General features: G+C 71.7%; 4 protein-coding genes (1 of these 4 running past the window's edge). All 4 read right to left on the reverse strand.

The genetic code is table 11. From position 1 onward, the window contains the following. Positions 1–476, reverse strand: a 476-nt coding sequence (locus ACFFNX_RS02725) for a hypothetical protein (RefSeq protein WP_378194490.1), incomplete at its 3' end; no start/stop codon positions are given. A 255-nt stretch (positions 477–731) separates the two neighbouring features. Further along, positions 732–1,448 carry a type VII secretion system-associated protein gene (locus ACFFNX_RS02730; RefSeq protein WP_378194493.1) on the reverse strand — a complete coding sequence of 239 codons (717 nt, stop codon included), beginning with the start codon at positions 1,446–1,448 and terminating at the stop codon, positions 732–734. Between the two features lie 120 nt (positions 1,449–1,568). After that, positions 1,569–25,271 (reverse strand): scabin-related ADP-ribosyltransferase, encoded by a 23,703-nt coding sequence (locus ACFFNX_RS02735; RefSeq protein ID WP_378194496.1) that lies wholly within the window; start codon positions 25,269–25,271, stop codon positions 1,569–1,571. A 248-nt stretch (positions 25,272–25,519) separates the two neighbouring features. Next, positions 25,520–57,671, reverse strand: partial view of a histidine-type phosphatase gene (locus ACFFNX_RS02740; protein ID WP_378194499.1) — the 3' portion only. It continues 9,020 nt past the right edge of the window; the window shows 32,152 of its 41,172 coding nt (coding positions 9,021–41,172); its start codon lies off the right edge, out of view — the gene reads right to left on this strand; its stop codon occupies positions 25,520–25,522.

The following is a 57,671-nucleotide window of genomic DNA, read 5'->3' on the forward strand; positions in this document are numbered from 1 at the left end:
ACCCCGCCGAGCGCGAACACCGAGCCCCCGGGCACGATGAGCACGCCCGCGTCCGGGGCGATCACCTTGATCCCCCAGGCGTCGGCGATCCGCTGGGCCATGGCGGGCCGTCCGGAGCGCGACGCGCCCGCGCCCGCCAGCGCGAGGCGGACGGTCCGCACGCCCCGGTCGCGCAGGGAGTCCAGGACGGCGCCCAGGCGGGTCCAGAGTTCGCCGTCCGCGCCGTTCGCGCCGACCACGAGGGTGAACACCTTCTGTGCGTCGTCTCCGCCGCTGAGGAAGCCGGCGAGTTCGGCCACGCCGTCCGGCCGCGGCGACGCGTCCGCGGAGGAACGCAGCAGGATGAGGTCGTCGTACTCGTCGACCACGACCGCGGGTCGGCCCTTCGCACGGCCGGCGCGGCCCTTCCTGGGCGGGACGGCCGGATCCGGCCGGCCTCGGTCCCGGCGGGTGGACGCCCTTCTCCAGCGGCTCACGATCACCTCCGGTGACGGCTTCGGTCGTGGCGGGGAAGGTCACCGGTGCACCTCCTCCACGTGACCGCAGCACGGCGGTCCGAGGTCAGCCCTTCGCCCCGTACGGAGGCGGCTTCGGCGAAAGGCGGCCCTCAGTAAGACATACGAGCCCGACAGTCTTCGGGTTCAAGACCGATCTACTCCGTTTTCGCCCGGATGTCACCGGACATGCCCGATCCTGCCCGGATTTTTTCTCATCCGCCCCAGAAGCGTCACTCAACCGTCCCCGGCCGTCCGAACCCCGCCGCCGACGGTGGGCGGCCGGGGCGGCGCGATGTCCCGCACGTCCTCGGCGACACGCGCCGGCACGCTCTCCAGCGCCTCGCGAAGCATCGCGGTGTCCACCGTCATGCTCACCGAGGCCGAGGGGTTGAGGTAGAGGAGATGGTCGGCGGGCAGCCGGTCGACGAGGTCCCGTACGGCCATCAGCTCGAACGCCAGGCGCCCGGCGGCGTGGAGGTGGACGGGTGAGGTGAAGACCGGGATCACGCGGGTCCTGCCGTCCGGCGCGGTGGCGGGCAGCGGGTCGCCCTCGGGAGTGACGAAGACCGCCGCCTCCGGCAGGGCGGCCAGCGTCTCGGCCACGGCCTCACCGGGCCCGTAGCCGGTCGCGGCCCGTTGCACCGCGGCGTCCACCTCATCGGTCGGCTCAGGCCACCCGAGGGCCGCCGGCGACGGCCGGTACTCCTCGTTCTCGCGCCACTCGACGATCTCGCCCTCGCGGCTCGACCGCCACTGGCCGATCATCGACCACGAAGGCGGGTCGCCCTCGCCGGTCCAGGCGGGGTCGACCATGCCGAGCCAGTGGTCGGGGGCGAGCCGGGCGGTCTCCCGGATCGAGTCCGGCACCGGGGGCATGGTGTCGGTGGCGCCCTCGATCCGCTCGCCGTCGGCGGCCGTCCGCTCCCGCTCGTTGCTCTCGTCCGCAACCATTTCTCCCTCGATCCTTCCTGGAGGTCGTGCACCGCGGACCCGGTGCCTCCGGTGGATGCCGGCCCTCACCCGCCGTGAGACCGCGGCGCCCGAGTCCCGTAGGCGATTCCTCGGCCACCGTCAGCCCCTTCGCCGGTGGCCGGGGTTGGGGATGACCCAGCCGGTCTCCGCGTCAAGGACCTCGACGATGTCCTCAAGGGGAATGGTTCCGGTGAAGGCGACCTCCTGCTCCCAGGAGAACGAGTAGGGAATGCCCCGTGCCGCCAGCGTCCCGGCCACGTCGATTCCGGAATCCGACGGGCGGATCATGTAGCGATAGCGACGATTCTTGTGGCGGTAGTTCGGGTCACGGGTGGTCGACACGAACTGCGTGTGGCCGCTCGACGCGATGTGGGCCTGAAGGTCCCTCAGGTTGCCGGGCATCCTGGGATGCAGGCCCCCTGCCTCGAAGATCACATCCGGTCCCGCGTCGAGCCAGCGGTAGACGACGATCCCGGCCTCGGTCTCCACGATCGAGCCCTCGTCCTCGGCCACGAGCAGCGCGTGGTCGATCTCCGGCGGCAGATCGATCTCCGGGTCAGGCCCCTCGGTCGCGTGGTGCGGACTCTGGTCATCGGCGCGGAACAGGTCGGGCCGGGGCGGCAGGTACGGGGCGGCCGCCTCCACGATCTGAGCGAGATGGTCCTCCAGGAGAACGTACGACCCGCCCTCGGCGCTCGCGTCACCCATCAGATCGTCCGGCCGCGCCGCCGCGGGTGGATCGACCGGACGCAGCAGGGCGCGCGGAGACCCGTGCGTGTCCCGCACCCCGAGGAAGTGCACCAGCTCGTGCGCGAACGCGTGCCGTGGCGCGCCGGCGAACCAGCGCAGCTGATTCATCCTGTCGTTCGGTCCGGGCACGCCCGGCACCACCTCGACCACCGCGAACGCGTCGCCGGGGTCGTCGGTGAACTCCACCAGGAGCCCCAGCCGCGCGTCCGTCCCGGGCAGCACATGGCCGGGTTCGCTGATGTCCTTGTCGGCGGCGGCCGCCGCCTTGTCGGTCGACATCGTGAGATCCTCCTGCGTCGCTCCCCGCGCCGGCTTCACGTGGAGACGCAGCCGGAAGGACCAGTCCTGCGGCTCCACCTTGAGGTCGTAGCTCACCGTCTGGCGGATCCCGCTCCGCGTACCCCGTTCCACGGTCGGAGGGCCGGACTCGTTCGGCGTCAGCACGAAGGCGTCTTCTCCCGGCCGGTCCGGATTCGAGTGATCCGCGCGCAGCGGCCACCACCGCTCGTCGCGGACCCGGTAGACGGGAGCGGGCCCCGCCGGACGTTGGAGCGCACCGGAGTCCGAGCCCTCCACCTGCACCGATGCGGCCGGAGTGCTCGGCTCCGGGCGAAGCGGCTCCGGTGCGTTGCGGGGCTCCGGCGAGGGCACGACCGGCCGGTGGTCCTCGGCCTCGCCCGGTTCGCTGAGGACGATCCGTACGCCCAGGCGCCGGACGGCGGCGTCCAGGGCCTCGGCCAGCCTCCCCCAGTTCTCCGCCGAGGCCGTCGCCTTCGTCTCCATCGCCAGCCGGAACAGCTGCACGCGGTCGAGGTCGAGGCCGAGCGACGCGACCGAGACCTTCTGCCCCAGAATCGCCTGCGCCTGGTCGCCGGCCGACAGCGTGATCCCGGCTCGCTGGAAGGCCTCGAACTCCAGCGGTGTGGTCCCGTCGACGAGCGGCGCGGAGGCGGGCAGGTCCTCCTCCGTCAGGCCGTCGAGGAGCCGCCGGTACGAGCCGGGGCTCTCCGTGGTGGACCCGTCCCGTTCCGGCCCGCGCGGCTCCAGGGCGCGCTCCAGCACGCGGCCGAACGTCTCGCCCTGCACGGGCAGGGCCGGCAGTTCGACCAGGACGCCGCCGGGCTCCGACGAGGTCGCGGGACGAGGCGTCACGGAGGTGAGGCCGGTCTCGTCGCCGACCGGATCGGGGTACGTGTGGGCGCTCTCGCGTTCCGCGTGGTCGAGGGCGGTCTCCCCATCCGGCACGTGGGGCGGCTCGCCGTCGCGGGCGGCTGCGGTGACCTGGCCGGCGGCGCCGTCGGAGAACCAGTGGAGAGTCTTCGCCCCGGCGGGTGTGGGAACCGGTGCGGGCGCGCCGCCGGTGCCCTTGTGCCAGGCCGTGGAGGAGGCCGGCGGCTCCGGCTGCGACAGGACGGGTGCGCGGCGTTCCACGTCCCGCTCGGTGTAGGAGGCCAGGCCGTGGAGCCGCCCGTCCGCGTCCCGGACCTCATACAACACGATGTGGGCGTGCCAGCCCGGGCGCTCGGCGCCGGATACCTGGCGCGGTGGCGAGGCGGGCCGGCTCACCGGGGCCGGAAGGTGTTCCGGTTCGTCATCGCCGGACGCCACGATCCCGGAGTCCTGGACGCGCTCGTCCGCCGCCACGGGCTCGGCGGAAGCGGGATCCCGGCTCTCGACGACCGGCTCCGCACCGAGCGCCGACGACTCGGCGGATGAGACCGGCAGGGGCTCGGACTCCGGCGGCGGATCCTGCACCAGGTCGCCCTGCACCGAGTCGTCCTGCGCCTCCGCCGCGATGAGTTCGACGGGAACAGGCTCCCGGCTCTCGACGACCGGCTCCACATCGGCCACCGAAGACTCGGCGGGTGAGACCGGCACGATCTCGGGCTCCGGCGACGGCGGGTCCTGCGCCAGGTCGTCCTGTGCCTCGACGGCCGCGACCCGGTGGGCCGGCCAGATGACCGCCGGGTCCGGGTACATCGTGCCGGGTTCGTCGTCGAGGCGCGCGCCGCGCAGTTCGGGAACGATCTGCCTGGTCAGCACCTCGTCCAGATCCGCGCCGTAGACGATCGGCTCCGAGCCGTCGCGCGGCACCAGGATCCAGCTTCCCGGGGCGTCGTCGCGAACGGCCTGGACGGCGTGGTCCTGCCGTATGTCGTCGGAGCTGATCAGCAGGTCGTGCCCGATCCGCCGGGCGACGGCCGAGGCGAAGCGGACGTCCATTCCCCCCATGATCAGGATGATGGGCCGGTCGCCGAGGTCATCGAAGCCGGTGAGGAGGTCGGCGAAACCGGCGACGTCGTGGCGTTCGACGACGAATGACGGGTCGCCGGTCGCCTCGTCCCGCATCGCGTTCTGGACCACCTGCCGGGCGGCCGGATCATAGTGTCCGGCCAGGATGTACCAGTCGCCGTACCGGGGCAGGGCGAGGGCGGCGCGCAGCCGGTTCAGCTCCTCGGCGGCGGCCGGGCTGCCGCGCTGCGGAGCGACGGCCGGGACGTGCGGCAGGTAGCGGCGGCCGTCCAGACCGGGGATGCCCTCCGACCCGAACAGCATCCGCTTGGCCAGCGCGGTCTCCGGGTCCAGCAGCACCTCCACCGAGTCGTCCATGCCGTACCAGAGCAGGGACTCGCCGGCTCCGTACCGGACGTCGCGGCGTTCGTTGGCCGCGCTGACCCGCAGGCCGCCCAGCACACCGGCTGACACGCGCAGGTAGTACGCGTGGCGCCGGAAGGCGATCGGCCGGACGAGCCGTTCGCCGGCGGTGAGGCCGTGGTCGTGGCTCTGCCCGAGCGAGCCGGACGGTTCGACGGGCACCACCGGGTCGCCGCGCGGCGGGGCCAGCGCCGGTCCGCCGTCCAGGGAGCCGCCGAACGTCGTGCCCGCCGCGTCCGGCAGGTCGTTCTCGGCCATGTGGAGCGTCTCGGAGGTCAGCCGGCTGTCGATCCAGCGCAGCGGCTTCGGGTTGTACAGGCGGGTCTGGATGAACGTCTCGCCCCGCGCGTCGGTGGCCGGGCCGTCCTCCCGTACGAGCGGCGGGAAGGCGTGGCCGTCGTCGAGCGTCAGGTGGAAGCTGGTGATGAACTGGTGCCGGCTGAGCAGCGCCGCGTACGCCTCCCACGGCATTCCCGTGGCGGTCATCAGGCTCCGCACCACGGCGGGCACATCGCCGCCGACGGCCGTGCCGGAGAAGACCGCGATCGACCGGTCGAACAGGACCCGCAGCGCGAACGCGTCGATGCCGGCCGGGACGACCCCACGGCGCAGGATGTCCGCCCGCCCGACCGCGAACGGCGTGAGTCCGGCGTCGGTCAACACCTCCTCGGGCGTCGGGGCCGCGTTCAGCCGGCGCACCCGGTCGGCCACCGGCGCGAGGTTCGGCGGCCGACCGGGCAGCATCGAGGCGGGGAACTGGGCGCGTTCGACGATGTCCACGAAGTCGGTCACGGCGACCGGCACGGGCGTGTTGGGATCGATGAAGAGCGCCAGCCCCCGGTCCGCCAGTCCGAGCGTGAGCACCTGGAGCGGCTTGGACGCGTTGTAGCCGCGGTAGACGGTCGCGGTGATCCGTAGCGCACCGGTGTAGGCGTGCGTGTCGCCGAGGATCGTCAGCACGTCGCGGGTGCGGAAGATCTTGCCCCGCGCGATCGTCGTCTGCTCGTAGTGGTCGCCCTCGGCCGTGCCTTCGAGGTACGTGCCGCTGACCGCCCGGCCGGTGGCGGGGATCCGTGCGGTACCGGCGTTCGCGCCCAGGGTGTGCGCCGAGGTCGTGCTGTGCCGGCCGACCTGCCGCTGGGTGTTCAGCCGGTAGAGCGCGAAGTCGCGGGCGCGGGTGTCGCCGTAGTCGTAGTCCTCCAGCGGCTCCGCGCGCAGGACGAGGGTGAACTGTTTGCCCGCGCCGGACAGCGAGCGGGCCAGGTGAAGGATCAGGCCGGGGCCCAGGAGGGTGTCGCGGTGCCCGAGCAGCGCGCCGTTCTGCAGGAGCGACTGCAGGGTGGTCGGCACGCCCGAGCGCACCGTCCTCGGGGTGCCGTTCACGATGCGCCACTGCCGGTACAGCAGCTGTTCGTCGACGGCGTGCAGGACGCCCCGGACCATGGCCAGCACGGGGTTGAGCCCGTCGGACGCGTCGTTCGGCTGCGGCCACTCCAGCCGGTCGGAGGTGTTCGTCAGCGGTAGCCGCTCCAGGGGCATCCGCGCCGGCACCGCCGGGGGACGCTCGATCCTCGGCTGGGGCGCCGGCCGCAGCAGGAGGAGGCCGCCGACGACGAGCACCTGCACCCGGTCGTGCCTCAGCGACCAGCTGCCGAGGGCGTTCGCGCTCCAGCTCGTCACCGTGACGTCCCACAGCATCGTGCCGCGGTGCGGCCGGTACTCGCGGTTCTCCTGGGTGAGCCAGCGGCCGGACAGCACCTCGTTGGAGTCGATGTTCGTCTCGGTGACGTTGCGCAGCGTCCAGCTGCCGTACGGTCCGCCGTCCTCGAACTCGCCGGCCAGGTCGGCGCTGCCGGACAGGACATGGGAGGTGGAGCGCCGGCCGGTGAAGATCACCGCCGGTTCGGAGTCGGTGATGTCGGTCTCGTACATGCCGACCTCACCGACCTGCGGACGCAGCCGGAGCACCTTGCCGCGCAGCGAGACCACCGCGTGCCGGTCCCCGACCGAGCCGCCGTGCCCGATCCCGGACGCCTGCACGGTCGGGCCGCCCCACAGCATCCGTGCGACGATCTGGTCCTCGTTGACCGTGACGTCCAGCGTGTCGTTGTAGGTCTCGGGCGGGATTCCGGCGGCCTCCAGCAGCTCACCGGCCACCTGCCACAGCTCCTCGATGCCGAGGACCTCCAGGGGCTGGTCGTCGGGCCGCAGGAGCTCGGGTCTCCCGGCGGCCCATCCCCACAGGTCCTGGAAGGTCACCGGCGCGACGGGCGGCCGCCGTCGCAGCGCCCGGCCCAGGTCGGGAACGGGCGTGCGGGTGAGGGAGTGACCGCCGGTCAGCGGACTGAGCCCCTCCGCGATCATGTAGCGGATGAGGCCGGACCAGTCGTCGTGGCGGCGGACCGTACGAGTCGGGAGGCCCTGCGGCGGTGTGCCGGTGACCAGATCGGCGGCCTGGCGGGCGACGCCGGCGGCCAGCCCGGCGAGCGTGCCGGCGGACGCGGCCTCCGGCTCGAAGGTCAGCTCGACGTCGACGTGGTAGCGGGTGCCGAACAGGAAGGTCCGGAGCGGGCCCTCGTAGACGAAGCCGAGCGAGGACCACACGCCGAAGCGCGCGGTCAGCGCGGCCGAATGGGCCCGGGCGTAGTGGAACTGCGCGGGGAAGTTCAGCCGGCGCAGGACGCTGTGGAGCGGGCCCAGCCTGAGGTGGCCGCCGCCGCGGTAGCCGAGCTGGTCCGCCACCTGCTCGGTCGCGCCCAGGTCGTCGTAGTAGATCGGGTAGTGGTCGATGCGGCCCCACTCCAGCCGGCCGCCGGTCCAGTCCTCGCCCTGCTGCGACCGCACGCGTACCTTGAGCCGCACCCGGCCGCCGGGCGCCTGGTAGAGCCGGGTGAACGACATCCGGTGGCTGATGAGCTGACTGGTGTACGGCAGGGCGGTGGTGACCGAGAACCTCTGGTTCATCGCCCGTTCGAGCCGGTGCCGCTGGCGTGCGGTGAGACGCGGGGCGATGCTCGTCAGCCGCGGGTCGCCGAACGCCTGGTCGACCAGCTCCATCGCCCGGGGCACGACCTTCTCGAACCCGCCGAGCATGTCGGGGACCGACGGTCCGCGGCTGCGGCCCTTCAGGATGCCGAGCGGCGGCATGCGGTCGGTCAGGTGCGGGCCGTCGGCCGGCAGGATCAGTCGGCCGTCGCCCCTGACCCGGTCCAGGGCCACGCCCGAGAGCACGTCGTTCAGCTCCCGCTCGAACCGGTCCGCCTCCCGCTCCGGCACCTCGACGTACCCGGTCATCGCGAACCGCGCGGGCCGCGCCGCCGCCGCCCGGGAGGAGCGCACGTCGACCTCGAGGGCCATCGTGAGCCGGTAGATCCGCCGACTGGAGGGATAGGCGCCGTACCGCCAGTCGCCGGCGCCCATCGAGGCCGCCAGGCTACGGGTGACCGATCCGGACGCCTTGGCGCCGCCGGTCGGGCCGATCTGCACCGGCGTGCCCCGCACGGTGAACGTCGGCGGCGACGCCGTCACGGTCAGGTCCGAGGCGACACCCCCGCTCATCGAGCTCGACTCGCCCGACCAGAACAGGTGCCGCGCGTCCTGCTGGACGTACCCCTCGGCGGTGTCGACCTGCCGGAAGGCCGTCATCCGGCCCCGTAGCCGGAAGGCCGCCCAGTCCTCGGTGTTCTGGTTCACCCGGAACTCATCCGACAGGTAGCCGTGGCCCAGGACGTCCTTGTGCACCCGGAACAGCGCGGACTCGGTGAACAGATCGGTCACCGAGGAGATGAAGCCGGCGTCGGCGTCGGGGAAGCGGAGCGCGATCCGCAGGGCGACGGCCTCCGGCCCCCGGTTCACGGTCAGCGACTCGCCGATCGTGGTCACCCGCCAGAGCACGCGGTGGAAATCCTCGGCCATCGCCGCGGTGGCCCCGTCGGGCAGCGCGCGCTCCGGGCCGAAGGCCGGTGGTGCGCCCTCCTCCAGCGGGGAGTCGTCCTCGGCGAAGGCCAGAAGTACGTCGGCCGGCCGGATGACCGTCTCCTCCCCGGCCTCGCCGGGGAACGTCACGGACAGGCGGCTGCCGTTCGCCGGGTCGTCGTGGTTCGCGGGGACCTCGAAGTAGGCGTACTGGTTGCGCCAGATCTGCTGGACCGTCTGGATGACCGCGCCCTCGTACGCGCCGAAGCCCCGCGAGCCGCTGCCCGTGACGGTGGGCATGACGCCGACGGTCGGCAGGATGTTCCAGCCGGTCGCGATCGAGATCGGGCCGTCGCCCGTCGACTCCGGCGCGATCGACCGGTTGTCGTTGACGTCGGTGAAGGTGGACGGCGTGACGATCTGCGGGTGGTCGAGGGCCTGCGACGGGCGCGCGCCGATCTGTACCGACTGCACCTCCTGCGGACGGCGGTAGCGCGCGCCGTGCTCGCCGGTCAGCGGCCCCAGGACCAGCCGTACCGTCACCGGCCCCGTCGGCGTCGGCACCCGCAACCCGGTCGGTGACGCCAGCCGGCGCCCCGCCTCCTGGCTGCCCAGGCGGGTGAAGGTGGCGACGACACCGTCCTCGACCGGCCGCCGCAGGTCCATGGGGAGCAGCTCCACGATCCACGCGGCCAGCGGCCGGTCCTCGCCCAGCCGCACGTCACCGACCCGGAAGACGTGTCCCCACTCGCCCCACGGCAGGGACCGGTCGACTCCGAGACGGGCGTTCTCCTCCGCTGCGTACCGGATCCGCCCGGGCAACCGCCGGACGACCGGTCGCGGCGCGGCCTCGGTGCCCGGTTCCGCAGGAGCCTCGGGGTCGGGGGTCTGGTCCGGCTCGGCCAGGCGCGCGGCCTCGGACCGGATCGCCAGCAACTCGTGCACGGCCACCGGGCCGGCGTCCGGTGCGCGGCTCTCCAGCCTCTGCCGGAGAGCCTCGGCGGCGTCCTGGGGTGAGCCGGCCAGCTCGGCCCTGACCTGGTCTTCGAGGCTGTGTACGGCGGCGGCATGGATCTCGGCGATCCGTTCGTCGACGCCCCGGACGGCGTCCCGCAGCCGGTCGACGCGTGCGCGCTGGTTCGGCCGCCACGGAGCGTCGGCGAGTGCGCGCAGCCGCCCCAGCCGCTCCTCCAGCTCGGTACGGTGCGCGGCGGCCGCGTCCGCGCCGATCACCGCGAACGACAGCCCGAGCTGGGCCACGGCCAGGCCGGCCTCGCCCAGCACGGCCGCGGCCTCCGAGCGCGACACCCCGGCGGCGGTCTCCCAGGCCGTACGGAGCCCGCCGACCGTCAGCGGCGCCGAGCCGAACGCCTCGGCCACCAGGGCGGCGACCATCCGCACGTCGTCGGCGGTCGGGTACTCGAGCGGTCCGTAGCCGCCGAACGAGTGGATCAGCTCGCGCACGTCGGCGATCCCGACCTCGTCCCCGGGCTCGCGGCCGGGCCGTTGCAGGACGTCGGACAGTGTGGCCGGGTCCGACCGCATGGCGTCGGCGAGCCGCCGGACGTTCCGCAACTGGCCGAGGGTGAAGCCGGGACCGTGCACGTCGAGCGCGAGCCTGGCCGCCGAGAGGAGCCCCGGCAGGTCCGCCGGCAGGACCGCGCTCACCGCGTCGGTGACCGCGTTCGGCTGCCAGCCGCGGTTCACGCGGGTGGCCAGGGCGACCCAGTCCGGATGGGCGTTCGGGTCCTGCTCCGCCCCGGCCAGCCGCCGCAGTTCGTGCGTCGCGGCGGCGTGCGACGGAGTGAACCGGTAGGTACCGGGCAGCCGGAACTCGGTGCGGGCCTGGGCGTACGCCTGGGCGACCCGGCTTCGCGGCGAGGCGGCGAGCAGAGGCACGGCCACGGCCCGCGTCTCCGGCGCGGCGGGCCCGGGGCGTTCCGGCGCGTCGTCCGGCGGACCCACGATCGTCTCCGCCGCGGGGTCGGCGGACCGCGCCTCGTCCATCGCCTCCACCGGCAGGCCCGTGTGGTCCGGTTCGATGGCCGCGCGGGGCAGCGGGTGGTCGAGCAGGACCGCGGTGGCGTCGACCACGGTCTCGATGAGCCGCAGGTAACGGGCCGGCACGGGCTGCGAAGGGTCGAACGCGCCGCCGGCCATCAGCCCGTCGGCCTTGATCGCGGACGAGGTCGCCCTGCTCCGTTGCGCCGACCGCGCGTCCGGGTACTCGTCGCGCAGGCCGAAGTAGTGCAGCACCTCGTGCACGAGGGCGTAGATGTAGTCCTCCAGCCCCCAGTGCCGGGTGTCCAGCTCGAACTCGGGGCCGTTCTTCGTCGTGCCCGGCCGCAGCTCGATCGCCCGCGCGTACTCCGGCGCGTGGACCAGCTTCACCGCCAGATGCGTCTGGTCCTTGCCGACCGGCAGTTCGTAGCCGCGGTTCCAGTAGGCGTCGAGCGCCTCGTTCAGCCGGCCCTCCAGGGCCTCGACGTCCTCCCACGCGATCCCGGGCATCGGCTTCACCGGAAGCACGGCCACCTGGTAGCGGACCCACTGCTCGTCGGTCACCTGGATCCGCTGCGCGTTGAAGCGGATGTCGGCGTCCCAGCGGTCCTCCTCGGGGTTCGCCGTGGTGGTGAAGCCGACCTTGGGCTCGGAACGCTCCGTCGCCACCGGCACCACGGGCGCGTCCGCCCGGCGGTCGAACCACTGCTCCGTGGTCACCGGAGCGGCCACCAGCCGGCCCGGATCCGCCACCGGGACCAGAACGTCGTCCGGCCCGGCCGGCCACAGCGCCGGCGCCAATGGGCCCGGGCGGGCGAACGGGTCCTCGGCCCGATCCTGCCACCGGTACCGGACGCCCGAGGAGGACCGCGGCGCGGGGTACGACCGCCGCCGCGGCGGCCGGTACTCGCGCAGACGTCTGATCAGACCGTCCGCCTCCCGGCGCAGGCCGCCTTCGTTCTGCGGCAGCACGTCACGGATGGCCTTGACCGCGTGCCGTACGGCGCGGGCGCTCTCCCCGTCGGCGAGTCCGATGAAGTCGCTCAGCGCGACGACGGCGTCGGCCTGGAGGTTGGAGGTCACATTCTCCCGGAAGATCGGGTCACGGACCAGGTCCGGAACGTGCCGCGCCACCGAGTCGAGGAGGTCACGGACGTCGGTGGCCAGGTTGTCGGCGTTCGGCCGGTACGCGCTGACCGCGTCCACGGCCTGGAGCAGCGTCCTGTTGTACTCCTGTCCCTCCGCGGTGGCGTTGTTGTGCGCCACCCGCTCGGCCTGCTCGTGTGAGAGCCGCGCGAGCCGGGCGAACTCCTCGGCCGTCTCCTCCGCCCGGCGCAGGCTCTGGCGCTCCGGGCCGATGTCGCGGATCTCGCTCACGACCAGCCCGCGGTCGAGACGGCGCATGTTGGTCCGGACATTCATCGCGTCGTCCTGGTCGACGTAGTACCTGGGCTGCCCGGAGGGAAGCAGCATGTTGTCGACGTAGTCGCCGAGGGTCATGGACTGGTTTCTCAGCGGGTACTCGAACAGCGAGAGCGGCTCCGGACCGAACTCGCGCCAGCGCCGGTGCATCCGCGGGTGCCGCTCGTAGGTCCTGATCGCACGGGCGAGCCGCTCCCGGAGATCCGCACGCAGCTTCGTCCGGATCTCGCCGTCGTGGTCCTCCAGGAAGCTCTGGACGTCCGGCGGCATCGACTCGCGGACGGCGGCGAACGACGTGCGCAGCGCCCCGTGGACGAGGTTCTTCGCCAGGTGCTCGTCGCCGCGGACGAACACGCGGGCGGCGGCGAACGTGTGCGTGTTCATGAGCGTCATCGACGCACGCACGTCGGCGACGCCCGGCACGTGCTCCGTCGCCGGGCCGGCGAACCGGCCTACGCGCTGGTCCAGCACGTCGTCCAGGTACGTCAGCACGACATCGTCGCCGAACCGCAGGCCGGCGTGGAAGTAGTTCCTGATGTCGCCGGCCTCGGCGAACCGCTCGACCGCCTGCAGGAAGGTCAGCGTGGACGTCAGGTACGTGCCCTCGCTGATGTGCGTGTAGACCGAGTCGTCCCAGCCTGGTGGCAGCAGGATGGACAGGTCGTCGGCGTTCGGCCCGAACTCGTAGTTGGGATCGTCGCCGAACAGCTCCCGCAGCGAGGTGCCGCGGAAGCCGGGCCCGGCCTCGCCGTCGCGTAGCCGCACCGCGTTGTTCAGGCGCCTCTGCGCGTCACGGATTCCGGCCCGCACCACCGCCGGGTCGTAGAAGCGCTCCTCCCCGGTTCGCTGTACCCGCTCCGGCCTGGCGACGACCTCGACGATGTTGACGGACTTGCGCTTGACCTTTCCGCGGCCCGACATCCGCGCCGCCCGTTTCGTCGCGTAGTAGCGGGCCGACCGGCCGCGGCCGGCGACCCAGAGGTGCATCGTGTCGGTCTCCACGACCACACCGGTCGCACGGTTGAAGACGAGGACCTCCTCGCTTCCGTGGAACGCCTGCAAACCGTGGCCGTGGACGACGTGTTTCATCTCGTGCTCGCGCCCCTGCGCGGCGAAGCCGAGCACCTCCGGTGCGAGCCGCAGCGCGTCCACGACGTACGGCGCGTCCGGAAGAGAGTCCGGCACCACCGCGCGGCCGGTCGCGTCCACCAGGATGAAGTACACGTCCCCGCCCGGCACGGGCGCGCCGTCCTCGACGGGGTACACCCGCGAGCCGAGCCCGGCCTGCGTCTCCACCCACAACAGGTGGCCGCCCTCGTTCCGCAGCGCGAACGCATGGCCCGGGCCGTTCTGCATCGACACCAGCAGGAACGCCATCGCGCCCGGCCCCAGGCGCTTCACCAGGGGCGCGATGCTCTCCGGTGGGCCGTGCAGCGGTCGCCAGTCCCCGCCCAGGGCGGCCGCCAGAGCCCGCTCCGGCCGCCTGTCCCCGACCGTGAAGTCGTCGCGGGGCACCGCCGGGCCGCCGTACAGCTCTCGCCGCACCGCCTCCAGCCGCAGAACGCAGTCCAACGCCGTCCCGTCGTACGGCGGCAGCACCTCGCCCAGCCGCCGCTCGAGCGCGACGGCCGTGATGCCCTGGTCCCCGACGGGCCGGTGAACGCCGATGCCCACCGCGTCCGCGATCCGCCGCAGATCCGCCATGGGCAGGTGCGCCGGGTTCGCGTCCTCGGGCAGGAGATCGCTCATCAGGCCGGCCTTGAGCGCCTTGAGGAACAGCGGCGCATCGCTCTCGGGCAGCCCCAGCTCCCGGTACGCCAGCATCAGCCGCACGGTCGGCTCGATCGGCCGACCGCTCGCCAGGGCGCCGGCATCACCCAGGTCGAGCCGGGAGAGCAGAGCCTCCATGCGTGGCGCGGCGTCCGCGGGCCGTACGGGGCTCTTGCCCTTCCCCGGCACGACGGTGTGCTCGCTCGCCCATTCGTGGAACCGCGCGTGGATCCGGTCGGCGGCCGCGAACACCTTCGGGCCCGCGCCGAACGTCCGGCCGGCGGCCTCGTCGTACGCCCCGGTGCCGCTGGAGCCGGGCGCGAACGGATCCTGGAACCGCACCGAGGCGGGCCGCTCGCCGCCCCGCATCCGGGGCACCCGGCCGAAGACGATCTGGTACACGAGGTCGGTGGCCAGGCCGGCCGGGTCGGTGGGGCCGCCCTGGGGGAGGTCGGCCAGCGCCTCCCGGATCTGTCCCCGGTCGACCCGGCCGAGCAGCCAGCGCCCACCGAAGCGGGCGAGCCGGGAGTTGACCTCGTTGAAGAGGTAGTCCGAGATCCGGGTACGGGCTCGCACGCCCTGCCCGGACGAGGAGCCCGGAACGGACGGCGCCGGTTCGCCCAGTTGCGCCTGGTACTCCCGGACCATCCGTTCCAAATCGCCCACCGCGCTGACATTGGCGTCGAGCCGATGCTGCGGCTGCAGGTGCGCCGCCGTCTCGGCGCGGTGCCTCGCCAGCTCCCGGTCGCGGGCGGCCAGCCGCTCCCGTACCTGCCTTTGCAGGTCGCGGACGATGTCCGGGTCGAGCCGTGACGTGAGGCTCTCCAGGTCCTCCCGCACGTTCGCGTACCGCCGCTTCGCCCACCCGATCTGGCGGTCGTACTGCTCGTGGGCGACGGCGGCGGAGGTCGGCGGCACCGGCCGGAAGGTCCGCCACGGGATCCGCGGCGCGTCCGTGCGTGTGCTCCGGGTGCCCAGGTAGTGGCCGGGCATGCGGATGAAGCTGAGGTGGGCCGGGCCGTCCGGGCCGACCGTGGTGACGTACCGGTCCTGGATCAAGGTGATCCGCAGGCCGAGCTCGTACGCCGCCAGGTGCGCGACGATGTCGCCCGCCTCGTCGTCCCACTCGCCCATCGTCCGGATCTGGTGCACCAGCGCCTGCTGCTGCGCCGCGATCGAGGGCCCGCCCTCGACCACGTGGAAGAAGCCGGCGTACCGCGACGGCAGGCCCTGGGCCGCGACCGCGAAGTCGGCCTCCAGCCGGTCCGCGAGCCAGTTCCGCAGCGCCCCCACCGCACGAAGCCGGTTCCCGCGCATGCTGAGCCCGGAGATGTGCCGTTCCAGGTACGCACCGGCGATCTCGATCAGGCTGTGGTAGAAGCAGTTCCCGTCGCCGGGCACCGTGAGGGGGCTCAGGTGCCGGGCATCGAGCGTCGCCTGCAGCCGTGCCGGGTCGAACTCCCGCCGCTCCGTCCGCGCGGCGAGCCTCTCGGCCTCCGCGACCGTGGTCGCGCGGGAGGAGGTGGCCTTCGCCGGCGGCGGGGCGGTCTTGGTCACGGTCGCCGTGGCCGGCCGGACGATCAGGTAGTTGTGCCCGGGGCCGGACGGGACGTCGCCGCTCTGGTCCGGGGAGACCTGGGTCGTGCCGTCGGGCTTCAGGCTGCGGTAGCGGCTACCGGACAGCACCACCGCGCCGTCGATCTGGTCCGGCCCGGAGTAGTAGACCAGCGTGCCTTCGGGCAGACCCGCGGGCAGTTCGTCGGTCAGCTCGACGGCACGGCCGGTGGCACCGGCCAGGAGCGTGCGGACGGTCTCCTCGTGCTCATCCAGCGCGAAGTTCTCGGTGAGGAAGGCGATCGCCCGGTCCAGCTCCTCCCGCACGACGACGTCGTCGGTCAGTCCCCGCTCCGGCCCGCCACGGAGCAGCCAGGACGCCAGCGTGTACTCGGCGACCGCGCCCAGGTCCGTCCAGGAGCCCTGGGTCATCCCGGCGGCCGTCACCCGATGCTGCCCGTCCTCGCTGACGTACACGTGCGGGTCGGCCGGCAGCGGGTCGTCCACGTTCGCACGCCGCGTCCGTACCGGCGGGGCGACGCCGTGGGACGTGCCCGTGCCCCTGACGGCCTGCCTGCCTCCGGCGTCCCGCTGCCGCACGCCGGGTGCGGGCGTGGCCCGCGGCCGGGCGATCACGATGGTGTACGGCCGACCGCTCAGTTCCCGCAACGCCTGCCGTGCCGTCACCTCGCGCGTGCCGCTCACACCGGTGAGCAGGACGCGGTACCCGTCGGCGGTGGCGACCGCGGCCCCGCTGCGGGACGGGCCGGCGAACCAGACCCAGGTGCCGGGCGGCAGGTCGTCCGGCAACCGGTCGACCCGCTCGACGTCGCGGTCGGCGTGTTCGCCGAACGTCCGGCGGACCCGCTGTTCCATGGTCTGGCCGACGTCCCCGGACAGGAACCGCACGGCGTCGCCCAGGGCGGTCCGGCGGACGTCCCGTGCGGTGACGCCCTCCGTCCGCGCCCCTCGGGTCACCCAGTACACCGGTGCGAAGCTCGCCAGGGCGCCCAGCCGGGTCCAGCCCGGGAGGTTGAGGCGGCCCGGTCCGACGCCGTGCTGCCCGTGGTCGTTGCGGTAGACGTGCGCGTCGGCGAGCCGGTCGCTGCGCATGGCGGCGGCCAGGCTCACGATGCGCGGTCCCGGCGCGGCCGTCAGCGCGACCAGACGCTCGTTCTGGTAGGCGATCCGGTTCTCGAACTCGGTCACGAACCGGGGCAGGTGCGACCCCGAGCGTGCGGCGGCCTCCCGCGCGTCGGGCTGGACCAAGCCGTGGTCGAGATGGTGCGCGATGTCGGCGAGCGCCAGGTGGCGCACCGGTCCGAAGGATCGATCCGACGCCGGCCCGCGCAGCTCGGGTGGCGGGTCCAGCAGCACGCCGTCGCCGCCCACGTCCAGCGAGTACAGGCGCTGGGCGTCCCGCGGCGGCTCCACCGGCAGCCGCGACTCGGACTCGAACCACCGGATCCGGCCGCCGTGGGAGACCACGGTGAACCGCCCGCCGACGCCGGCCGCGTCCTGGGTGACGACGAGGGAGACCGCGCCAGAACCGGCGGCGCCGAGCGTCCGGTGCAGCTCGTCGATGGCCTGCTGCGCCGTCGGCGCGCTCCGTGGCCGGTACGCGAGGTCCACCCGGCGTTGGTCCAGCAGGGACTCCCAGGCCGTCAGCCGCTCGCCTGCCGTCTGAACGGTCTGGTCGGTCCAGCGGGGTCCGGCGGTGGCGTCGCCGCCCGGCCGGGTGGCGACCAGCTCGCCGAGCAGGTTCTCCGCCGAGGTGGCCTGCGTGCGGACCTCGCCCAGACGCCGGGTGAGCGCCTCCAGCGACGCGTTGTGCTCCTCGAGCACCCGCTGCCGCCGCAGCCGGGCGCCGTCCAGCGACCTCATCTCACCCCGGATCCGGGCGATCTCGGCCGGGTCGGGGTTCAGGTCGAGGGTCAGGCGGACGCGCTCGTCGTCCAGGTCGTTCCACCGGTTCCCGGCGTCGTCGAGCGCCCGCTGCTCTTCCGCGGCCTGCCGTGTCAGCGCGGTGTGCTCGGCTTCGAGCCGGGTGACGATCGCCTGCCACGCGGCGGTGGCCTCCATGGCCCGCCCGAACAGGCCGGGCAGCGCCTCGTGCACCTCCGCCAGGGCCTGACGACGCTCCTCTATCGCGACGCGGACGGCCTGTTCGAAGGTCTGCTGGTGCCTCCAGGAGGTGCGGTAGAGCCGGGCAAGGTCCAGCGGGCCGAAGCCGTGGGCCACGGCGAGACGGCGCGTCTCGTCGGTCCAGAGCCCGGCGCGGGACGCCTGGTCCGCGGTCAGCGCGGCGTCGCTGAAGGTCGTCGGGTCGAACGCGTAGATTCGTCCGGCCGGGTCCACCCACTGCGAGCGTGTGGTCCCGTCCGGCTGCGCGACGTCCACTCGGACATGCGCACGCAGCTCGGCCGCGATGTCGCGGGCCAGGTGCACCGGATCTGTGGCGAGCAGCGCCGCCTCCGGCGGCAGTTCGGCGGGAGCGCCCAACGGGTTGTCGGGACGCAGGTCGTGGACCCGGTTGACCTCATTGATGATCGAGGTGATCTCATCCTGGACCGGGCGGCCCAGGCCACTGATCAGCCGCGCGTCGTCCCGGGTGAGGAGTTCTTCGTAGCGCTGGATCGAGGCGGGGGTCCGGATGCCCGGGTCGAGCTCCCGCGCGGCGTAGAGGTCGGCGCGCATGGTCTTGACGGCCCAGCGGAGCATCGTGCGGTACTCCAGCGTCCGCGCGCTCTGGCCGAAGGTGAGGACCAGCGGGCCGTTCGCGCCGCCCTGCTCGCGGATGTGGTTCACGATCGGGTGATGGGCGCGGCCGGCCGTGTAATGCTCGGCCGCCGCGTCGACCAGCAGCGAGGGCAGGTCGAAGGTCGGCGCGGTGACCAGCCGATTCCAGACCGTCGGGTCGGCCCGGTCTCGCAGCGCGTCCTCGGCCTGCCGCCGGTTCTGGGCGATCTGGGCGAGCAGTTCCTGGTACTGCGCCTCGAACATCTCCATGTACACGTCGCCGGAGACCGGATCGGTGCGGACCGGAGCGCCGACCTTCTTGGGCGAGCGGAACAGATGGTGCCGGGTCTTCTGCGCCTCCACCCACCACTGGCCCCGCAGGCGCAGCAGCAGGAGTGAGCCCAGCTCCTTGGCGTGTCCCTCCCGGCGGTAGTTCTCGGTGCCGGCGCTGTTCTGGTTCGCGGACGTGACCCGGCTGCCCGAGTCGGTGAACGTGTAGCCGTGGTCCGGACGCTGCGGCGGCGCCCCCTCGGGCTGGGTCGGCTGCGGGTTGATCACGTCGCTGCCGTTGATGGCGTACTCACCGACGCCGCGGGCCAGGTCCGTGCTGTTGTTCGTGGTGGTGCCGCTCTGGTGCTTGATGTAGCGGCCGGTGCCGGTGCCGCCATCGGACATCCGCATGAGCACCTGGGCGTCGTACACCTCGCCCTGCACCCACAGGTTCGCCCGCTCGGAGCTGTCCCCGCCGACGATCATGCCTTCGGGGAGCGTGTACCGGCTGCCGCCGATCGTCTCCCGCACGTGGTTGGTCAGGTGGGAGCGCGACAGCAGCGTCGGCAGCGACAGGCTGGACCGCAGGTTCGGGTCGCCCTTCTTCGTGCCGAGCGCGCTCTGGGCCCAGCCCGGGCCGAGCAGCCCGTCGAGCAGCTTGCGGGCGGCCGGGTACAGCCCGTCCATGACGACGCCGATGAAGGCGGCGTTGCCCGGCATCTTCGGCAGCGGGAGGAGGTTGCGCAGCTGCTCGGGACCGCGCAGGTTGCCCGCCTCGGCGAGGGCGTGCGGGATCTGGAGGTTCAGCGTGCCCGGCACGGTGATGTCGGAGGTCGCGCTGTGCCGGGTCCACTTGTTGAACCCCTTGAGGAGCAGGTTGTTGAGCGGCCGGCCGGACATGTTGAGCCGCCGCACGCGTACCGTCATCTGGTGCCGGTACCGCACCGCGTAGTGGTTGGCCCAGTCGTAGACGGTCTGCTCGCTGACCGCGCTCTCGGCTCGGGTCATGCCGCGGTGGTGACCCACGGCCGTCTTGAGGTCCAACGGGCCGCTGGCCTTGGCGTTGCCGGCGCTGAGCTTGGCCGGCATCCACGCCTGTGAGCCGTCCCGGGACTTGGACTTGGCCGTGCCGATGTAGCCGTGCAGGTAGTTCTCCAGGCCGGTGTTCCACTTGTAGTCATGCACCTCCGGCTCGGAGGTCAGCACGTCCTTCAGGTTCACCTCGATCACGTCGGTCAGCAGCCAGCCGACCGGGTTGGCCAGGTAGAGCGAGAAGCCGTCCTCGCCCAGGAAGTCCTCCCACATGGCCAGCTCACGACCGCGGGCGAAGATCGACTGCAGGGCGTCGACGCTGCCCTGCATCCGGCCGATCCGCCGTCCCTTGCCGTCCCAGATCTCCGCACCGGCGGCCAGCATGCCCGGCGCCACCTGCTCGACCCGCTCCCGGACGATCTGGTAGAGAGACCGTTTGCCCTGGTACTCCGCTTCGTACAGGCCCGAGTGGCCGAGGAACCGGCCGGCCGGATCCTTGCGGGTCAGATACTCCGGCAACTCCACGAGGTGGTACGGGCGGCGCGGGTTGCCCAGCGACTTGCCGAAGGCGGCGTTGAACCGATCCCGGATCGCCAGGGACTCGATCGGCGCCCCGCCCTCCTGGTGCACCTCGGCCAGCGCGCCGATCGCGGCGCTGCGGGCGCCCCGCGTCTCGGGCGAGAGTTCGGGGACCTCGTCGTGCCAGCGCATCAGGACCTGCGCGACGGTGTCACCGCTCAGCCAGGTCGTGCCCTCGCGCCACTGGGCCAGCACCTCCTCCAGCCGCGCGTCGGTGAGCGCCGGCCCCTCGCCGGAGGCGTACGTGACGACGTCCGCGGGCATCCGCGGACGCAGGTACGAATCGTAGGGGTCGCGCAGGTCCTCGCCGAACGCCGCGTTGAACCGCTCCCTGACCTGCTGTTCCAGTATCGGCGTCGCCCCGGTGCGGTGCAGACGCGCCATCGTGCGGGCCAGCTTGCCGCGCCGGATGCGCGCGTCCTTGGGCAGGACCCGCACATCGTTCCGCCACCGCATGAGGATCTTCGCCGCCAGGTCGCCGCCGAGCTTGAGCCGGCCGGTGTTCCAGCGGAGCATGGCGTCCTTGAGCTGGCGGTCGGAGATCGCGAGGTGCCCGTCGGCGTACTGGGCGAGCGCCTCCGGCTCCGGCAGCAGGAACGTCATGGTGCGCGGCCGCATGTGCTCGGTGTGGGACTTCGGGGTGCCGGTGGGCCACAGCTTGGAGTGTTTCTCCAGGCGGCTGCGGGCGGTGAAGTCCACGGTGGTCTCGAAGATGTAGACCCGGTTGAAGTCGAGCTGGATCGGCTCCTTGCCGCCGGTGGCCCCCATGGTGGTCGAGCGGTTGTGCTGCCAGTGCCGGCTGGCGTCCGACTCCCCCACCAGCGTGGCCGGTCCGATGTCCCCGCCCGCCGCGACGTCGAGCTGCTCCCAGGTCCAGCCCGTGGAGCTCTGCTGGGTGACACGGCTCTCGGACAGGAACAGCCGGATGATGCCCAGGACGAACTTGTCCGCGGTGGCGCCGGTGAACGTCGTGGGCCCCATGGCGCCGCTGATGTCCATCGCGCCGAACTTGTCGCGGAACAGGCCCGACTCGAACGGCCGGTCGGTCGTGTACTCGCCCTGGAGGATCTCCTTCAGATGCGACCGCATCTCGATGGTGCCGGCGTAGGTGCTCCGCATCGAGGAGGCCATGCCCGCGGGGTCGGCGAGATGCCCGAGCGCCTGGATCGCGTTCTGGGCGCCGGTCGTGTCGAGGAAGTACACGACGCCCTGGTCGAGCACCTTGGCCGGTGTCGGACCGGTGGTCGTCGGGCCCTTCTCGGTGCCGATCGGCAGCAGGTACGCCAGCGCGACCTGGTTCTTCACCGACCACGGCGCCGGGTCGCGCCGTCCCTTGCGGATCCGGCCCTGGGCACCCGAGTGCTGGTACTCGACCTTGATCTCGTAGTCGCTGGTCAGCTCGAACTCGTCGACGATGCCGGGGTACTCCAGCAGCTCGGGACGGTTGTTGAGGTAGTTGACCGCGTCCGACGCGCCGACGATCCGCTGCCACTCGATGCCCATCAGGGCGTTCTTCAGCTCCAGGTAGAGCGCCTTCACCTTGAAGCCGAGCGCGAGCTTGCGGGTGTGGCTGACGGACATCCCGGCGCTGTCCATGCCCATCGCCAGGTTGACGGTGTGGAACTGGCTGGTGCTGCGCAGGAACCGCGGCGGGTGCGCGGCGTTCGCCTTCGCCTTGATGGTGATCTTGGCCGAGTCGACGTCCAGATCCACCCCCATGCCGCCGCGCCGCTTGCGCAGCGTGAACGTCATGCCGTCCTGGCGAATCTGGTCGTAGTAGGAGTCCAGGCCCCGGCTGGAGACCATCTTCTCGAACAGCTCGAGGTTGTCGATCCGGCTGTCCGTCTTGTTGCCGTGCCCGTACCAGGCGTACTCGCCGAACGGGTCCTCGCTGTCGGCGGGGAGGAACCCGGTCCTTCGCAGCTCGGTCTCCAGCAGGCGCTGGATCCGCTCGACGGTGCTGTCGGCCACCATGGGCAGGCCCATGCCGATGCCCTTGCCGTCCGCGACGTACTGCGGGACGGGCTTGGTGGCGGCGTCGCCCGGCCGCGTCCCGAGGCCGCGGATGGCGTCCCTCTGGAACGGCACCTCGCCGCCCTGCGGCGGCGGGTTCTTCAGCGCCTTGCGGTCGACCGGGAAGCCGTACTCGTACGCGGCCGCCTCCGGCATCCGGACCAGTGCCCGGCCGGTGACCGCCGAAGTCGTCCTCGGCGCCCGTGTGTTCGCCTTGCCGCGCACGCTCACCGTCGCCTGGTGCGAGAACCACATCTCGTACCCGGCGGTGTGGGAGGTGTCGCGCGGCACCACCACGTTGAGACCGACCCGGCCCGTCGAGAGCCCCTCGACGTTCGAAGAGGTGTAGGCGAGCGACCCGGCGAGGCCGACACCCAGGTCGGGCAGGCCGGGCGGGCTCGGCACCAGGTCGAACTCGACGCTCGGGAAGGTGAGGGTACTGCTGTTGGTGAGGCTGTGCCCGCCGCTCGATCCGTCGATGGCGGTCCGCACGTTCTCGATGTGCGACTTGTCGCTGGTGGCGCCAACCCGGGTGGCGGACAGGCGCCGCGACTTGAGCGCCACCGTCGCCACCTGGCGCCCGTACTTGTTGTGCAGCGTGAAGCGGTAGCCGCGGTCGGTGTTGACCGCGGCGTCGAGGTGCATGTTCAGGTTCCACAGCTTCTGCAGCAGTTCGCCACGGGTGAGGCTGCCGATCGGCAGCTTCAGTCCCTTGGCCCGCAGGGCCGCCACGATCTCGTCGAAGAGCCGCGGCAGGTTGGTCAGGCCGGACGCGAAGTAGAACTTGGGCAGCTTCGTCCGCTTGACCGCGTCGCCGGTGGCCGTGACCTGGTCCCCGTCCGGGTCCTCGAGGTAGTGGCCGGTGATCCACAGCAGCAGGCGCTCGTCGGTCGGGTCGGTCAGCCGATGGACCCGGGTGTTCATCCAGGACTGGCTCGGGTTCTTACGGACCTTGAACGACCAGTTCGCGGTGTAGGCGACCAGGGTCGCCTCGGCCCGGTTGTCCTCGACGTGGCCGCCCTCGGCGTCGGCGATGTGGGTGGTGGACCGGTTCGACTGGTTGGCGACGCCGGAGATCCCGGCGCCGATCTTCACCACCTGCAGGACGCCGGGTGTCGCGCCGATGCCGAAGGACAGTGAGATGGCCCCCCGCGTGGCGCCCGTCTGCCCGGACTCGGTCTGGGTGTGCGCACCGGTCGCGAACACCGAGTTGATGGTGTCCACCGCGTGGTGCTCGCCCTCCACCTTCGGCAAGGTCGACGGCACGAGCGTCGACCCGGCGGGGTTGCCCAGGGTGTGCGGGTCGGTCGGATCCAGGGTGAACAGCAGCTCGCCGTCGCCGATCGGCACCATCAGGCCGCTCGTGCCGTTGTCGTCGCCCGCACTGAGCAGGTACGGGTAGTTGGCCAGCAGCCGCTGGGTCAGCAGGCTGAATTCCTTCTCGGTGTACTTCACCCCGGCCTGATCGAGCTGCCGCCGGACCGCCCGCAGCAGCTCCGGCTGCTGCGGCAGACCGGCGCGCGGGACGCCGATCGAACGGATGGCGGGGTTGGCCTCGATCGGCGTCATCGCCGGCGCCTGCTGCGGCGGCTGCGGCTCCGGCGGTGTCGGCAGCGGTGGTGGCGGCGGCGCGGACCGGCCGTCCCGCCGCTCGGGCGAGGTGGACGAGGATCCGGGGTCGGGGTCGGGCTCGGGTTCGGCGTCCCGGTCTCCACCGCCGGGCGCTCTGCCGTACAGCGCCATGATGAGCGGGTCACCCTGCGTGTCGCCCGGGGTGTAGAGACGGAACCACTCTTCCTTGGGATCCGCGCCCTTGACGGGCCCGCCGGAGCGGCGGGAGATCACCTCTCCGGTCTCCGGGTCGAACTCCGCGTTGTACGGGGTGGCGAGCACCGGTTCGTCCATCGCGCGCGAGAGCGGCTCGGCCAGCCTCGCGCCTCCGGAGATCGCCAGGAAGGGGCGCAGGTCCGGCGCCCGGCCGGCGATGGCCGAGGCCATCGCCTCCACGGTGATCTCCCGGCCGCCCGCCATCAGCCGGCCGCCCCGCATGTCGCCGAAGACGAGCACCATGCCCTTGGGAAGGACGTCGTCGAGGCGGCTCAGTATCTTGGCCGCCGCCGGCGGATCGGGCATTCTCGCGCCGGGCAGCCAGACCGCCAGCGGGCGGCCGTTGACCACGCCCACCTGGGTCTGCTCGAGCACGTCCTCGATCGGCATCGCGGTCGGGCTCGCGGTCTCGTCGGTCTCGGTGACCGTCTCCGTCTTGGGTGGCGGCTCGGACTCGAACTCCGTCGTGTCGTGCCGGAGCTCCGCCTCGTTCTCGGGCTCGATCACGGTCGGCTCGTCGGCGAAGCGGACCTTCTTCGGCGGCGTCATCAGGGCTCGCGCCAGATCCATGCCGGCCTCGCGTCCGGCCCGGGCGATCTCGGCGCCGTCCAGCGTCCGCCATTCCCGCGGCGCCCGCTCGCGCGGGGACCGCCCGGCCGGCGGCCGGGTGATCGCCTCGCGGATGACCCGGTCCGTCTCGACCCCGATCTGCCGGAGTCGTTCGTCGGAGAACATGCCCAGTGTCGTACGGGCCCGGTCCGGGTCGCGCCGGGCGGCGTTCCCCAGCCGCTCGACGAGCTTCACCGCGTCACCCGACTCCGGCAGGCGCGGCAGGCCGAGGATGTCGGCCGCGAGATCGTAGGCGGCTCGGTGCCCGGCCCAGGGGATCTCGGCCGCCGCCAGCAGCCAGACCAGGGTCCGCCGGCGGTCCGCCCCCCGCATCGCGGTCGGGCTCGGGTGGTCGCCGGTCAGCGCCTGTACCAGCGCTCCGGCGTCGTCGAGGAGCCGCAGGTACTGCTCTTCGGAGCCGTCCCGTACGCTCTCCAGCGTCGTCCGGGCGATGTCCAGCCGGTCGTCGTCGATGCGGACACGCGGTTCGCCGAGGTCCGGCGCCAGCTGCCGCGCGAGCTCCCGCCCGGCCGCCAGACCCGACCGCGCGATCTCCGCCCCCACGAGCAGCCCCGCCTGGTCCAGCGGCGAGGCCGAGTCGCCGAGGTCCTCGGCCGACGGCGTCCGCCCGGTGAGCTCCTCGATGACCGCACCGGCCCGGCGCATGACCCGGACGCGCCGGTTGTCCGGCAGTTCGCCGAGCGTCGTACGGGCACGGTCGAGGTCCAGGGGAGACTCGGGGGCGAAGCGTGAGACGCGGACCGGAAGGGGGCCTCGTCAGCAGCCGCCGGGCCAACGCCGAACCGGCCGCCTGGCCCGACCGCGCGATCTCCGCCGCCACCAGCAGCCCCGCCCGATCGACCGCCGACACCTCACCGCCGGGATCGTGCGCCGACGGCACCTGGCCGCCCAGGTCACCGACGATGGCGACGGACTCGGCCATCACCTCCCCACGGCGCTCCTCCGGCAGCTCGCCCAGTGTCGTACGGGCACGGTCGAGGTCCAGGGGAGACTCGGGCGGGCGAAGCGTGAGACGCGGACCGGAGGGGGGCCTGGAGCCGCCGGGCCAGGGCCCCGGCGTTCGTATGGCTGGATCGGGCGAGCTCCTCCGCGACCAGCAGCCGCGCACGGTCGAGGCGCGTCACGCGGCCGCCGGGGTCCTGCTCCGACGGCATCCGGCCGGTCAGGTCGGCCACGATCGCCTGCGACTCCCGCAGCACCTCCGCACGCTGCTCCTCGGGCAGGTCGGCGAGGTACTCCCGTGCCCGGCCGAGAGCGGTCGGCGGGGTGGTGGTCTCCGGAGTCCTCCGCACGGTGCCCCGGCTCTTCCCGGGCGGCGGCTCGGTCTCCGGCTCCGAGATGGACTCCGCCTCGGTGACGGTCCGCCGGACCGCGGGCGGCCGCTCGGCCGGGGACTCGGCGGGCGGCTCGACGACGGGTTTGGCGGACGGCTCCGTGACAGGCTTGGCAGGCGGCCCCGTGACGGGCTTGGCGGGCGGCTCCGTGACCGACTCGGCCGGGGGCTCGGGGCTGACGGTGGCCGAATCCGTACCGGTCTTGGGCTGGGGCGTCGTCTCGGACGGCTTCTCGAGCAGGGTGAAGGTGCCGTCGCCGGACCGCGACTGCAACGTGCCGCCGCCGGAGGACTGGTGGCTCCCCTCGCCCCGCGCGTCGGTCAACTCGCTGAAGGTGTGGATGTTGGGCTTCGCCGCCGGCCGTGGTGGCTTCACCGTCGGCTTCCCGAGCTCGGCCCGCTTCTTCGCGGACTCCTCGCGGATCTCGTCGCTCAGGCCCTTGATGCCCTTGCCCTTGCCGTCGCCCCTGCCCAGCGCCTGGCCGGGGCCATCGAACGGATCACGCTTCGGCTCGGGCCTGGGCGGCGTCGGCGGATCGTTGACGGTCATCGGTCTACCGTTGAAGCCCGTGCCCGGCTGGGACGGACGCTCGAACGCCGACTCCTCCGCAGGCTCCTCCGGGAGGTCGTCGACGGTCATCGGGCGGTCGTATCCCGGACCACTCCGACGCCCCTCAGAAGACGTCACCTCACCGCCGGGGGAGCCCTCCGGCTCGACCACGACCTCGTCCCCGGGCTCCTCACCCAACCTCACACCCGGACGATCGAACGCCGTAACCGGCTCACCCGACCCCACCACCGGCTCCGGGTCATCGACGGTCATCGGACGGTCGTACCCCGGACCACTCCGACGCCGCCCAGAAGACGTCACCTCACCATCAGAGGACTCCCCCGGCTCGACCACGACCTCATCGCCGGGCTCCTCACCCAACCTCACACCCGGACGATCGAACGCCGTAACCGGCTCACCCGACCCCACCACCGGCTCCGCGGGGTCATCGACGGTCATCGGACGGTCGTACCCCGGACCACTCCGACGCCGCCCAGAGGACATCACCTCACCATCAGAGGAACCCTCCGGCTCGACCACGACCTCATCCCCGGGCTCCTCACCCAACCTCACACCCGGACGATCGAACGCCGACCCCACCACCGGCTCGCCCGTCCCGGCCGACCTCGTCGGATCGTCCACCGTCGCCGGACGTTCGTACCCGGGGCCGCGCCGGGTCTGCGGAGCCTCGGCGCGCTTCTCCCCCTCGCCGTCGGTCCGCGCCAGGGAGGTCTCGTGGTTCTTCGCCCACGTGGCCCGCTCCGTCTCGCCGAAGCCCTTGATCCCCTTGCCGGTGCCCTGCCCCAGCCGCCGGCCCCCGCCGGGGAACGGATAACGGGCGTCCGCGTCGTCCTGGCTCACGTTGCCCCAGGGCAGAGACTCGACGAAGTCGGTGTCGTCGCCCTCCGGCTCCGTGCCGGTGTGGTCGCCGGTGTTCTCGGGCCGCGCACCGATGCGGTTCCCGCGCGGCCACGGGATCGCGGCCGGCTGAACGGCCTCGCGCGGGAGGTTCCCGCTCATGGGCAGGAACTGCAGGCTGCGGAAGTTCAGTGGCAGGTCCGCGTCGGCGCCCGTCTGCGCGTCGACGAAGTAGACCTTGCCCTTGAGGTTGACGGCGCCGACGATGTGGTCGACGTCCGTGCCGTGCATGCCGATGAGGACCATGCCGTGCGCGCCCGGCCTGTCCTTCAGCGCGTCCTCGATGGCCTTGTAGCCGGCCACGTCGATCGGGTCGCCCCTGTCGAGGTTCGCCAGGTGCTCGTACGGCGCGGCGGCTTCCGGCGGCACCTGGTAGTAGGCCTGCCGGGCGGGATCCCGCTCCGGGTGCAGCCGCATCTCTTCGAGGGTGAGGTGCAGACCGATGCCCGTGAGCAGGCAGTTCGTGAGGAAGTCCGCGCCCTTGGCGTACAACGGATTGATCTTGGACAGCCAGGGGATCTCCTGCCGGATCCCCTCCGGGCCGAGCCTGGTCTGCGACCACCCGCTCATGTGCGGCACGGTCAGCCGGGCGAGCAGGTCCGGGTCGGTGGTGCTCGCACGCGGGGCGAAGGTCACGTCGACCGACTCGTACAGGGTGGCCGCCTCGGTCTCCAGCACCTCCTCGGGCACCTCGTGCGCGGGGTGGTCGCCGAGCCCGACGTGGCGCCACGCCGCGAGAGTCTCGTACAGAGAGGCGACGTTGTCGGCGATCGCCGCGCGGAGGAACAGGGCGCGCTGGTCCGGGGGGAAGTCGAGGTGCCGGTAGACCCGGAAGACCCAGTCGGCGTTCTGGGACAGCCGCCGACCGGGCCGGTAGCCGCGCTCGATCTGGTGGTCGAGCCAGTCATCGGCTCGGAGCGGGAACGGGCGCTTGTGATGCTGCCAGCCCAGGTCGTCGCGGTGAGCCTGGATCACCGAGCGGAAGTCGGCCATCAGGTCGTGCAGCGACCAGCCCGCGTCGTCGGCGAGGCGGCGTTCCAGCTCGGCCGCCGGTCGCCCGCCCGTGAAGCTCCGGGCGACCTTCTCGGGGTCCATCCGGCTGCTGAGCCGGGCGAACAGGCTGCGGTTCGCCTCGCGGACGACACCGATCAGGCGCGGGTCCTGGGCCAGCGCCGTGGACAGGGCACGCTCGTAGTCCGCACGGACGATGTCCCAGGTCCTCGCGTCGTATGCGGACTGGTGGCGAGCGGATGTGCCCTCCTCCACCGCGCCCAGGAACTGCCGGAACCTCCGGTAGATCTCGTTCTGCGCGCCGGTGCGGTAGAGCGGGTTCGACTCGAAGTGATCCCCGGCCGCGCCGAAGACCTCCCGCATGAGCTGGAAGGTCTCCAGGTCGTTGTCGTGGAGCTCGTCGGGGCCGTTGAGACGTCGCAGCTCGGTGTTCGGGTCGAGGCCGGCGTTGGCCTTGAAGAAGGCGTCGACGGCCTGCGAGAAGTACTCCTCGACCCTCGTGGACCCGTAGTTGGTCATGTTCGGCCGCCGGGGGTTGTACAGGTCCCCGTCCGGCCATCTGGCGTCCGGGTCGTTCCACTTCCGGGCGAAGACGGCCTCGATGCGGTCCCTGACGTCCCGCGTCAGTCCGTACGCCCAGAGGAGATGCGCGAACTCGTGCGGGAGGGTGCCGTAACCGTCGGGCGAGGTGAGGCCGATGTAGGCCCACTCGCCGATGAGGCCCTCCTCGTTCGCCGCGGCCGTGGGACCGCCCTGCACCCCCCGGGCGAGCTCGGCCGGTACACCGTTGTTCACCTTGCCGACCAGGTGACGCCAGGGTCCGTAGCGGGTCAGCGGCTCGTTCCTCGGCAGGATGAACATCCGGACGTCCGCCTTGAGCATCTCCTCGGCCGCGTCCGGGGCGTTCTTCAGCATTCGGGCCATGACGGTGTGCGCCTGGTGACGGGTCGTCGCCGGCTGCTCCGCGTCCGGCGGCACGTGGAGCATCAGCCGCGCCGCCGCGTCCGTGAACTCCTCCGGGAGCACCGACCGCCGCAGCCGGGAGACGAACTCGCGGCTCCTCGCCAGAGTCTCCCGCTGCGGCTGGGACATCGCCTCCAGTTCCTGCTGCCGCGCCGAAGGCTCCATCGCGGCCAGCCGGTCCGCCTCGTCGGTGAAGGACGCCGGCCAGTCCGACAGCCTCGGGAACCGGTAGTCCAGGTTCGCCCTGGCCGCCGCCGGGCCCGCGGTAGAGGTCGACGTCGACAGCGGGTCCGGGGAGGAGAACAGATGGGTCAGCGCCTCCCTCTGCTCGGCCGAGTAGTGGTCGAGCAGATCCTGCGCGTGCTCGTCGGGGAACCTGCCCTCATAGGCCACGTTCCGTCGCAGCTCGTCCTCGCTGAACGGGGCGAAGTGCCGGTACCGGCGCCACCCGTCCACATACTTCAGCGCCGGGTCGTCGTGCCTGCGTTCCTTCAGGGCGACTTCGTAGCCGAGCATCAGCTCGTGGAAGCTGTGGTGTCTCTGCGACCGCATCACGGCGAACAGGGCCGCGCGAAGGAGCCCGTGGTCGAGCTCCCGCACGCCACGCCACCGGGTGATCCCCTTGAGGTTGTAGGCGATCTTGTACGCCGAACCCGACGTGCCGGTGTCCACCAGGCCACCGGTCGCCTTCGAGCTCTGCGCGAACTCGCTCGTAAAGATCGGCAGTTCGCTGTTGTGGCTGGCCGGGATCCACGGCAGCTCTTCGCCCTCACCGATCAGCGCCCGCTCGACGTCGCTGAGCGGGGGCCGGACCTGCGACGCCTTCTGGGTCGTGTGGAGGATCTTCTGCTCCTCCACGATGGCCGCGTCCTTCTCGGCCGGCGACAGGTCCGACGCGCTGATCTCCTCCAGCCGCTTCACGTAGTGGACGCGGGCCGGAGTGTCCACGCGCTGCGTGCGCTCGGAGTCGATCTCCGAAGCCATGAGCTCGCTCCCTCTCAGGAGCTTGGGCAACATGCCGCTGGCCACGCCGTTGAACAGGAAGGTCATCCGCTCGCGGAGGTTGCCGGAGTCCACGACCCGTTGCAGCTCTTCGACGGACTTCCCGACCCGGCCGGCGTCCCACTCGTTGTCCGTGCCGTACATCGGGCGCGACGCCTCAGGCGTGCGGTCCCAGAGGGTCTTGACGAGTTCGCCGATGTACGCCGTGACCCGCTCGTCCTCTGACAGGTAGTCGGCGAGCCGCCCCTCGTACCGGAGGGACTCCTCCAGGTACCGGACGCGGACCAGGTCCTCGGGCGACGCGTCCTTGGGCACGAAGGTCGTCACGTCCGGCCGCGGTGGCGTGGGCGCCCCGTAGAGGCGTCCCCGATCCCCGGCCCAGGGCTGTCCGCGCAGGAGGACGGCGACGATCTGATGGAGGGAGTAGCCGCCGTTGAAGAGCGCGTGAAGGTCGCCGCTGATCACCGGGTGGAAGCCATGCTGCAGGAGCAGATGCGGCAACAGCACGTGGAGGTTGAGCCGGCCGTTTCCGTCGGCGTACGAGTGCAGGACGTGCAAGGTGCGGATCGTCCGGCTGATCGCGATCAGACGATCGAAGTCCGTGGTCGCCGCGGAGACCTCCGCGCGGAATCTGTCCAGGACCTCATCGACCAGCGCCGGCGTCTCGGCGGACTCGTAAAGCGTGTAGACATACGTCCTACCGGTGACGTGGCGTTGGTAGACGGTCAGGGAGCCGACGTCCGCACCCGCCTCGATCCTCATCCGGACCTGCTCGTAGGAGGAGATCAGGCGCCGGCCGCCGATGACCTCATCGAGGATGTCCGGCGCTGGCCCGGTGGCGCTCAGGGGGAAGCGCCCCATACTGGTGCCGACGCCGTTACGCTGGAAGTCTCCCTCCACACCACCGGTGACCAGGTCGTGAAGGTGGTTGTAGGTGTTCCAGTCGAGGTGGACCAGGCCTTCGCGGTCGAAGACCGCGTCGAATGCGCGAAGCATCGCCGCCCGATAGCCGGGCGATTTGTCGTTGTCGTAAAAATGGCCGGGATCTGACGGGAGCTCGGCGAGCGCCGCGGCGTGATGCCGTGCCTCGATGATGTACTTCCACACGTCCTCCGCCGCCACGACGTCGGAGAAGCGGAGCGGGGGACGCGGCGGCGTCGGCGAGGTCACATACGGTTCCAGCTCCGCCAGATCATCGAGGGGGCCGGGCCGGGGCCGGCCCGAAGCCGATCCGCCGATGTGAACGGCCGGAACGCCGATCTCGTCGTAGCCCCGACCGGCCTCGTCGTCCGCGGGCACAACGGTGATCTCCGGCACCGGCAGCTGCGTGTAGACGAAGTACTCCGCATCGTCCGGCCCGGCGAAGAAGGGACGATCGGCCGTCGCGCCGGGTCCCGTGCCTCCCAGGCCCCAGCTCGATCGGGTGAGGTGGATCTGTGCGATCACCTCGCCCGCGGCGCGCATCCCGTTCGCCCGCTGCCACGGGCCCAGCGCCGCGTACCGCTCGGGCAGTTGCGCCCGCAGCGCCGCGGCCTGATCCCCGTCGGGCGGCAGACCGGCGCCCCGCAGCACCCGGCGCACGCCACTCCACAGGTCGTCCAGTTCGCTCCGGTTCAACGTCGCCGCGGGCGTTCTCACGCCGACCGTGTCGTCGTCCGTCCCGGCCTGCCGTGGCTCTTCGGGCGGGGCGGGCAGGATCTGCAGGTCATCGTGGTCCTGCGGGGCCAGGGTGCCGGCGCCGAGCCGGGCACGCCCGCCGGCCGGTTTCGGATCGGCGATCTTCGCGAGTTCGCCGCCCTCCGTCTCATCGGGCCGCCGGACCCCCTTCGCCGGCGCCGGCGGCTCGGTGTCCCGCGCGCGGACCGGCGTCCGGCCGTAGGCGCGCAGCAACTCGTCCAGGTCGTAGAACATGCTGTTCTCCGACACCGGCTCGGCGCCCCGCCCGAAGGGGATCTCCTTCTCGTTGTGGAGCATCCGCACCAGGTACGTGTCGCCGTTCTGGAACACGTCCCACTGAACGTTCGCCGCCATCGGCGACACGGACTCACCCCGCCAGGGGTTGTCGGCGTAGGAGTACGGCCGCCCCGGTGTCACCGGCCTCTCGCTGCCCGGCAGGCCCAGCAGGGCGGCGAACGGAATGATCACCTGCGCGTGGGCGAAGCGCAGCTCGGCGCCCACGTCAAGGGTCCCCGCCCGCTTGGCCTCGATCTTGGCGAAGAAGTCGTCGAGCAGGACATTCGCCATCTTGTGGGTGATGTCGCTGTCCGCGAAGCCCGGCCCTCGCCGGTAGAAGGTGGTCGCGTCGCTCAGGTAGGCCAGCAGGGACGCGTCGTGCGGAGTGACGTACCGGTCCAGGTACCAGGTGCCCTCGTCGCTCATCCCCGGAGCGATGCTGTAGAGCTCGTACACCGACTGGGCCGCGTCGAGGCCCGTGGCGGTGCCGGCGGAGGAGAACTCCCCCGCGAAGATCCGATCCACGAACGCCGGAGTGAAGATCTTCAGCAGCACGTCGCGAGCCGCATCACGGACGTCCGGCTGCTCCCTGATCTCCTGCAGCCGGGCCGTGAGGCGCTCGTCGGTGGCGAGGTAGGCCCGGTAGTCGGCGCTCCCCGCGGACTTCTGGAAGTGGAGCAGGTCGCGGTCGGTCCTGGCCGGGTCGACGAGTGGTCGCAGGGCCGGGTCACCGACGGCGAGAGCCTCGGTGAAGACGTCGCCGCTCTCGATCGTCCGGTCCTTGCCCGAGGTGACGACCTCGATCCGCTCGGACCTCTCGGCGATCCCCGTGAACAGGTCGGGAAGGCGCTGACGCATCCGCGCCGCGGCGTCCCGCAGTTCCCGCCTGCCCCGGCCGCTGAGGTTGCCGTACCCGACGTTCTCCATCGCGCCGAGCAGCGACCGTACCTGCGGGCCGAGTTTCTCGCCGTCCCGGGTCAGGGCGCCTTCGCCGACGGCCAGGTCCCACAGCCGCAGGATCCGGTCCCCGTCCTTGCTACCGGCTGCGGCGCGCGAGCCGTGCCGGAAGACGCTCTGGGTGAACACGGGGGTGAACCCCGGCGGCGGCTGCTCGTACGTCCGCGGATCCTGCTGTGGCACGTACGGGGTCTTCGTGGCATGGCCGCCGGGCGACTCGACGGTGCTCGTCACCGGGTACCGGCTGATCGAGCCGTCGTCCTCGCGGATGAGCAGCTCGACCGGGACGCCGGTCTGGGTGCTCAGCCGCCGCGCCGCCGCGGTGGCCGGCGTCAGGTGCTCGACCCTGGTCCAGAGCCGCAGCGTCCGGTCGCGCAGCGCGCTCGCCCCGCCGGCCTGCTGGAGGATGTGCGCGGTGGCCTCGGGCGGGAGTGTGCCCTCCCGGGCCCACTCGGCGGGCAGCCGGTCCTCGTCCAGCGGAGGCGGCTCGACGTCCAGGGCCCGGTCGTCGATCAGTCGCCGCACCACGGTGGCCGGGAGCATGCCGAAGAAGCCGTCCGGGACGGTGACCACGACGTGGTGACTGCGCGGGCCCGTGATGTGGTACTCGGCGTCGAAGACGTAGTAGTCGAAGTCGCCGTCGCGCTGCCGGTTGGACTCGACGTAGTCGCCGGTGGAGTTCTTCTGGACGCGAACGTTCTCGCGGCCCCGGTCGCGCGACGACCCGGGGTCGATCAAGGACTGGTCCGCGCCCTCCTGCATCGGCTTGCCGAACTTGTGACCGAGGTCGAACTCGAGACCGCGGGTCCAGCCGCCGCTCAGCTCGGTCTCGCGCTCCGGCTCCTCGGCCTCCTCGGGGAAGTTGAGGGCGGTGTACCCGCCGCGGTGCACCCAGCGCCCCCGGGTGGGCACCAGCTGAACGGTCAGGTGTTCGCCGTTCAGCAGCGGCGGGCTGAACGCGGCGCGCAGGAGCGGATCGATGTTGGCCTTGAGGTTCTCCTCGGTGAGGGCGATGTCCGCGGTGAGGCCGTCCTGCCGGGTCGGCTCGAAGTCCTCGACGATCGGCGGGATGCCCTTCGCCACCGCCTCGTGGTCGATCCGGCGCCCGGGGATGGCGGCGGCCGGAGCCCACAGCGGTAGCTGGTCGGCTCCGGGCATCGACAGCGCCTGTACGTGCTCGGCGAGCACCTCGGCCAGCGGAGAGACGGGCGGGGCGGGTGTGCGCGTGATGGCCACCCGCGCCGGCCTGGCCGGAACGGCCGGGGCAGCCGGAACGGCCGAGGGGGCGGTGGTGGTCAGATGGGTGGGTACGAGGACCGCCGCCCGGCCGGGGATCCGCGTCGTCGCGGCCGATGGGCGGGTCGGCGGGAACACGCGCTGCCACAGGCGCCGGCTCTGCCCGTGGGTGAAGACCTCCACGAGGCTCGGTGCGATCCCGATGAGCTGCCCGGCCCGGCGGAAGAGCTCGTTCGGCGAGTAGTGGTGGAACACCTCCACGCGGAAGGTGCCCTGGTGAGCGAACTCCTGGGAGGTGTCCTTGGCGGTGGCGCGGCGGATGTCGCGTGCGACCCTGGTCGCGCCGACCGTCGTCTTGTGCCTGCCCGTGTACTGGACGGTCCCGCCGCCGGCCGGCCGGAAGCCCTTCGGCGCGGTGGCCCACCGCCCGTGGAAGAAGGCACCCCCCTGGTAGGCGCGACCGCGGCTGCGGCCCTTGCCCTTCTGCACGAAGCCCTGCCCGCCCATGGTCACCTTGACGTCGGGCCGGGGCCGTTCGTACGTGACCGACTGCTCCTCGAACGTGACCCTGATGCCGGTGTGCAGCGTGCCTTCCAGCTGCGCGGGGATCTTCAGGTACTCCCAGAGGCCGCGTTCCCGCCAGAACTTCGCGGGGCTGTTGAAGATCTGGTGGATCGCGGCCCTGCGCGCCATCGGGAACTGGGCGCGGACGGCGTCCTCGGAGAAGACCGTCTCCACCGCGAGCAGCATCTCCGGTTCGAGGTCGTCGCCGAGGAGGTTCTCGATGGCGTCGACGAGGTCTTCGGCGTTGACCTTCTCGACATACGCGGCCGCCATGGCGAGGTCCGGGTGAACATGGCGGCGTTCGTCCTGCTTGACCGGGACATCGTCGCGGACGGAGAGGCCGTGGTCGACCGCGCGTACATAGGGGACGAGGAACTCGAACCCTCCGGAGATCCTCGCGTGCCGCGTGGCGCGGTAGGAGACCCGCGGGCGAGAGCCCGAGTGTGTGATCCGGCGCCACCCTCTACGGCGCCCGTCGCGCCAGCGCCGGTACTCCATCGTGTACACCGGCTCGGCCCGGAACTGCTCGCTGTCACCTGAGTACGTGCCCAGGTTCAGATCCAGGGCGCCGCCCTGGTCGTCCTGGTGCCTGCCCCGGGACACCTCACCGCTGCCGCTGACACCGGCCGATATCTGGTTGCTCGTCTTCTGGCTGGTCGTCCGGCCGCCTTCCGCCTGTTCTTCCTCCTTGGGAACCCCCAGCCGGATGACACCGCCGGGCCCGCCGCCGGCCTCGAGCGAGTTCTCCGCGCCGTCCTCCTCGGCGAAGCGCGGGTCCGTCTCGGTGTACTGCTCCAGGGTGGCGCCGTCGACGGTCTTCTCGTAGCGAACGTTGAAGGTGCGGACCCGGATCCGCAGTTCCTGCCTCCAGCCGTCCTTGGTCGGTGGCAGCGGAATCGCCAGGCCGCGCTTACGCAGCATGGCCGGGGTGCTGGCCTCCATGAACGTCTGTGTGCCGGTACGCAGGATCCGCTGCGCCACGCCGTACCGGCGGCCGGACGGCACGATCTTGGCGAGCACCTGCTGGAACGGATCGGTCTTCGTCCCGACCCACGACGTCTTGTTGTGCGCCGCCACCAGCTGCGCCAGGTTCGTCGATATCTCCGCCAGGCCGGACAGGGTGACCCGGATACCGGACAGTCCCTGCTTGTTCAGGTCGAACTCGGTGCCCGGCTCCCGGCCGGGCGAGCCGGCCAGCCGCTTGATGCCGTCCTCGTCCAGCGGGCCTCTCACCACGGTCGCCTCGCCGAAGGCGATCACCTCGTCGGCGGGGACCGGCTTGTCCGGCAGATACTTGTCAGAGACGGTCACCGCCGTCCAGTACCGGTCGCCGGAGAACCGGCGGACCTGGGCCGACACGACGCCTTCGGACGGCCGGCGGGTGGTGACGGCCAGCGTGTAGACGGCCTCGTACTCGAAACGAGTGACGTCGCCGGCGGTCTTGTCCCGGCGGTACTCCTTGACGCCGGTGCTGTCGATGACCTTGTACGACCAGCCGCGCTTGGCGAAGAAGCTGAGGACGTCCAGATCGATGCTGAACAGCTTCTTCAGCTTGAACCGGAACCGGATGTTGAACCCGCCGCCGACGGACAACCCCTTCTCTTCCTCGACGTCCAGCGACGCGACGCCCTTGCGCTGGGAATCGAGGGTGACATCGCTCTCGGCCACCGGGTCCCGGCGCAGGGCGCGCAGCTCTCCGTCCAGCGAGGCGGTGAAGATGTGGCCGCCGGCCTCCATCTCGTGGCTCACGCCGACGTCGAGCAGGTTCGGGTACCCGCCCCGAGCCCCCGGGACGCCGAACTTCATGGCCAGCGTGCGCGCCAGGTGCTGGCGTTCGTCCGCCGAGAGCTCGACCCCGGCCGAGCGCAGCTGATGTGCCAGGGCCTTCGTCAGCTCCGGGTAGATCTCTTCCAGGCCGGGCGTCTCCCGCACGATGCCCTTGCCCAGTCCCTTCCGGGCGGCCAGCGCGAGCGGCTCGCGGGGATGCACCACGTGGTGCCAGGGCCGCAGACCCGCGCGGACCCTGCCGTGCTCATCGACGACGAACCGCTGCTCCGGCTCGTGCGCGCCGTCCTCTCCGCCGCCGAGGCGCCTGCCGTCCGCGGCTATCACCGGGATCCGCGTCGCCATCATCAGGCGCATGACCTGGATCACCGGGTCCGCGTCCTTCGCGCCGGATTCGGCGGACTTCTCCAGCCGCAACCGCAACGCCTCGGTGACCTGGACCTGCGGTGTCCCACCGTCCTTCAAGAATCGGGCGATGGAGCCCATGCCGGCCGTCCGCAGCGGCCGCTCCAGGGGTTCGTGCCAGAGGTGGGTCTCCACCACCACCGCCGGCGACGTCGCCGCGGGGTTGGGCGCCCATCCCCGCGGCTCCCGCACGCCGTCCGGCTGCTCGTGCATGAAGAGGGCACCGCTGATCCGGGCCTGGTCGTCCAGCACGTACCGCCACGGCGCCGTGCCCGGCCCCTCGGCGCGCGAGAGAAGAGTCGACCGGTCGGCGTTCATCAGCACCCAGGTGACGTTGTCGTGGCCGAACATGCCCCGCCACGCCTCCGACGACAGCCCCGGCACCAGGGCGTCGTACAGCTCGCCGGGTATCGCGATCTCGACGGGCCGCTGGTCGGCCAGCCGGCGCAGGTCCTCGACGTCCCGTACGCCGTCCTCGCCGAACGGCTCGGGCGGGGCCGTACCGCCGGCGAACCGCGACATCAGCCGCGACACGAGCCCGGTCCGGGGCCCGGCCGGCAGCTCCGGCGCCACCGCCGGCCGGGCGACCGGCGCCTCAAGCTCCTCGGCCGTCACCAGGCCGGAGCCGGTGAGCCGCCCGCCGAGCGCCCGGCGCTCGAACTCCGTGGCGTGCCCGCGGCCGATGCCCAGCTCGCCCACCACGGGCACGGTGAAGTCGGCGTCGCCCAGGTTGGACTTGACGGCGACCGTGAACCGGTACTCGGTCCGGTAACGGACCAGGTGGTCCTTCCGCATGATCGCGATCTTGGCCTGGCCCTCGCGGCCGACGGTGTACCCGTGGAGACGAGAGGACCCCACCTTCGGTATGTCGACGGTCGGGGTGGTCAGATGCTCGCCGAGCTCGATCCCCAGCGCGACCCCGGGGGTGACGCTCGCACCGCTGTCGTGCGTCTCGCCGTCCCGGATGAGGGCCGTGTCCGCGATGTCGTTGCGGAGCAACACCGGATCATCGGTGGTCGTGACATAGCGCACCGTGTGCGGCTGCCCGCTGATCTCCAGATGCCCCTGGAACTCCGAGAGGCGGGGCACCCTCTTGGCGAGTTCGCCCGTCACCTTCTCGCCGAGGTCGCTCGCGGCCTTCCCCGCGAGTTCGTCCGTCACCTTCTTGCCGAAGGCCCACTGCACCTTCTTCGTGAGGACGCCCGACACCCAGCTGTCGGTGAGCCACCACTGACTACGGTCCTTGAGCGTCTTCTCGTTGAAGTACTCCTCGGCCGCGTCCTGGACGATCACGTCGGCGTCCTCGGCCGAAAGGCCGAACTCGTTCTCCAGCGTCGTGGCCAGCCCGATCAGCAGTTCCTCGGGCAGCGCCGCGTTGACCGCGTGGTCCAGCCCGTGCAGAACCCCCGGATCCACCACGGGCACGACGGGGTGCCCGTCTTCGACGGTCTCCGTCATGGCCGGCACCTCCGCGGCGGAGGAGTACGCCTGCGGGTAGGCCAGCCGTGCCCTGCCGGGCAGTGCCACGCTCGGCCGGAACTCACGGTTCACGGTGACCCGGATCCGGATCCGGGCCGAGTAGGGGTGGGTCGCGTTGGCGATGACCCGGTTCCCGGACTGCACCTCCATGGCGATGCTGCGCCCGGAGGAGTACCCGCGCTCCACCGTGATCTTCCCGGTCGGCCCCGCGTGCGACAGCGCGACCTGCGTGCCCCCCTGCACCGCCAGGAAGAAGATCGGCTCGATCGAGCCGTTCTTCGCGGACCGCACATGACGCGAGGTGCCCTCAGAGGACGACGTGTCGCCGTACTTGCTGAAGTACTCCTGGTAGCCCGGGTCGACCTGTACGTCGGCCGGCGGCTCGTAGGCGAGTTCCTTGGCGAAGAACGTGAGCTTGACCCGTACGCCCTTGGTGACGATCAGCTTGCCGTGACGCAGCAGCTTCTCCCAGGTCTTGGGATCACTGTCGGTCAGCAGCGCGACGAGCTCCTTGCGCACCGAGCGCGCGGCCGACGAGCCCAGCCCGGCGGTCACCGAGCCGATCCAGTCGTCGACCGGCTTGGCGACCTTGCCCCCCGGAACCGACCTGGCGACCACGTCCTCCACCGATGACACGTGCCCGTCGCCGAGCCCGCCGTGCGCCGCATACCAGGGCGGCTGTGGCCGGGGATCGGGCACGGTCTTCGGGACGTCGCCCTCCTCGCCCCCGCCCGGCGCGAGCGGGGCGGGGTGCGACGGGATCTCGTCCCGCCGCCCGAGGACCTGGTACACCGGCACGGCGGCCACCGCCTCGGCACCGCCGCCGCGCTGTTCGACGACACCGGTGGCGGCGCTTCGCGGCGCTGCCACGCTCTTCGGGTGGTCGAGCAGGTTCGCGGTCGCGTCGACCACCGACTCGAAGATCCGCAGATACCGCTGCGGCATCGGGTCGGAGGGGTCGAAGGGGCCGCCCGCCATGATCCCGTCGGTCTTGATCGCCGAAAGGGTGCGCCCGGCCACGGCCCGCCGGAACAGCGCCAGCGGGTCCACGTTCTCGTCCGGCAGACCCGCCCAGTGCAACAGCTCGTGCAGCAGCACGGCGAGGAAGTCACGCAGGCCGATGGTCCGGGCGGTCGGCCCCTTCACCCTTGGATCCGGAGCGTCGACGGTCCGGCCCGGCCATACCTGAACGGCCTCACCGTGCGCGGGATCGATGACCAGCCTCACCGCCATGAACAGCTGGTCCTTCGACGCCGGAAGCTCGTACCCCTGGTTCACGTGCTGGTCGAGCACCCGGTTCAGCGCCTGCTGCAACGCCACGATGTCGTCGGGGACGACGCCGGGCATCAGCTTGACCGGCAACGCGATCACGTGGTTGCGAACCCAGGTTCCGTTCTGCGCCTGAATCCGCTGGACGTTCATCCGGACCAGCGTTTCCCAGCCCGAGGCGTTCGGGAACTCCGCCGCCCTTAGGAAGCCGATCGACGGATCGAAGCGCTGCGTCTCGACCTTGACCACCGGCGCGGCCGACAGCTGGTCCAGCCAGTCCGCGCTCGCCGGCGTGCCGACCTTCTTGCCCGGCACCATGACCTTGGCCGGCGTTCCTCCGGGACCTGGGCGATAAGCGCCCACCGGCCACGCCGGCGGCGCGGACCTGATGGTCGGAACACCGGTGGGGAACTTGGCCGCCAGCTCCTCCACCGTGGTCTTCTGCAGGAACCCGGGTCCCAGCTGCTGCCCGTGGACCCACATCGAGACCTGGGGGAAGGTCCAGTGGTTCAGTATCTCCTGACGCCCCTGCGCGTCACGCGTGCCGAGCGCCATCGCCACGTGCTTGGCGCCGTCGAAGGTGACGAGATGCCCGGCGGGGATGTCCGGCGTCGTCAACCCGGTCTGGAGATCGTGTCGATGCTCGGTGAACTCCCCGTTGGAGATCAGGTCCATGAGCACGTTCCCGTAGGCGTCGAGGGCCCTCGGACCCGCGACGTTGAAGTCGACCCCGGAATCGACCTCCGCCTTGAACCGGAGTCTCGCCGCGTAGGCCGCCGTCCGGTGTATCTCCACCAACCAGCGCCGGTCGACCGCTCCGGACCAGAACGCGGTGAACAGGAACGCTTCCCAGCAGTTCATGTAGCTGCGCCACCACGGCGCGGGTCCCTCACCGCGCAGCCACAGGGCGAACTCCTCAGGCCTGCCAGGCATCGCGGCCGTGCCGATTTCGAAACCCTGGCGGGGGTTGGGCCCCGACCTCGTCCACCGGTACATGCCGACGGACCTCTGCGCGGCCCGCAGCACCCGGTGAGTCCAGCTCATCACCCTCGCCGGATCGAACGCGTAGGCCTCCGACACCGGAACGCCGGAGGCCGGCCGCAGATCCTGCGGCGCGTGCGGTGCCGAGTGGACCGGGAGGGGCGGGCCCGACTCGTGCGATCCGGCGCTCAGGGCCTGGTGCGGCGGCACCAGGTCGGCCAGCAGCGCCCGGTCGCTCGTCAGGTCGCGCGGCGCGAAGGTCACGTCGAGCCAGTGGTACAGGTCGGCCGCCTCGCCGTCGAGGATCTCCTCCGGAACCTCATGGGCCGGATCGTCGCCGAACCCGGCGAACCGCCACGCGGCGAGGGTCTCGTAGGCCGATTGCGGGAAGCGGGCGATCTGCGCGCGCAGGAAGTGCGCGCGGTCCTCCGGCGAGAGGCCAAGGATGCGGAGGACGCGGAACAGGAACTCCGTCTGGTCGTTCATCCGGCGGCCGGGCCGGTAGCCGCGTTCGATCATCTCGTCGAGCCAGCGTGCCTCGTGGAGCGGGAACGGCCGGTCCAGCCAGGTCCAGCCGAGCAGGTCGCGGTTGGATCGGACGGCTTGGGCGAACGCGGTCATGAGTTCGCCGAGCGTCCAACCGGCGTCGTCGTCGAGCCGCTGCCTCAGCGCGGCCTCGGGTTCCCGCCCGGACGGGTCGAGGGCCTTCGGGACCACGGCCTCGTCGGGGATGGCGATCGAGAGCCTGCGGTCCAGCTCTTGGAGGGCCCGTCGGAGAGGGCCGATCAGACGCCGGTCGCCGGACAGCACCGTGGACAGCGCACGGTGGTACCTGCTGATCGTGACGTCCCAGCTCGTGTCGGCGTAGAGCGAGGAGAAGCGGACACGGCCGCCGTCCGCGAGCGACCGCTGGAATGACCGGAACGCCTGGAGGGACGCGTTCTCCGCCTCGACCTGCCACAACGGGCTGCCCTCGAGACCGCCCTCGCTCGCCGGCCCGAAGTACTTCTCCATGAGCCGCACGATCTCCGGATCATGCGCCCGCAGCGCTTCGGGGTCGTGGAACCGCTCCAGCCTGGTCTGCAGGTCCTGGCCGGGGTTCACCCGGAAGAAGACGCACGCGGCCTGTGCGAGGTACTCCTTGGCGTTCACGGAGGAGTAGTTGCGCGACCACGGTTGTGCCGGGTTCGTCAGATCTCCGTCGGGCCACCCCTCCAAAGAGCCCTTCCGCGCTTCGTAGAGCGCCTCGATCAGGTCCCGGTCCTCGGGGGTCAGCCCGTACGCGTGGAGCAGGTGGGTGAACTCGTGCACCAGGATGTTGCCGCCCTGGCCCACCTCGTAACCGACGAGGGGCACTTCGCCGATGAGGTTCTCCTCGGGCGCGGCGGTGACCGTGCCGAACCTCGCGGACCGTTGGATGTCCATCGGGTTGCGGTCGGCCACCACGCCGACGTCCGACGTCCAGGGTTCGCGCCCGGTCATGCTCTCCCCGCGTGGGGTGATCATCACCCGCGCGCCCTTGCCGAGCATCCGCTGTGCCGCGTCCGGCGCGTGCCTCAGCATCCGGGTGATGACCTTCACGGCCAGTTCTCGGCTCGTCGCCGACTGGTCGGCCTCCGGCGGCACCTGGAGCATCAGCCGGGCCGCCACCTCGGCGAACTCCTCGTTCCCGTCCTCCAGCCGGTCCCGCAGCCGATCCACGAAATCGCTGCTCGACGCCAGCGTCTCCCGCTGTGGCTGCGTCAGGGCCACCAGCGCCTCTCTCCGGTCGCCCACGGAGAGGCCCGCCAGCCGGTCCGCCTCAGCGGAGAACGACGCCGGCCAGTCCGACACCGTGGGGAACCGGTACTGCGGATTCTCCGGCGTGGACCCCGGCGGACCCGTGTGCTCCAACGGAGCCCGGGGCGCCGGCCGGCCGGTGCCGAGAGTGAGACCTGGGCCTGCGGTCGTGGCCCAGGCGGGCGCCCGGGAGACCACCGTGAGATCGGAGCCGAACTCCTTCAGCAACTCCTCGACCGTGGTCAGTTGCAACGTGCCGCGCGCCCAACCGGTGCCGCCCGAGTCCCGGACCGCCGCCAGGTACTGAGAGTGGCTGAGCACCCGCTGACGGCCCTTGGCGTCGCGCGTCCCCACCGCGAGGGCGAGATGACGGCCATCGCCGATCGACACCCAGTGACCGCGCGGTACCGGCGGCTCGACCCTCGAATCCGCGTTGAGGACGTGCGTGGTGGTCTCTCCCGAACCGGAGAGCTCCGCGATCTTCTGCGTGTACGCCTCGTACGCCGCGTCGATCGCAGGGCTCCTTCGGCCGGACTCGGCCATCCGTGCCTCGAACGTGACGCGGGCCGCCTCGGCGGCGGCGTCGTGCATGTCGGCCAGCCACTCGCGGTCCACCGCACCGGCCCGGTAGGCGAGGAAGAGGATCGCCTGCCGGGAGGTCATCAGGCCGGACGACGGCGGCTCGGGCCCGGTGCCCCGGATCCAGCGCACGAAGTCGTTGCGCTTGCCGCGCGGGCCCGTCTCGGCGATGCGGAACCCGTGGTCCGGGTCCAGCGCGAAGTCGTCGCCCCACCACCTGTACCGGCCGACCGAGTGAACGCCGAGCCGCACCACCCGGTCCAGTGGATCGTGGCCGGTCGACACGCCCGAGCCCGGTGAATCGTGGACGGCCGGTGCGCCCGGGCGCGGCCCCAGGCTCCTCTCCAGAGGGCCTTCCTGGGCGAGGCCGCCGGACCGCTGCGAGGCTTCCGCGAGGGGCTCGTCCGTCGTCTGCCGCGGGGCCACCACGGCGTCGAGCTCCCGCTCGATGCTCGCCTGGAGCCGGTCCACGGCCTCGCTCCGTGCGCTGGGCTGCCCCTGCTTGGCGTTCCGCCACCGGTCGATCGCGCGCAGGACGTCTCTGAGCTGCCGTTCGTTCTGGTCCAGCCGGGACGGATCCAGGCGCCCTCCCTGCTGCCAGCGGTCGAGCGCCCGGTCGATCCCCTCCAGGGCCGCCGAACGCGGGTTCAGCGTCCCCAGGCTGGATTCGGCCTTCCAGTCCTCGACGATGTCCCGCTGGAAGTCCGTGGCGTGCGGCTCCGCGTAGTGCCACAGCCTCTCCCAGTAGTTGGTGACGAGGTCCTGGACGGCCTCGCCCTCGATGAGGTAGCCGAACTCCGCGAGCTTGTGCGGATACAGGTTGTCCGATCCGACGTAGTAGACGGCGTCATCGGCGATGTAGACCTTCGCGTGGTTCGCCGGCTCCGGAACGGTCTTCTTCGACCTGGCGAACTTCGCGCCCGGCTCGTACCGTCGCGCGATGGTGCCCGTAGGCGGGTCCGGCCATGCGAACGCATGCTCGCTTCCGTCGCGTTCGGTGAAGACGAAGGGCGCGACCTTCACCCTCCGCAGGGCGTTCTCGATGAGTTCGTCGTGGTCTCCCCGCGCCTCGGGGTCGGCCACCGTCCGGACGAAACGCTTGATCATCGCGTACGTGCCGGGCGCCCCGAACCCCCAGCTGTACGCGCCGTTCACCGCGCCGGCCTTGGCCGATGACACGACGATGTCGACCGTGAGCTCCGGCTTGTCCACCAGCGCCTCGGCGATCCACCGAGCGACCTGGTGGTCCTTCTCCGCGGTGAAGCCGGTGAACGCCAGGTCCTGCTGGCTGATCTTCAGGCTGCGACGCGCGTTCTTGATCACCGCTTCCTTGGCGGTGTCGCTGGCCTGGTCGCCGAGGAACGCCGCCCGGCCGAGCGACAGGGCCCGAGCGCTGTGCCACTGCTCCGGAGCACCACGGCTCAGGTCCGGCTCGGTGTGCGGCAGCTCCGACGAATCGACCAGGGCGATCTTGTTCCGATCCGGGCCGGGGGACAGCGTCTTCGCCGAGTAATTCGCGGTGATCTGCTCGACCTTCAGATCGCGGCCACCGCTCGTCCACAGATAGTCGGCGAAGGCGTGCGCGTGCCGGGCGCCTTCGCCGATCATCTCGATGGAGACGTCGTGGACCGGAGGATAACCGCCGTACGTCTCCGCCCAGAGGTTGTGGCCACCGACCAGGGCCACGGCGCCGTCGGACGCGACGATCTTCGAGTGGTTCCAAAAGCCCCTGAGAACGTTGGACAACTGCCCGGCGAGGACGGTCATCCGGTCCATCGGCACGCCGTTGTCCTTGAGGAACCTCCTCAGGTCCTTGACGAATTCCGAGAACGTGTCCCGCAGCGGGACGTTCCCGAACAGGAACCGCACGAGAACGGGCCCGGAGTCCTCTTGCGACGCGACGTCGAGAAGCGCGTTCTTCACCGCTTCGTGGATCCGCCCGGTCGGCGGCAGGAGGCTGACGACGTCGATCAGCCGCCTACCGCCGCCCATGATCCCGCGCACGGTGCCGGCCAGTTCGTCGACGGCCCGATCGCCGAAGGCCATGACGTCGTCCTTCGTCATGGCCGCGCCCCACATGTCGGGCGTCTGCACGAGCCGGACCAGGTTGCCGGTGCTCAGCGCGTGCACGCGCCGGTCGACGCCCATCTCCGTGAGCCCCTGCTCCAGCCGATCGGGCAGGCTCCTCATCGGGTCGTCCGCGTCGTGCGTCGTCACGACGGCCTTGCCCTCGCCGGCGGAGTCGGAGCCCTCGGCCGGGCCCGCCCGGCGCATGAGCCGGCTCACGAGGCCGTGGTCGCGCACCTCCTCGAGCACGCTCTCCGGGATGTCGGACGTCGTCCCGGTACCCCACAGACGGCGGAAGTACCCGAGCCCGACGCTCAGGTCACGAAGATCGGCGTCCGCCGAGTCCGTCTCCGGCAGCCGGAGGTGCTCGCGCCAGAGCCGCACCCGCAGATCGGCGACGAGTGAGCGAGAGCCGCCCGGGTGCACCATCGCCGCGGTGATCTCGGACTCGTCCCCGACCATCGAGCGGTCCCAGAAGTTGGCCGAGCCGATGGAGGCGAACTCGTCGTCGACCAGCACGATCTTCGAGTGCACCTTGGTGTCCTTCAAGGTGAACAGGGCGAAGTTCGCGCGCTGCTCCGGCGTCAGCCCGCGCAGCACGAACGTGTCGATCTCACCGGACACCTTGGGCGTCGCGTCGGCCGAGGACTTGGCGCCCCGGCCGGGGAAGCCCTGCGTCACGAAGATCACCTTGACGCCGCGGGCCAGCGCCCTGGAGACCGCCGGGAACAGCACCTCGTGCTTGTTGTAGACGTTCCCGACGTGCGAGGGGTTGAGCGTCTGGTCCTCGACGTAGATGTAGGTATTGGCGGCGTCGATCGCCGCGGTCAGGCCGTCGGAGACCTCTTTCACCCCGCCGGTCGGCAGGGTGTGCCAGTCGAGCCGCAGGTTGTCGCCCAGAGGAGTGACCCGATGGGGCGCGTAGCTCCGCCAGATCCGTACCCCGGCGTCGCGATACTCCCGGCTCGACGTCCGCACCAGCGCGGGGGAGTACTCCGGCGTGAGCGACGCGGGCTTGGGACTGACCGCGGCGTTGTAGGGCCTCTTCTGCCCGTTCGACCAGTAGTCGCGTGCCGGCAGCGTCGCGGCCTCGTCCCAGCGGGTCCAGAAGTTGCGCAACACCTCTTCCGCGGCACGCCCCTGGAGTTGCACGCCCGCGTCGTGCGTGTAGTTGTGCTGCGGGGCCCCGGCATGCCCCTCTTCGGTGAACCGGTTCGGCGCGTAGTCCATCCCGCCGACGAACGCGTGCAGCCGGCCGGTCGTCGCGCTGTAGGCGACCGTCGTCTTCTCGTGGCGGGAGTCGAAGCCACCGCCCCAGTCGATGAGCACCCGGTCGGCGAGCGGCTTCCGGCCCTCGCCGACCGCGCTCCGCAGCGTCTCCACCGAGTAGATGTTCGTCCGCGCGAAGCCCCCGACCATCGTCGCGTACGGCATGTGCAGCAAGTCCTGCTGGAGCGGCGGCGCTCCGGACGAGCCGAGCGAGTGCCGCGGGATCGCGACGACCACCCGCACGTCGACCCCGGCCTCGGCCAGGGCCACCAGCCGCTCGCCCAGGTTCGGCTCACCGGCCCCGGTCCGCAGCCGGGTGGCGAGGTTGAGGTACCAGGAGTTGATGTAGAGCCGGTCGCCCGGACCGTGCAGGGTGTCGAGGACCTCGGCGATCGCCCCGAAGTACACGTCCCCGTCCACGTGGGGGGTGACGACCGTGTCGGCTCGATGTTCGGCGCCGAGGTTCAGCTGGGACGGGAAGAACCTGGCCTCCAGGTCGCGCAGGGCGACCTGCGTCTCCTCCGGATCCCGCTCGCTGAGGGCATCGCCGAGGTCGGGCTCTGGGTCATCGGCCTCGGTGAGGCTCCGCAGGCGGGTCAGGTCCGCTTCGACGGCGGCCTGCAGCCGGGCGACCGCCGCGTCGCGCCCGCTGGGCCCGCTCTTCGGCGTCCTCCACTCGTCGATCGCGTGGAGCACCGCGCGCATGGCCGAGACGTCGTCACGGTCGTCGCGCAGCCTCTCCACCGCGTCGTCGAGGTCCTGCAACGCGGAAGAACGCGGTTTGCTGTCGAGCACGGACTCCTGGAGCCAGTGGTCGACGATGTCCGGCTCCCCCGCCGCCGTGAGGTCGGACGTGCCCGCGCCGAGCAGCCGTCCGTGCGGCCACGGCTCCGGTCGCGCCGCGACCAGTTCGCGCGAGAAGCCCTCACTGGTCGGCAGGAACTGAAGGCTGCGGAAGTCGTCCGGCAGGTCGGCCTCGGCCCGCCGCTGGCCGTCGAGGAAGACGACCCGTCCCTTCACGTTGACCGCGTTGACGAGGTGGTCCACGTCCGTGCCGTGCGCGCCGATCACCACGATCCCGTGCGCGCCGTGTCCCGCCGCGAGCAGCGCGTCCTCGATCGCCCGGAACCCGGGCACGTCGATCGGGTCGCCCTTCTCGAGATTCGCCAGGTACTCGTACGGCGATCGGACGTCCGGTGGAACCTGGAACCAGGCCAGCAGCTCCGGATCCTCATCCGGGTTCAGCCGCGCCTCTTCCAGCGTGAGATGAACGGCGATCGCGATGAGCAGGCAGTTCGTCAGGAAGTCGCCGCCCTCGACCACCATGGGATTGATCCTGCTCAACCACGGGAACGTCCGCCGGGTTCCCTCGGGCCCGAGCCGGAACGGCGACCACGAGGAGTCTCCGCGATCGGACGACGTGAGCTGGACGACGGGCTCGGGGGCGTCCGCCGGGTCGTGGCGGACGAGCCGCCGGTCCGGCGTCTCCTCGCCGTTCTCCCCCGGGCCCACGGAGAGACCGGTCGCACCATCATCCAGCCGCACGTGCGGCGGCGTCAGGTCGGGCCGCGGGCTGAGGTCGCCGATGCGCTCGGCCGGTGCGAACTCCTCGCCGAGCCACTCGTGCAGGTCGGCCGCCTCACCGGCCAGCAGTCTCCGGGGCACCGCGTGGCCGGGGGCGCTGAGTCCCGCCCACCGCCAGGCTCGCAGGGTGTCGTACAGCGGCTCTCCGGCGTGCACACTCCAAACGATCAGCGCCTCGAGGAACGACCGGCGGTCGTCCGGCGTGAAATCCAGCCGCCGGTAGACCCGCAGCGCCCACTCCGTCTGGTCCGGCGGCAGGAGGTTCACCTCGTGACCGCGGTCGTCACGTACCTCCGAGAGCCAGTCCTCCGCGCGCGCGTCCCGTACGTGCGGGGCCTCGCCCCACAGCTCCGTCAACGCCGCCTGGTGGTGCTGGGCGCCCCTGGAGAAGGCGGCCATCGCGTCGTGCGGGCCCCACTCCGACTCGTCGCCGAGCAGGCGTTCGAGCTCGGCGGCCGGCGAGCGGCCCGGCTCCGCTCCGTGCGTGAGGAAACCGGCGGCGGCCTCATCGGCGGCCATGTGCGCGGTCAACGCCGTGTACAGCCCGCGGACCGCCTCGCGGGGGGACCGCAGCACCTCCGGGTCGGCGGCCGGCACACGCGTGACCGCCCGCTCGAACTCCCCGCGTGTCACGCCCCAGGAATCGCTCTGGTAGAGCGAGCCGAACCTGACCCGCGCCACGGCGAGGTCGTCCTCCGGCGGAACGTCCCGCACCCGCTCGTGCGGCAACGTCAACGCGGAACGCAGCTCCGCGTCGTCGGTCCGCTCCGCCGGGGAGAACTCCCGGTCGAGCCACTCGTACAGGTCGGCGGCCTCACCGATCATCAAGCCCCGGGGCACCTGGTAACTGGCGCTGCTGCCGAGCCCGGCCCACCGCCAGGCCCGCAGCACGTCGAGAATCGGCTGCCCGGCGCGGACACCCCAAACGATCAGCGCCTGGAGGAACGACCGGCGGTCACCCGCCGCGGGCCCCAGCCGCCGGTAGACCCGCAGCGCCCACTCTGTCTGGTCCGGCGGCAGGAGATGCACCTCGTGACCGCGGTCGTCACGCATCGCCGAGAGCCAGTCCTCCGCACGCGCATCCCGTACGTACGGGGTCAAGCCCCACAGTTCCGTCAAGGTCGCCTGGTGACGATGCACGGCATCGTGGAAGGCGTCCATCACCTGGCCGAGATCCCACTCCGACCCGGCGCCGAGCAGGCGTTCGAGCTCGACGCCGGACGGCGCGCCGAAACCCGCGGCCGCGGCGTCGGCCCCGACATGGAGGGCGAGAACCGTGTACAGGCGGCGGGCCGCCTGCCGTGCGGCCAGGTCCACCTCCGGGTCGGCGGCCAGCACCCGGGCGAGCGCGTGCCGGTACACGCCGCGCTCTTCGACCCATGAGCCGCGCTGGTAGACATGCCCGAACCTGACCGGCGACACCAGTGGTTCGTCCGCGTCCATGGACGGGGCCACACCCGCGATCTCGAACTCTTCGGGGGCCGCGGGTCCGGTGGCCGGCACGTCCGTCCACCGCGGCCAGTCCGCCGGTGGCGACGCCTGCTCCTCCGCGACCGGGACGAGCGACATGTCCGCGTTCAGCGAGATGCGGCCGAGCGCTTCGGCCAGCTCGTCCACCGAGGGTCTCCCCCCGGGCTCCTCCACCGGGAAGAGCCGGGGTACGAGGTCCTCGTAGTGGTCACCGAGGACGTCGCGGAGCGACTGGCCGAGAGCGGGATAACGGGCGAGCGTGCCCCTCCGCGGGCTGGCGCCGCCGAGCTCGGCCTCCAGCCGTCGTGTCACCTCCTCGGCCGGTACGCCGTTGTCCCGCGATTCCGTCAGGACCCGGTCGGCGTGCCGCGCGTACCTGAGCTCCCGCATCACGAGAGCGTGCTCGAGGAGTTTCTCGGGTAGCTCGTTCGTCCATTTGTCGAGCGTGGGCAGAGCCACGGGCGTGTCGATGACGTGGCCCACGAGACGCGCCTGGGTTATCACCGCGACCGACCGTCCCCTCAGGAACGTCAGCTTCATGCTCGGGTTGTGGTGCCACGCCGACGGAGCCTTGTCGAACTCCCTCATCAGAGCCGCGTAGACGTCGTCCACCGTGCCGGTGTGGAAGATGTCCTGATCACCGCCCGGCTTGACGCCGATCGCGCTAAGCCATTCGCCGGGCGTCATCGGCCCGCGCCTGAGCGCCGTGTCGAGGACCATCCACCCCGGCCGCCCCTCCGGGTCGTGCGCCCACACCACCGGGGCGATGTGCCAGAACCACGGAACGGTCGTCGGGCTCAGGAAGCCCGGGTAGTCGCCGTCGCGCAGCCCCAGCCCGGGAAGGCCTCCCTCTTCCACCCTGCTGGCCGTGATCTTGCCGACGGGCGCCCCCCACTGGAGAAGCTGGAACGCCGCGAGGTGGGCCCGCATCTGGCACCCGTCGGCCGGATGGTCGCTCGGCACCCGGACGGCACCGAGCTCGTGGTGCTGGAACGTCAGCCCGGCCAGCCGGTCGTACCAGCGCTCGACCTGCTCGTAGGAGACCGGCTGCGGGAGCGACTCGGTGAAGAGCCGGTCGGCGGCGGTCGTCGGCCAGATCTCGTTCCACCGGTGAGCGTGCGCGGGGCCGTACTGCCGCTCCCACAGCTCCTCCACGTGCTGGTTGAAGGTCACGCCGTACTTCGCGACGTACGCGTGCTGTACGGCCGTGACCTTTCGCACATCGCCGCCGAGGAGACGCAGCAGGGTGAGCACGCCCTCCCCGTCCTCGTGCCGAACCGCCATCGTGTGGATCGCTTCGGCGTAGTCCTGGACCGACGACAGCGAAGTCGGCAGCTCGTCCGGAGCGACCGCGATCGAGCCGGGCGGCTGCGCGCCGAGGGTGAACTCCTCCACCAGGCCGATATGCCGGAGCACGTCCTCGACCAGGCTCTCCGGCGCCCGCCCCTCCACGATCGCGCCGTCCATCGCCTCGGCCAGCGACGTCCCGGTACGCGACCGGAAGGCGGCGTCCAGCGTCTCGGCGGTACGGCCGTCCCCGAGAGAACCGCGAAGGCGGAGCTGCTCCATGACCGCGAGACGGTCCACCTCCTCGGCGGACAGCAGTTCCGCGAGGCGCCCGGCGTACTCCGCCTCCCTCGGACCGGTGAGGGCCGGGTTCTCCACCGGGCCTCCGGCCGGCTCCTGCGGCGGCAGCCCCAGGTCGAGGACCGACTCTCCGGGATACTCCGGTTCGCCGAGCGCCGACCGGGACACCGGCTCGCCCGGTGCGGGCGGGGCGGGATGCCGTGGGCCCTCGTCCGGCCGGGTCACCACCTCATACATCGACGCCGCCGCGACCGTCTCCGCGTCGCCTCCCGCTGCCATCGGCGGTGCGGCGGCGAACCCGCGCGACCCCGGCGCGTCGAGCGGGTGGTCCCGCAGGACCGAGGTCGCGTCGACCACCGACTCGATGATCCGCAGATAACGGGCCGGCATCGGCTTGGACGGGTCGAAGACGCCCCCCGCCATGATCCCGTCGGTCCTGACCGCCGAAGACCGCATCAGCCGGCGGAACAGCGACAGAGCATCCCGATACTCGTCCGGCAGGCCCAGGTAGTGGAACAGCTCGTGCAGCAGAAGAACGGTGAAGTCGCCCAGCCCCCAGTGCCGCGCGTCCGGCCGGCGCAACGTCAGGTCGGGCGCGTCGGGGGTCCGGCCCGGCCGTATCTCGACGGCCTCCAGGTGATCGGGATCGATGACCAGCTTGACCCCGAAGAAGAACTGGTCCCCCGACACCGGGAGCTCATACCCCCGGTTCGCGTACTGGTCGATCATCCGGTTCAGGGACCGCTGCATCCCCGCGACGTCGTGCGCGCTCACCCCGAACATCGGCTTCACCGGCAGGACAACGACGTGGTTCCGCAGCCACGTGCCGTTCGCCGCCTGGATCCGCTGGACGTTGATCCGGATCAGCGTCCCCCAGCCCGACGCGCGTGGCCTCCCGCCCGCCACGCGGAAGTCGGCCTTGGCCTCGAAACGCTCCGTCGCGACCGGGACGACGGGTGCGGCGAACCGCCGGGCCAGCCAGTCCGCGCTCGCCGGCGTCGCGACCATCGCGGCCGGTTCCACGACCGGTGTCGCGGCGCCCACGGTCCGGATGGCGGCGGCCCCGGGCCCCGACGACCACGCCGGCGCCGCGGACAGGATGGACCTCGGCCGGATGAACTGGGGAAGGTCGAGGAACTCCTCCAGCGTCGTCCTCTGCAGGTACCCCGAACCCGTCGAGGACGGAACGTACGGGGCGGACGTCCGCCGCCCCGGCTCGTCCTCCGGGAAATTCCAGAGACTCAGCACCTCCTGACGCCCCTGGGCGTCACGTGTGCCGAGCGCCAGCATGACGTGGGCGCTGCCGTTGATGGTCACCAGGTGCCCGGCGGGCAGATCCGGCGTGACCAGACCGGACCGGGCATCGCGCCGATGGTGGGTCGGCTCGCCGACGACCAGGGAGCGCATCAGCGTGTCACCGTAGGTGTCGATGGCCCGCAACATCGCGACGGCGGCATTCGGCTGGTCGGTCAATCCCGCGCGATACACCTCGTCCGCCGCCTGAGACGCCTCGCGATGGATCTGCGCCAGCCATCCCCGGTCGACCGCACCTGACCAGTGCGCCGTGTAGAGGATGGCCTCCCAGCAGTTCATCCGGTCGAGCGTCGTCGGCGCGGGCCCCTCCCCGCGGATCCACCGCAGGAAATCATTCGGCGTGCCGTTCGCGGACATCGTGCGGATCTGGAAAGCACGGGTCTCGTCGGGAAGCGGCGGCGGCACCCACCGGTAGAAGCCGACCGACCCCTCCATGGCCCGCAGCACGCGATGCGTCCAGTTCTGAACCCGCGCCGGGTCGAACGGGTAGACATCCTCCGCCGGAACGCTCGAGGCCGGCCGCAGATCCGCCGGCGCACTCGGCGGCGAGTGAACGACCGCCGTCTCGCCGCGGCGTGCCTCCTCGACGTCCTCAGCGGATCTGTTCTCCGGCCGACCGGCCACCGCCTGCCTCGTGGAAGGGGCGGCGGTCACCGGGCCGGGTCGTTCGGTGACGGTCGTCCGCGCGAGATCCCTCTCGATGGACCGGACCGGGTCCGCCGGACGCCGATGCGGTGGTGTCAGCGCTTCGAGTCGCTGCGGGTTCCGGAGACCGGCCCTGGGCGCCAGGTTCTGGTCGACCCACTCGTAGAGTTGCGCGGCCTCGCCGTCCAGAGCCTCCCGCACCCGCTCGTCACCGAACCCGGCCCGCCGCCAGGCCAGCAGGACGTCGTAGAACGTGCCTCCCCGGGGCACGTGCCAGGCGAGCATCGCCACGAGGATGCCCTGGTTGTTCTTTGACTTCGGCGCGAGGGCCCGGTAGACGGAGAACAGCCGCTCGAGGTGGTCGGGTGGCTCTTCGCTCAGGCGGTAGCCGCGCAGCCGGTCCATCCGCTCACGCCACCAGGTGCTCCGCGCTCCGGAATCGCGGAGCGGGACGCTCTTCGAGTCCCTCCCGACCTGCCGGTCGACGGCGGTCGCGAAGGCCGTCATCGTCTCGTTCAGGCTCCATTCAGAGTCGTCGGCGAGCAGGCCTTCCAACTCCGCCGTCGAGCCGATCGGCCGATCCGGCGTCCCGAACAACGGTGCGGCGTCCTGGTGCAGTTCTTCCGACAACCGCCGGTTCAGGTCCCGGACGAGAGCACGCATGAGAAGGGGCGGGGTCTTGGCCTTGGCCAGCCGGGCGGCCACGGCCGTCTCGTAGGCCTCGCGCATCGCGGGCCAGGTCTCGTCGTAGCGGGCGCCGAAGCCTGTGTCGGGCGCCGGTACCTGGTCCTCGTCGGTGCCGCGGGGCGGTGCCAGCCGCCTGAGTTCTTCCTTCGCCGCGCGGATCTGCGCGAGGTCGGCCTCCGTGGGGTGACGCAGTCGCTCCGCCCTGGGCTGCCACGAGCGCACCACGTCGGTGAGGGTCCGGTGGTTCGCTCGCGAGGACTCCGCCGTGACCTGCGACGCCTCGTAGGCCCGCACCTCCACGACCACCCGGTTCCCGTCCAGCTCCGGCAGTGTGGTCATGCCGGTGAACCTCTTCAGTTCGACCTCGGTGTCCCCGACCAGGCCGCTGGTCACGAATCGCCGGACGGAGTAGCCGGTGCCCTCGCGGGAGAGCGACAACAGGCCGTCGTCCGGGACGCTTTCCCCCGTACGCCTGCGGTAGAGGTCGTCGTAGTCCGGAATTCGTTTGCGGAACGTGTTCTCGACGATCCTCAAGAACACGGCCTGGTCCTCCGGGAGGAAGGCCCGCGCCCGCTCCTGGAGGTTCCGGAACACCACGTGGGGCGAGTGACGCCCCAGGACCGCGGCATTGGACTTGTCCCATCCTTCGACCGCGAGCCCGGTGAGCCGCATGGCCCCGAACACGTAGAGCAAGGCGGCGTGGAACCGCAGTTCCTGCACCGCGAGATCGGGGACATCGAGGAATGGGTGTACGACCTGCAGGTCCGCCGGAATGTACCCGAGGTACTCCTGGGAGATGAAGCGGGCCGCGATGTGATCGGCGAATTCCAGCGCGTCGGCCAGATGAGCGCGGGTGAACCATCCCTGGCTCAGGTCGCGCCAGGTGCGTTCCAGGACGTGCTTCAGGATGGGGTGCCCGACGGCCAGGTCCATGCCGGTGTTGAGGTGTTCGTGCGATCCCCACGACGGAGGCCCGACCAGCCACTGGTCGATCAGCCAGCCCTTTCCCTTGTCGGTGATCGACCAGCCCTTCGGAAGGATGAGCTCCAACGGGATGTCGGCGGAGGCACCAGGCGGAGCGTCGATCGCGAACAGCGCCGTCTCAAGGTCCTGCTCCACGGTGAACGAGCGGTCCGGATCGACATAACCGCGCTCTTCCGGGTGGTCCTGGAGCACCCCGAAAAGCCCTTCGAGGATCGCCACCATTTTGAGGAGCCCGGTCCCCCGGACCGCGATCGCCTCGTCCTTGTCCACGTAGTAGCCGGATTCCGGCCCCGAGTAGATCTTCTTGGTCTCAAGGACCAGCTTGGCGCCATGCGGTCCCGTCGCCAGCAGTTCTCCGTGCCGGTCGTTGACCCAGGGGATCTTCGGGTGCCGAATGGCGAGAAAGTATTCCTTCTCCTTGCCCGACCCTCCGCCGAGAGCGCCGTGCAGACCCATGAGGTCCCGCGCTATCGCCACACCCGCCGACCGCGTGTGCCTCCGATCCCCCGGGGACAGCTGCCAGTACTTCTCCGACAGCCTCGCCCGGACCGTCGCGAGGTCCGCCTGCTTTTCAAGACTCCAGTTCGGATACTCCGGTGTCCAGTGGTTGCGCTCCAGCTCCTCGCGCACCTCGGTCCACAGCATCTGCCGGTGATCCGCGTCCAGCTTCACCGCCTCATCGGGCGCCGTCTCCTCGGCGTCGTCCGACGAGCGCAGCCCCACACCGCCGGGCGCGCCGACGTATGCCGGCAGCGGGTAGGAGTCCAGTTCCGCGACCTCCCAGCCGGCGATGTTCTCCGCAGGCCGCCAGACCTCTCCCTCCGGCAGATACGTCACCCACGACGCCGGCCGTCCCTGGGCGTCGAGCGGCAGGTGGAACGCTGCCGGCTGCCCGTCACGGCCCGGCGCCAGCGCCAGCGGTGCGGTGTGGATCCGCAGGCCGAACTCCTGTGCCAGGGTCGACAGCGCACGCGACGCCGGCTCGGAGTACTCGACATCGGCCAGCAGCACCAGGTCGGTGTATCCCTCCTCCGCCAGCTCCGCCGCTCGCCGGCCGGCGTAGACCGCCGGCGCGCCGATCGCGTCGCCGTACCCGCCGTACACCCACGTCCTCGACGGGTCCGCGAACGGCGTCGTGAACCGCGCCGTGACCAGCTCCCCGTTCGCGTCCCGGCCCCAGGCGAGGACGTCGGCGGTCGCCCGCCTGAACAGCGGCGCCAGCCGCAGCCAGTCGTCGGTCTTGAGGTAGAGGGTCCCGTACCGCTCCTCGTCCTCGTCCCGTAGCTGCGCCTCCCGCACGTCGCCCGCCGCGGAGTCGAGCGTCAGCTCGACCTTCGACGCGTCGGGGGCGGTGTGCACCTCGGTGACCTCGGGCGCGCCGGCGTCCACGAGGTAACGCACCCGGCCCTGGCCACTGGCCGGGCCGAACGCGCCCGCGTCATGGACGGTGCGGTGCACCCGGGCCAGGACCATCCAGCCCGGTCCCTCGGGTCGGACGTGCGCCATCGCCTCCCCCGGGGACCGCCACACCCGCACGATCGAGGGCATCTTCATGGGCAGTCCCGCCGCCATCCGGGGGAAGGACGCCGGGTCCCCCTGGTACCACATCGCGGTCCAGGACCACTCCTCCGAAGCGGGGAGACGCAGGGCGGCCCGCCGGGCGACGACCCACTGAAGATCGGTCAACGGTGTGCCGTCGCCCTCGGGCGGCAGGCCGCCGAACGTCAGCAGGGCGGTGGCCTCGCGGTTCGCCAGCCTCGTCTGGACGGCGGCCGGAATCAGGTTCGCGGGGATACGCCCGGTCACCAGCCGGTCGTACCCGATGAGATGCGGCGGCGTCAGCGCATGGAGGGCCTCCGGGGCCGTCACGCCGGCACGAGGCTCGAACGTACGGTCGACCCACTCGTCCAGCTCCGACGCCTCGCTGAACAGCGCCTCACGCACCGGCTCGCCGCCGTACCCGGCCCGCCACCAGCCGAGCACGACGTCGAACAGCGACGCCCCCTTCGGCACCTGCCAGGCGATCATCGCGGCGAGGATGCCGCGGCCGTCGTCGGACGCCGGCGCCAGGTTCCGGTAGACGGAGAACGGCAGCTCGAAGCCTGGCGCCGTGTCGTTCAGCCGGTAGCCGCGGGTCCCCTCCATCCAGCTTCGCCACCAGGCGGGACGCTCACCGGGCGAGCGGCGGGAGAAGCCGTCGAGGCCCAGCTCGGCGGCGCGCCGGATCGCGGCGGTGAAGGCGTCCATCCGGGCGGCCAGGCCATCCGCCGACCGGTCGTCGGCCAGGGTTCGCAGGTCCTGCGACGAGCCGAGCGGCCGCTCGCTCGTGCCGAACAACGGCGTGACGTCGCGTCTGAGCTCGCCCGCCAGCCGCTGGAACAGCCGGCCGATGACGGAGCGCGTGGCCACGAACGAGCCCTGGGCCCCGGTCAGCCGCGCGGCGAGGGTCCGCTCGTACCGCTCGCGCGCCATCGGCCAGCCGTCGTCGTGGTAGATGGGGTCGAAGAACTCGGCCGGCTCGAACTCGAGTCCCTCCCCGGGGGGCGGGGCCAGCCGCTGTAGCTCCGCCCGCGCGGCCTCGATCTCCGCCAGGTCCTCCGCGGAGGGATCGTGCAGCCGCTCGACCCAGGGGAGCAGCGACCGCACCTTGTCCGTCAGGGCCTGGTGATTCGCC

Source organism: Actinoallomurus acaciae, assembly GCF_042429965.1.
Taxonomy (GTDB): Bacteria; Actinomycetota; Actinomycetes; order Streptosporangiales; family Streptosporangiaceae; genus Actinoallomurus; species Actinoallomurus acaciae.

Bases quoted from the DNA above. Each gene is read 5' to 3' on its own strand.
- ACFFNX_RS02730 (WP_378194493.1), bottom strand. From the start codon at position 1,448: ATGGTTGCGGACGAGAGCAACGAGCGGGAGCGGACGGCCGCCGACGGC.
- ACFFNX_RS02735 (WP_378194496.1), bottom strand. From the start codon at position 25,271: ATGCGCCGGGCCGGTGCGGTCATCGAGGAGCTCACCGGGCGGACGCCG.